Source organism: Arthrobacter sp. P4_F10 (assembly GCF_056401435.1).
This window is the reverse complement of the sequence record NZ_JBFUJJ010000001.1, coordinates 1-55,228: the sequence shown is the minus strand read 5'-3', so window position 1 is coordinate 55,228 and position 55,228 is coordinate 1. Positions and strand designations below refer to the sequence as shown.

The following is a 55,228-nucleotide window of genomic DNA, read 5'->3' as shown; positions in this document are numbered from 1 at the left end:
GGGACATCGACAGGGACGCGTGGCGGGCCTTCCTCCTGGAATCCTGGCAGTGGACCATGGCGCAGCGCAACCGGCACCTGGCCCGGCTTGAATTCGAGGCGACAGCGCAGGACGTTGTGGCGGCGGTACCGCGCGGCACCGCCCAGGAACACTTCCGGATGCTGCACGCGAAGGCCCGGGACTGGCTCATCATCCAGGGCATCGAGCCGGAGTTCGCGGAAACCGACGCCCGCCTGTTCACCGCCGCGTTCTATGGGCTCCAGTTCGATTTCGTCGTCAACAACCAGCCCGAGGAAGCCACAAAGGCCTTTGAGCTGATGATGCTGGTCTTCTTCAACAACCTCGACCGGCGCCTGGCCACCGACGGCCAGCACATCTGAGCTGAGCCTCAGGGAGCGGCGTAGCGGCCCTCCCACTCCACGAGCGGGCGCAAATCCTCCCAGCGCCGCGCCACTTCCTCCACCGCCCCGGGTCCGGCAAGCCAGCCGGGCTGGCCCACGTTGACCCCGGCCGTGAGGGATTTGTGCTTGAGCAGCTCCGCCCGCGGATGGTCCTTCTCGAAGCCCCGCGGCACGGTCTTCAGGCGTTCGCCCTCCACCGCGAACCCCGCTGCCTCGACCTTGCGCACGATCTCCCGCAGGGCCTCGCCGCTGGCGGGATCATCCACGGCGCCGCGGAAGCGTGCCAGTTGGGCCGGGGTGTGGGTGTGGCAGCCGCCGCCGATCAGGAGGCCGTCGGCGCTGAGCTGGATGTAGAAGCCCACTCCTTCGTCCAGCGCCGCGAAGGCCCCCTGCGCGGTCTTGTAGGGCGATTTGTCCGGCGAGAACCGGACGTCCCGGTTGGGGCGAAAGAGCTTGGCCGGGCCGAAGCGCGGCTCCAGCTCGGCCAGCAGCTGGGTCAGCGGACCTTTCACCGCGGCGTCGTAGACAGGCTTGTGCTCCAGCCACCAGTCCCGGTTGTTGTTCTGTTCAAGATCGGCGTAGAACCGGAAGGCGTCGTCCGGAATGCCTGCGAATGCGGTCATGCCCAAATCCTACGGAGCCGCGGTGCACGGTGGCGAGGGGCCCGCGCACGCATGTGGATAACGCAGAACGCCCCGCCACGGAGGTCCGTGGCGGGGCGTTCTGTTGGCCCAAACGGCCTCCCGTTGAGCCGGCCCTCAAAGCGGCCGGCCTTCAAGTGGCCGTCGACGCAGCTATCAGACCTTGTTGGCGGCCTCGGCGTCGGACTCAACCTGGCCGGCGCCGAGGTTGGCGCGCAGCTTGGCGCCAAAATCGGCGTCGACATTGGTCCAGTACGCGATGGCGCGTTCCTTGATGCTGGCGTTCTTGACGCCGCTGACGGCGCCGGTCACGGTCTCCAGCAGGCGGGCCTTCTCGCCGTCGTTGTACACCTCGCGGTACAGCGTGCCGGCCTGGCCGAAGTCGCTGTCCTCGGCGTGCAGGGAGTGCGCGGAGAGCGTGAGCTCGCCGTCGTTCTCCCAGCCGCCGCCCGCAACGCCAAGCTCAACCGCAGCCGGGCCGCCCACGGAGTTCGGTGCGTACACCGGAACGGACGGAGCGTTGAAGTGGTACCGTCCGGCGCCGTCCTGGCTGTAGTTGTTGACCTGGTTCTGGGGCGCGTTCACCGGGAGCTGGGCGTGGTTGGTGCCGACGCGGTAGCGGTGCGCATCCGCGTAGGAGAAGATGCGGGCCTGCAGCATCTTGTCCGGGGAAGCGGCGATGCCGGGCACGAAGTTCGACGGCGCGAAGGTTGCCTGCTCGATCTGCGCGAAGTAGTTCTCCGGGTTCTTGTTAAGCTCCATGGTGCCGACCTTGATCAGCGGGTAGTCCGCGTGCGGCCACACCTTGGTCAGGTCGAACGGGTTGAAGCGGTAGGTCTTGGCGTCCTCGTACGGCATGACCTGGACGTGCAGGTCCCAGGACGGGAAGTTGCCGGCGGCAATGTTTTCCTGGAGGTCGCGGATGTAGAAGTCGCCGTCAGCGCCGGCCAGGGCCTCGGCCTCGTCGCCGGACATGGACTTGACGCCCTGGTTGGACTTGAAGTGGTACTTCACCCAGAACCGCTCGCCCTCGGCGTTGATCCACTGGTAGGTGTGCGAGCCGTAGCCCTGCATTTCACGCCAGGAAGCCGGCAGGCCGCGGTCGCCCATGAGCCACGTGACCTGGTGGGCGGACTCGGGGGAGAGGGTCCAGAAGTCCCACTGCATGTCGGCGTCGCGCAGGTGGGTGCCCGGGAGGCGCTTCTGGGAGTGGATGAAGTCCGGGAACTTGATGCCGTCGCGGATGAAGAACACCGGAGTGTTGTTGCCGACGAGGTCGTAGTTGCCCTCGGTGGTGTAGAACTTCACGGCGAAACCGCGGGGGTCGCGCCAGGTGTCGGGGGAGCCTGCCTCGCCGGCAACGGAGGAGAAGCGGATGAGCATGTCCGTCTCCGTGCCGGGCTGGAACAGGGCGGCCTTGGTGTACTTCGAGACGTCCTCGGTGGTCTTGAAGCTACCGAAGGCGCCGCCGCCCTTGGCGTGCACAACACGCTCCGGGACCCGCTCGCGGTTGAACTGCGCGAGCTTCTCGATCAGGTAGTGATCGGTCAGGATGATCGCGCCGTCGGCGCCGACGGACTTGGAGTGGGCGTCGGAAGTGACGGGAGCGCCGGACTGTGTTGTGGACACGGCGGGCGCAGAGATGATCTCGGTCATCGTTCTCCTTTGGTTGGGTTTCTTAGTTTCGGTCGGAGGGAAGCTGTTGGGTGCGCTGGCAGTCCTGGCAGATGCCCTGGTACAGCACGTCCGCGATCTGGATGGTCATCGGCTTGGCGTCCGCGCCCCAGTGCGGGGTCAGGCAGGGCGCGTGGCCCACGGCGCATTCGACGTCCTCCACGCGGCCGCAACTGATGCACACGGCGTGGTGGTGGTTATCTCCCACCCGCGTCTCGTACAGCGCGGGGGAGTGCGGGGGCTCGAAACGGCGCAGCATGTGCAGATCGGTGAGATCGCCCAGGACCACATAGACGGACTGCGCGGTCAGGTCCGGCAATTCCTGCCGGGCTGCGGCAAGGATCGCCTCCGCCGGCGAATGCGGGTGGTGTTCGACGGCGGCCAGCACGGCCAGGCGCTGCTTGGTCACCCGGCGGCCGTGGGCACGCAGGGCGGCTGCCCATGCGTCGTGGGTGCCCGAGGAAACCGTCATACCCCCATTCAAGCACTTATTATGACTGCCTCACAATAAGGCGGGACTAACTTTTCCGGCCGCGTCACAGTGCGCTCGCTGCCCGCCGCTAGAGTTGCCCGGTGGAGAATCTTCTGGCGGACATCACCCCCGTGCGCGAAAGTCCCGCGTTCCGCCGTCTGTGGCTGGGCTCGGCCGTTTCCGCACTGGGCAGCCAGCTGACGCTGGTGGCCGTCAGCCTCGAGGTTTACCGGCTGACCCAGGACAGCCTCTACGTGGGGCTGCTGAGCATCTTCGCCCTCGTGCCGCTGGTGTTCGGCGGCCTCCTGGGCGGCTCGATCGCCGACGCCCACGACCGCCGCACCGTGGCCCTGCTGGCTTCATCCGTCCTCTGGGTGAGCACCGCCGCGCTGGCCCTCCAGGCGTGGCTGCAGGTGGGCAACGTGTGGCTGTTGTACGCGATCGTGGCAGTGCAAAGCGGTGCCCAGGCCATCAACCAGCCGGCCCGCAGCGCCATCATCCCGGTGCTGGTGCGCAAGGAGCTGCTGCCGGCCGCCAATGCCCTGAACATGATGAGCTTCGGCCTGACGATGACGGCCGGCCCGCTGCTGGCCGGGGTGCTCGTGGCGTGGGTCGGGTTCGGCTGGACGTACACGATCGACGTCGTCACCTTCGCGTTTGCGTTCTGGGCGCTTTTGAAGCTGCCCCCAATGCCGCCCGGAAAGCATGCCAGGCCGGCCGGGCTGCGTTCCGTGGTGGAGGGATTCCGTTTCCTTGGCACCCGGCCCAACCTCCGCATGACATTCGTGATCGACCTCGTCGCCATGATCTTTGCCCAGCCCCGGGCGCTGCTGCCCGCCATCGGTGCCGTGATGATCGGCGGCGGCGAGGCCACGGTGGGGATCCTGTTGGCCTCGATGGCAGTGGGGGCGTTCCTGGCCGGTCTGTTCTCCGGCCCGTTGGGCGGCGTCCGCCGGCAGGGGGCCGCCGTCGTATGGTCCGTGATGGGCTGGGGCGCCTCGGTGGCGGCCTTCGGCCTGGTGGTGGTCCTCGCAGATCATTCCGGAGACGACGGCGTGACGGTGTGGCTGCTGCCCGCCGCCCTGTGCTGCGCACTGGCCGGGATCGCGGATTCCGTCAGCGCCGTCTTCCGCACCACCATCTTGCAGGCCTCCACCCCGGACCACCTGCGCGGGCGGCTGCAGGGCGTGTTTGTGGTGGTGGTGGCCGGCGGACCCCGGATCGGGGACATGCTGGCGGGCGGCGCGACTAAACTTTTGAACGAGGGATGGGTCCTGCTGCTCGGCGGCGTGATGTGCATTGCGGTCGCCTGGACGCTGGCCCACCTGCAGTCCGGATTCCTGCGGTACGACGCACGGAACCCGGTGCCGTAGCGGTTCGTTTTTCTTGGTAGTTCATTGAAGTACCGGGCATCAGCCTGCAGTGCAGGGCATCAGGAGGAGCAGTGCACCAGCATCACAACGGACTTAAAACCGCGGCACTCTTCGGGGTTCTGTGGGCGGTGCTGCTTGGCCTCGGGGCGTTCATCGCCGCCGGCACGCGCAGTGCCGCGCCGATCTGGATCATGGCCCTGATCGGCGTCGCCACCACGGCCTACGGGTACTGGAACAGTGACAAGTTGGCCATCCGTGCCATGCAGGCCTATCCGGTCACGGAGGCCGAGGCGCCGCAGCTGTACCAGATCGTCCGGGAATTGTCCGGCCGGGCCAACCAGCCGATGCCGCGGATCTACGTCTCGCCCACCATGGCGCCGAATGCCTTCGCCACCGGCCGGAATCCGCAGACCGCGGCGGTGTGCTGCACGGAGGGCATCCTGAGGCTGCTGGACGCCCGTGAGCTGCGCGGCGTCCTGGGCCATGAACTGATGCACGTCTACAACCGGGACATCCTGACGGCGTCGGTGGCCGCCGCCGTCGCCGGCGTCATCACCTCGGTGGCGCAGATGATGCTGCTGTTCGGCGGCGGGGACCGCCGCAACGCGAACCCGTTCGCTGCGATCGCGATGGCGCTGCTGGCCCCGTTCGCCGCGTCCCTGATCCAGATGGCCATCTCGCGGACGCGGGAGTACGACGCCGATGAGGACGGATCGGCGCTGACCGGAGATCCGCTGGCGCTCGCCTCCGCCCTGCGCAAGATCGAGCAGGGTGTGCAGTTGGCGCCGCTGCCGCAGGACCAGCGGCTGGTCAACGCCTCCCACATGATGATCGCCAACCCGTTCCGCGGCGGCGGCGTGGCCAAGATGTTCTCCACCCACCCGCCGATGGCCGAGCGGATCGGCCGGCTGGAGCGGATGGCCGGCCGCCCGCTCAGCTAGTTGGTTAGCTGCGGGTCTGGCGACGTGCAAATTCGCCGGCGACGCGCGAAGTGTCTGGCGACGCGCGAATAGTTTCGTGACATGCAAAAGGGCCCGCGACACCGGAATACCGGTGTCGCGGGCCTTTTTGCGCGTCGTGAGGAAACTTGCGCCGCGGACGGGCCGCTAGCTGCGGAAGTTGACGAACTGCAGGTCGGCCTCGTCGAAGCCCTTGAGCAGGTTCATGGTCTCCTGGAGGTCATCGCGGGACTTCGACGTCACCCGGAGCTCGTCGCCCTGGATCTGCGACTTGACGGACTTAGGGGCCTCGTCCCGGATCAGCTTGTTGATCTTCTTGGCGAGGTCCTGGGCGATGCCCTCCTTGATGGAGGCCTCGAGCCGGAATTCCTTGCCGGAGGCGTAGGGCTCGCCGGTGTCGAGGGACTTGAGCGAGATGCCGCGGCGGATGAGCTTGGATTGCAGCACGTCGAGCACCGCCAGCACCCGCTCCTCTGAGTTTGCCTTCATCAGGATCTTCTCGCCACTGAAATCAACCTCAGCGCCGACGCCCTTGAAGTCGTAGCGCTGGGCAATTTCCTTTTGTGCCTGGTTCAGCGCGTTGGCGACTTCCTGCTTGTCTACCTTGCTGACGACGTCGAACGTGGATTCGCCTGCCATGACTTTCCTCCTGATGGTTAGCCGGGTGCCTGATGTGAGGCCGGGATGTCTGCATTCCAGCCTAGTACGGATGCCCACGTTCTGGAGGGCGGCCGGGCGGGACTACTTTCACAGTCCGCTCATAGCTCAATCACGGCGGGAACGAAGCCAGGCTCGGAAGAGTTGCAAGGGTTGGAACTGCTGCTGAAAGGCAAGAACATGCACCATAAGGCCGTCCGTTACGTCACCCGCACTACCGCCGCCGCTGCCAGCACGCTGGCCGTGACGGCGACCTCCGTTGCCGCCGCCGCACTGGCGGCTTCCATCATTCTGAGTCCGRCCCCCGATGCGTCAGCCCGTCTGGACGGTGTCCACACGGACCTGGCCCGCGCCGTCGAGCTGAACCAGGTCACCGAAGAGCAGGCGGCACGATTCGAGGCACGGCTGGCCGGACGCATTCTCGGAGAGGCCTGAATTTCCGGGCATTTCGGCCCATTTTTGGCCCTTTTTTGGCCGATGGGTGCGCCGATTCGATTCTTCGGCGGAAGTTCTGTAAAGTTGTCTTGCCCGCGGGTGCTGGAAGCGGAACGGACTGGAAACAGACGTTCCGGGACTGGAAACCGCGAGTGATCTTCTTTTGAAGTTCGGCAGATTACCCGAGCGGCCAAAGGGGGCTGACTGTAAATCAGCTGGCAACGCCTACGGGGGTTCGAATCCCTCATCTGCCACCCTTGGAAAAGCCTCCGGAACCATTTGGTTTCGGAGGCTTTTTCTTTGCCTTCGGCTTTCGGGGCCCACCCAAGTTCGGGCCCGCCCGCGAAAGTCCGCGGCTCAGTCGAGCGGCGGATTTGGGATGGTTACAGTTGTGCCTGCGGGCGGAATCCATTCGCCGCCGTTCAGCAGGTTCAGATTGGCTATCCGCAGCGCATAGAGCGGGACGCCGTAGCGGCTCGCGATGCCAGCGGGCGTGTCTCCTGCATTCGCCGTATACAGGAGCCGCCCTTGCCCGTCCTGGCCGGTCACGCTTCCGCTGGCCCCAAGCTGCGGCACGTCCACGCCTCTGAGGTCGATGACCTCTCCCTCGGCAACGGATACCGGTTCGTTGAAGCTCCTGAGGATCTCGGGAGTCATCCGGAAGTGGGCGGCGATTCCTTCCCAGGTGTCGCCGTCGACAGCCGTGTAGCGCATCGGCTGGAAGTACCCGTTCATTTCGGTCGTTCCCTGCAGGCCCACGGGCGCCGCGGGCGATGCAGGAGCAGCGGCCGTCGGAGACGTTCCGGCGGCAGCGGCCGCCGGGGTTCCGCCCGCCGCATCCGTGCCGGATTCGCAGGCTGTCAGCAGGGCAACGAGAACCGCGGCCAGAAGAACTGCGGCGGCGGGCCGAACGCGGTTTGCACTGTAACCGAGACTCACCCTGGGTGTCCTGTCGCTCGGGGCCTCCCCCCGAGGCCCGTTGGTGCAATTATTCCATACGTTTTATGAAACCCGCTTCCCTCGGGACGGCCCCCGCGCGTTCGGTATAGTGCCGGTCATGGACGACAAAGCGATCTTGCACACATATCTGCGCACCCGGCGCGCAGACCTCCTCGGGAAGCTCGAAGGCCTCAGCGAGTACGACGCGCGCCGGCCCCTCACGCCGACCGGAACCAGCCTGCTGGGACTGGTCAAGCACGTGGCCAGCGTCGAACTGGGCTACTTTGGCGAGGTCTTCGGCCGTCCCAGCGACCTGGAACTGCCATGGTTCGCCGACGACGCGGAGCCGGACGCCGACATGTGGGCAGCCCACGGCGAGACACGGGAGCAGATCACGGAGCTGCACCGGCTCTCGGCCGCCCACAGCGACGCCACCATCGATGAACTCCCGCTGGACGCGCCCGGCGTCGTGCCCTGGTGGCCGGATGAGCGCAAGCACGTGACACTGCAGCAGATCCTCGTGCACATGTGCGTGGAGACCGCCCACCACCTCGGACACGCCGACATCCTGCGCGAGCTCATCGACGGCAGGGCCGGGCAGCGCCCGGGGGATCCCAACCTTTCAGTGCGCACGCCCGAGGAGTGGGCCGTTCACCGGGCCCGCATCGAGGCGGCGGCCGTCGCCGCTGAAGCAGGGGTGCCCGGCCGGTAGCACAGGCCGGCAACACTCCATTGTTCTGCGAGCAAAATCTCAGTTTTCGGCGCGGAGCCAACATGGGGTAGTCCAGTCCGCGGTTGAAGAAGAAGGAGCTTTCGTGAAGTCGTTTGCCTGTGGTGAGGTGGTTCCCGGTTGCGAAGCCCGGTCGGTGGCCACCGCGGACAGCTAACCGTCCGCCGGGTCGGGATCGCCTGTCTGCCCTTCCAGAAGCTGTTCGGTGGCGGGATCCGGCACGCCGTCGAAGTAGCGGTCCGAGACGTCGCGGAACACGGACTCGCCGGGGGCTGCAAGCCGGAACAGCGTCATGGACGAGTGCAGCTTCCGCGCGTCGATGCTGCCAAAAATCTGCACCGCGGACCGGCCATCAACGGAAGCCACGGCGGCGGCAACCTCTCGCAGACGGGGGCCAAGGACGTCGTGCCGGATGTAGGCCCGGGCCTCGTCGAGGGAGGAGATGGCATATCTGCGGGCGGTTTCGCTGTGGCCCAGGCCTGCGAGCTGGGGGAACACGAACCACATCCAGTGGCTCCGCTTCATGCCCGACTTCAGCTCCGCCAAGGCCTGTCGGTACGTCCCGCCGGAGTCCTGCGCAGTCACGAACCGTTCAAGATCGTAAGGGTCTTCCATTCTCGCTAGGCTACGTCGCCGGGGCGCGCCGGAACAGCCTGGTCACCGGGGTCCTCGACAGGACCAAAGTCGGCCCGGGCTTCTAAGCGGACCAGACCCATCACTACTCCCCGGCCACTACTCCCCATAAGGGGGTGGCGGTACGATCAACATCGAGAGTCATTGGCGCACCTCAGAGTTGGCCGGAGCTGCAGGCGTCCGGATCCGGGCGCCACTCTCGGGCCGGGCCGGAGGGCGGGATGCAGGACGCATATGGGCTATATACCCCAACCACGCTGGTGGAAGTCGGGCTGCTGCTGGCGACATTTGTCCTCTGCTCCCTGATCGGCACCGAGCGGCAGGTCCGGCAAAAGGTCGCCGGCTACCGCACCCACGTCCTGGTCGGCTTGGGCTCTTGCACCTTCACCCTTATCTCGGCCTACGGCTTCGTCTACGCCCTGGCGCCTGGGGCCACCATGGACCCGTCCCGTATTGCGGCCCAAATCGTCAGCGGCATCGGCTTTCTCGGCGCCGGGGTGATTTTCAAGGGACGGAACGTTGTCCGCGGCCTGACGACGGCCGCCAGCATTTGGGTTTCTGCCGCCGTCGGCATGGCGTGCGGGGCCGGAATGCTGTCCCTAGCTGCTGCACTGACCGTTTTCCACCTCATCACGTTGTACGTCGTCTCTCCCTTAATCCGGAAGATCCCGACCCCGGACGCCCACCGGGTCCTGCACCTGGGCTATGCCGACAACCAGGGCGTGCTGCGGCAAGTGTTGGAGATCGCCACCAATATGGGATTCAGCTCGTCAATCCTGAGCACCAATAAGGCGGGCGATGAACAAAAGCCGCTCGTCCTCATGGACATCCGCTTCCATGGTCATCTTCCGCTGCGGGAACTCGTCCCCTACCTCCTGGATGTGCCCGGCGTGCAGAGTGTGACCGTTCGCGGCGTCGACCCGAACGAGGACGACGATGATGCCAGCGCCTGAGGACCCGCAGCGGGACCCCCGGGTTGACGCGTTCATCGCGGCACTGCCGGACTGGCAGCAGGATATCTGCGCTCAGGTGCGTGAACTTGTCCATGCCGCCGACCCGGCGGTCGAAGAGACCATCAAGCGCACCACGCAGCCCTACTTCGTCCTGGACGGCAACATTTGCGCCCTGCTCGCGGCCAAGGACCACGTCAACGTCTTCCTGTACGACGGCGGGATCGTTCCGGACCCGGAGGGCATCATCACCGGCGGGCACGAGAACAAGAGCGCGCGCACCGTCGCTTTCAGCCAGGGGGAAGCCATCCCCGGGCAGGCCCTCACTGCGATGTTCCGGCAGATCATCGCGGACAACCGGGCCGGCGGCTGGCGAAAACTCAAGCCGGGCAGATGAAGCAGGATGACCATTCTCGAACTGCCGGGCACGCTGATTGAAGCCGTTCGGGATGACCGTTAGAGTCTGCGGATGACCGAGCACAGCATCCCCCTGACGGAGACTGTACGCGTGCGCGTGCTGCGCAGGCCCGACGCCGGCCCGCTGGCCGACGCCTACCTGCGGAACCGGGAGCACCTGGCGCCCTGGGAGCCGGTGCGGTCCGAGGACTTCTTCACTGTCAACGGACAGGCCGCCAGCATTGAATCCAAGCTCGGGTTGTTCATCGCGGGATCGGACGTGCCATGGGTTCTCGTGGATGGTTCCCGCATCATCGGGGTGATTAACCTCAGCGGGATTGTCCGGGGGCCGTTCCTCAGTGCCCACCTCGGCTACTGGGTGGACAAGGACATGACCGGGCGGGGTCTTGGCTCGGCCGCGCTGGAGTTCGCCGTCCAAACCGCGCGGAACGAGCTCGGCCTGCACCGGCTGCAGGCCGCCACGCTCCCGCACAACTCCCCGTCGCAGCGGATCCTGAAGCGGGCCGGCTTTGAGGAGATCGGGTTGGCCCCCCGGTACCTTCAGATTGCCGGTTCCTGGCAGGACCACGTCCTGTTCCAACGGATCCTGTTCTGATGGCGGCTGTTCCGGATGCAGCTGTTCCGATGGCACCGGCGGACTTCGGTGCCCTGCATCATGTTGAACTCTGGGTGCCTGACCTGCAACGGGCCAGGGACCAGTGGGGCTGGCTGCTGGGCCGGCTGGGCTACGAGGCCTACCAGGACTGGGCGCACGGGTGCAGCTGGCGCCGCGGGCCAACGTATATCGTCGTCGAGCAGTCCCCGGACCTGAGCGGAACCATGCACCAGCGCACCGCGCCGGGCCTGAACCATCTGGCGTTCAGCGCCGGGACGCGGGAACATGTGGACGCCATGACGGGTGAGAGCCACAGCCACGGCTGGGCCGAGTTATTTCCGGAGAAATATCCGCACGCCGGCGGTCCCGGCCACTTCGCCGCCTACCTCGTGAATACGGACGGCTACGAAGTGGAGCTGATCGCGGCGGACTGACCGCTTCGGTGCCCTACGGATTGCTTGGCGGAGGTGCCTGTTCAGCCTTGAGTTCCTCGCCGTGGGCGATGATCGCGTAGATGATCAGCACGTCGACGGCGATGACGATGACGGACCACCACGGCTGCTGCGGAATAAGCATCAACTGAACGACCGCGCTGACGCCCGCAAGGATGACCGCAACGATCCGAGCCCACGCTGCACCCGAGAAGAGCGCGACGGCGGTGAGGATCAGACCCGCACCGATTGCCACATTCCACCAGCCCCACCCCTTCGCGTCGAAGAGGAACAGCGTGCCGGGGGTCGACAAATAGTAGGTGTCGGGTCCGGTGAGCGCGACTAGGCCTTGAAGGCCGCTGAAAACGCCGTTGATGATCAGAATGACTCCGGCGAAACGGACCCAACCGGTCCAGCCGGTCGCAGTGACAGGGTGATGGGCAGTACTCATAGTGTCGACCGCTTTCCGTTGAATGCTCTGTCGTCGGCCTCATGGTCGGCGCAGTCGTGTGGTGAAGCTAGTACCGATTCCGATTATGTTCCTCGCAGTCCGGGCCGGTCAATCGTTCAGGTCGTCGGAGCCGCCCCGGCGGTCGGCTCCGTTCTGTCCGCGCACCGACGGAATCCGGCGATGCCGCCCGCCTCGCCCCGATCCGCAGGGTGGGCCGCGAGCAAGTGCGGTGTCGGCCGAGGCTGGTTCAGATGCGCCTGGCCCATCGCGATTGCCCCGGATCCGGGTACCTTGAAGCCATGACCATCTTGCTCGTCGGCGGCGGCCCCGACACCGTGACCACTCCTGCCGTTTTCGACCGGTTCGTCAAGGAAGTCCGGCACCGGGCGCCTGGCAGGGTTCCTCGCATTGCCGTGGTTCTCTTTGACCACGAGGGCAGTTCGGAATACTTTTTGCCCGCCTATCTGAAGCCGCTGGAATCCCGAGTCGTCTGCGAGGTGCTCCCGGTCCTTCTCCACTTCAACGAGGAGGCGGATCCTGCCGCGTTTGACGACGTCGACGGGATCGTCGTCGGGGGCGGCCCGACGCCGGGATACCTGGATGGCCTGCGGCCGTCCGCGGAGGCCATCCGTCGAATGGTCTCGGAGGGCGTGCCGTATATGGGGTTCTCCGCCGGGGCGATGGTGGCGCCAGCGCGGGCGATTGTCGGCGGCTACCGAATCCGGGGCACAGAAATCTGCCCGGTCGAATGGTCTGAGGGACTCGAGGAACTGGAAATCCGCGACGGACTTGGACTGGTGCCTTTCGCGGTCGACGTCCACGCCGCGCAGGCCGGAACTCTAAGCCGGGCGGTTGGCGCGGTGGCGAAAGGCCTCGTGGACCGTGCGGCGGCCGTGGATGAGAACACTGCCCTGGTCCTACACCACAGGGACCTGGAATCGTTGGAGGTAATCGGCGCTGGGAACTGCTGGACGATTCGCGGTGTTGGCACCAAGGCCACAGTCTCGGTCCTGACCGCGCAACATTAGGCCCGGAGCCCGCCCCTTGGCACGTTTGTTACTCACGGGTAACATTGAGTCATGCACCTCCTATTCCGGACCCTCCTGCTGCTGTTCACGTCCTCGCGCCGCTCACCCCTGAGCATCTGGGGCAACTCCTCGCTGCCGCTGCGGGTCCTGCCCACGGATATCGACATCGCCATGCACGTCAACAACGGCATGTACTTCTCGCTCATGGACCTCGGGCGCTTCGATCTCATGGCCCGCAGCGGAACCTGGAAAAAGATGCGCCGCAGGGGCTGGACCCCGGTGGCGGCGGGGGAGACCATCGCCTTCCGCCGTTCGCTGCAGCTCTGGCAGAAATACACCATCGAATCCAGGATCATCGGCCTCGACTCGAAGGCCATCTACTTCGAGCAGCGGATGGTGGTGGACGGCGAGGTTTACGCGCGCGCCTACATCGCCACCCGGCTTCTCAGTAAGGGCAAACCCGTCAGCCAGGAGGAAATCATCCGCGAATTCGGCGCTCCGCCGGCGGATCTGGAGCTGCCCGAGTGGATCCACGAATGGCGTGAAACCAACGCCCTGCCCGGCGCCAGGCGTCCGGCCCCGCACGCCTGGGCGTAGCATCCGGGCCGGCCTGCCCGGATGTGCCAACAGCGAAATGCCGGGGACAATCCATGCCGGCTCCCGTACCGTTGACTCATGGCTACCGTAGACATCACAGGTGAACAGTTCGCATCGACAGTCGAGGATAACGACATTGTCCTCGTCGATTTCTGGGCCGAATGGTGCGGCCCGTGCAAGCAGTTTGGCCCCACATACTCAGCGATCTCCGAGAAGCACCCGGACGTCGTCTTCTCCAAGGTCGACACTGAAGCCGAGCAGCAGCTCGCTGCCGAGGCCGGCATCACGTCGATCCCCACGCTGATGGCCTTCCGCGAAAAGGTCCTGGTGTTCTCGCAGCCTGGCGCCCTGAACGCGCAGCAGCTCGAGCAGGTGGTCGACGCCGTCAAGGCCCTGGACATGGAAGAAGTCCACGCCCACGTGGCCCGTTCGCAGGCAGAGGCCGCCGCCGCGGCGACCAACCAGGACGGGACCCAGATTCCGGAGTCCTGACCCCCGGCTTAATTCCTCGGCTAAAAGCAATGCGGGGCCACTCCGCGCCCATGGATCCTTCAAGGATGGGCGCGGAGTGACCCCGCATTTTGGCGTTGTTGAGGGGCGGGTGCCTAGAGCATTTCCAGCTTGACCGGCTCGGCCAGCAGCGCGCTGAGGGACTCGTTCAGGTCCTGGACGGCCGTGCCCTTGGAGTGCTTGTCCAGGTCCGCCTGGCTGGCCCACCGTTCGGTCAGCACGAGCTTGTCCTCGCTGGCCTCGGTGAGCTCATACCGGATACAGCCGGGCTCGTTGACCACCTCGTCAATCGCGATTTCCAAGGCGAGCTTCACGCGGAAGAATTCGCCGTCGTTGGGAATGAAAATGGCCTGAAGATCAACGGGTGCACTCATGGCAATTACCCTACCGGGCCGCCGCGCCGGCACTGGAAGATGACCCAAGATTTCATAGGACTTCCAAGCTTTGCTCTTCTTTTGCCTCCGGTCAGTTGGTAGCGTCTCATCATGCTTGCTTACACAGCCGGGGACACTGACGTTCCGCTGCTCGAGGACACCATTGGCGCGAATTTCGAACGGATTGCGGCGCGGTTCCCGTACCACGACGCCCTGATCGAGGCGGCCGCGGTGCCCGGCGAAGAGGCCCGGCGGTGGAGCTATTCCAAGTTGAACGACGACGTCGACCGCCTGGCTCGTGCGCTCCTCGCCCTGGGCGTAGGTAAAGGCGAGCGGATTGGCATCTGGAGCCCCAACTGCGCCGAATGGACCATCCTGCAGTACGCCACCGCGAAGATCGGGGCGATCCTGGTCAACGTCAACCCCGCCTACCGCAGCCACGAGCTCGAGTTCGTGGTCAAGCAGAACAGCATGCGGATGCTGGTCTCCGCGCCGTCGGATCGGAACAGCGGCTACACCGGGATGGCGCGGCAGGCGCTGGCGGCGTGCCCGGACCTGCGCGAGCTGGTCTTCCTCCCGGATGCCGGCCTGGCCGGGCTGACTGCGGGCGAACCCGAAAACGACGCGGAGCGCACGTACGCCGAGCTGCTCAAGCGGGCTGACGACGTCGGGCATTCCGCCCTGAAGGCGCGCATGGCGGAACTGGACCCGCACGATCCCATCAACCTGCAGTACACCTCGGGCACCACCGGTTTCCCGAAGGGCGCCACACTGACGCACCGCAACATCCTCAACAACGGCTACTCGATCGGCGAGCAGCTGGGCTACACGGAACACGACCGCGTAGTGATCCCGGTGCCCTTCTATCACTGCTTCGGCATGGTGATCGGCAACCTGGCGGCCCTCAGCCACGGCGCCGCCACCATCATCCCCGGCCGGGCGTTCACGCCGGCCTCGGCGCTGGAGGCCGTGCAGGACTTCGGCGGAACCTCGCTGTACGGGGTGCCGACCATGTTCATCGCCGAGCTCGCCCTGCCGGAGTTCGCCTCCTACGACCTCGCGACACTGCGCACGGGCGTGATGGCCGGATCGCTGTGCCCGATCGAGGTGATGAACCGGGTCATTACCGAAATGAACATGACAGACGTCGCCATTTGCTACGGCATGACGGAGACCTCGCCGGTGTCCACAATGACGCGGAGCGTGGACACCATGGCCCAGCGGACCGAGACCGTGGGCCGGACCATGCCGAACCTGGAGAGCCGGATTGTGGACCCGGTGACGGGAGAAGTGCTGGAGCGCGGCGGGATCGGTGAACTCTGCACGCGCGGCTACGCCGTGATGCGGGGGTACTGGAACCAGCCGGACAAGACGGCCGAGGCGATCGACGCCGACGGCTGGATGCATACCGGGGACCTCGCCCGGATGGACGCGGACGGCTGCATCGTGATTGAAGGCCGGATCAAGGACATGGTGATCCGTGGCGGTGAGAACATCTATCCGCGCGAAATCGAGGAATTCCTCTACACCCACCCGGACATCCAGGACGTGCAGGTGATCGGCGTCCCGGACGCCAAGTACGGCGAGGAACTGATGGCCTGCGTCATCCTGAAGCCCGGGGCCGCTCCGATGGACGCCGCCAGCCTGGCCGAGTTCTGCCGCGGCAAGCTCGCGCACTACAAGATTCCGCGCTACGTGGACGTCCGCGAGAGCTTCCCGATGACCGTCTCCGGCAAGATCCGCAAGGTGGACATGCGCCAGGAGGCCGCGGCCCGGCTGGGCCTCTGACAGCAACGCGGGGTGGGGGTCAGTGGCCGCGGTGGTCCTGGATGGTCATGCGCGGGCCGAAGGTCGGTTTCCGGAAGCCGCTCAGTCCGATCATCCGGACCACACGCTGCCGGTGCCCTGCCCAAGGGGCCAACAGCCTGAGCATGCCGGCGTCGTCCGTGCGTCGGCCGGTCAGGGCGGCGCCCACGTAGGCCGCGAGGTGGTAATCGCCCACCGCGATCGAATCCGGGCAGCCGTGCGTGCGCTGCACCACCTCCGCCGCCGTCCACACCCCGATTCCGGGAAGGGTCTGCAGCTTGGCCCCTGCCTCCGCAGCGGGCAGCGCGGCGAGCCGTTCAAGCGCGACGGCGGAACGCAGCGCCCGCATGATGGTTGCCGAACGCTGCGGGCCCACGCCGGCCTTGTGCCATTCCCAGGACGGAATGTGCAGCCACTGCGCGGCCGTCGGCTGGACCAGCAGATTGGCGGGAGCCACCGTGCCGGCACCCGGTGCCGCCGTCCCGTAGCGGTACATCAGGTAGCGGTAGCCGCGGCGGGCCTCGATGACCGTGACCTTCTGCTCCAGGATGGTCGGCACCAGTGAGTCGATCATCCGGCCGGTTGCAGGCAGCCGGATCGCGAGGTTCCGGCGTCGGGCTTCAACCACCATGCGCGGGAGCGTGGCGTGGAACGCGGGCTCGTCGAAGCCGGACCAGTCGTCCTCGCTCCCGAGCATGCGCGGAACGGAGGCGACGGCGTCCACCGCTCCGGGGCCCCAGGCCTGCGCGTCCACTGCCGGGTCCGCCCGCGGCCCGGCGGTTGCCAGGCGCAGCGTGGCCGGACCGTGCGGGGTGGTGAACGCGAGCCAGACCCCGTCCGGGGCGGTGCGGATGGACGGGTCGCCGTGGCCGCGCAGGAGCGTGCCGATGGTTTGCATCAAGTCGAACGGGCTGCCCGGGCGCCACCGCAGTGAGGCGTCCGCCGCGGCGGCAATGCCTGCGGGGACGTCTGCAACGGTCATTCGAACATGTTCCCATGTCCCCCCGACAGCGGCCGCATCCGCAGCAACGGAGCATGGGGCGTAGGGCCCTTAACGTCCAGCGCTGCCGGGACTAAACTCCTGCTGTGGCGTGGAGCGTCCACGCCTGCCTCGTGGCCCGAATCCTTGTTCTTGGGAGAGTGTGATGGCTGGTGGAGTTGTACATTTTGAAATCCCCGCAGACGACGAGGGCCGCGCACGGGAGTTCTACAGTTCGGCGTTTGGCTGGGAGGTCAGCTCGGTGCCCGAGATGAGTTACTCCATGATCAAGACGACGCCGACGGATGCAACGGGCATGCCCTCCGTTGCGGGCTCCATCAACGGCGGCATGTTCCACCGTGAGGGAGACCTCACGTCCCCGGTGGTCACCGTGGACGTTGATGACATTGACGCGGCGCTGGAGAAGATCAACTCCTTGGGCGGCAGCACTGTCTCCCCACGGCAGGAAGTCGGCACTATGGGCTGGGCCGCCTACTTCCGGGACACCGAAGGCAATGTGGTCGGTCTCTGGCAGAGCGCCCCGCGTGAGGGCGGCGCCGGCGCCGCGGCGGATGACATCGGCGCCTGACGTCCCTGACGGGTGCGCTGGCACCTCAGGGCATGCAGCTCAGTGCATCCCTGTGGTGAGCCACAGTGCCACGACCGCCAGTGGGACCGTGAGGACAACGGCCACCACACCGGCTACGGCGAAGCCTCCCCAGCGGATCTCCACGTTGAGGGCACGGAGCCGCTCGTGCCACAGCAGCGTGGCCAGGGAAGCCCACGGGGTCACCAGCGGGCCCAGGTTCACGCCGATGAGCAGGGCCGCCAGCCGGGCCGGGGAGCCGCCCACCGGTTCCAGGGCCAAATAGGCGGGCAGGTTGTTCACGGCGTTGGCTGCCCCCGCACCCAGGCCGGCGAGCTGCAGGAGCGCCGGCAGGCTCTCGCCTGTGCCTGCGATCCCGGACAGGAACCGGGTGAGCCCGTTGGCGTGCAGGGCCTCCACCACCATGAAAAGTCCGGACGTGAGCATGAGCGGGCGCCAAGGAACCATGGACCAGCGCAGGGCGGAGCGCCGCCGCCAGAGGAACAGCAGGAGCAGGGCCGCGGCTGCCGCGAGCGCCGGGATCTGCACCGGAACCCCGGAGACCAGCGCCGGAAGCAGGACCACCATGACCCCGGATGCCGCGTACAGCAGCACCCGGTCCCGCACCCTATGGACCGGCTGCGGTCCGTACTTGCCGCGCAGATCCTTCCGGAACGGAAGCCACAGCAGCACCAGCGGCACGAGGATGCCCACCAGGGCTGGGGCCCACACCAGCGAAGCGAACGCGGCGGGGCTGAGCTTGAGCCGGTCCTGCGCCAGCAGGTTGGTCAGGTTTGAGACCGGCAGCAGCAGCGAGGCCGTGTTCGCCAGCCACACTGTGGTCAGCGCGAACGGCAGCGGCGGAATGCGGGCGTGGATTGCCAGCAGCACGACGACGGGAGTCACCAGCACCGCCGTCGTATCCAGCGACAAGAACACCGTGGAAACGGTGGCGAGTGCGATGACGAGGAACCACAGCAACAGGACCCGGCCGCGGCCCAGGGCGGCCAGCCGCTCCGTGACCACGCGGAAGAGCCCGGCCTCATCCACCAGCTCCGTGACCAGGGACATCGCCACCACGAACGCCAGCACCGGCACGGTCCTTGCCGCCAGTTCCTGAAAAGCGGGGACCGGCAGCAGCCCGGTGGCCAGCGCCGCGCACCCCGCCAGCAGCATGCCCGCGGGCAGCGCGTAGCTCCTGAGCTTCTTCAGCCGGGCGATCCTCTTCACTGCCATATCCTCGCACCTGCTGGAGGCGTCGCCGCGCCGAGGTGCATCCCCGCCGGAGACGGTAGCTTTGTACCTATGAAGTACGCCCAGTCCGTTCTGGACCTCATCGGCCATACGCCGCTCGTCAAACTCAACCACGTGACCGATGGCATCGCAGCCACCATCCTGGTAAAGCTCGAATACCTGAACCCCGGCGGTTCGATCAAGGACCGCATCGCGGCGAAGATGATCGATGAGGCCGAACGAACGGGCAAGCTCCTGCCCGGCGGCACCATCGTGGAACCCACCTCGGGCAACACCGGCGTTGGCCTGGCGCTGGTGGCGCAGCAGAAGGGCTACCGCTGCATCTTCGTGGTGCCGGACAAGGTCGGCGAAGACAAGCGGGCCGTGCTCCAGGCCTACGGCGCCGAAGTGGTGGTCACGCCCACCGCCGTCCCGCCGGACAGCCCGCAAAGCTACTACGGCGTCTCGGACCGGCTCGTCACCGAAATCCCGGGAGCCTACAAGCCGGACCAGTTCTCCAACCCGGCCGCACCGGCCAGCCACTATGAGACCACCGGCCCTGAGATCTGGCATGACACCGACGGCCGCATCACGCACTGCGTGATCGGCGCCGGCACCGGGGGCACGATCACGGGCACCGGCCGGTACCTMAAGGAAGTTTCCGCCGGGCGGCCCGGGGCCGAGGGCGGCGTCGTGAAGATCATCGGCGCGGATCCCGCAGGCTCGGTGTACTCCGGCGGCACCGGCCGCCCGTACTTTGTCGAGGGCGTCGGGGAGGACATGTGGCCGGCCAATTATGACAAGTCCGTCCCGGACGACGTCATTGCCGTCAGCGACGCCGATTCCTTCGCGATGACCCGCCGGCTGGCGCGCGAGGAAGGCCTGCTGGTGGGCGGGTCCTCGGGCATGGCCGTCGTGGCCGCCATGGAGGTTGCCAAGGACCTCCCGGCGGAAGCCGTCGTCGTGGTCATCCTGCCGGACTCCGGCCGCGGCTACCTGGCGAAGATCTTCAACGACCAGTGGATGCGCTCCTACGGCTTCCTGGCCAGCGGGGACGAGGCCTCGGTGGGCGAGATCCTCAAAGCCAAAACCGGTGAACTCCCGGACCTCGTCCACATCCACCCGAACGAGTCCGTCCGCGATGTCATCAACATCATGAACGAGTACGGCGTCTCGCACATCCCCGTCCTGTCCCAGGAACCGCCCGTCGTCATGGGCGAGGTCCTTGGCGCCGTGGACGAACGCACGCTGACGGCCAAGCTCTTCCGCGGCGAGGCAAAGCTCTCGGACAAAATCTCCGAACACATGGAGGCCCGCCTCCCCGTGATCGGCTCGCTCGAATCGATCTCGACCGCCCGCGAACTCCTCTCCGACGCTGACACCCTCATGGTGACGTTTGTCGGCGCTCCGGTGGGGATCCTGACCCGCCACGACCTCCTCGCGTACCTCAGCAACTGACCAGTTCAAGGAGTCCCATGTCTGTGCCTGAAAGCTCTTCCTCGAAAATCCCGGGCTTCAACACCCGTGCCATCCACGCCGGACAGGCGTTTGAGCCCCGCACCGGGGCGGTGGTGCCCCCCGTGCACTTCTCGTCGACCTATGCCCAGGACGGCATCGGCGGGCTGCGGGACGGCTACGAATACGGCCGGGGCACCAACCCCACCCGTGACTCGCTGCAGGAGCAGTTGGCCGCGCTGGAAGGCGGGAGCGCCGCGTTCTCCTTTAGCTCGGGCCTGGCCGCCGAGGACTCGATGATCCGCGCCCTCACCCGCCCCGGTGACCACATTGTGCTCGGCAACGATGCCTACGGCGGAACCTACCGGCTCATCAGCCGGGTCCTGGGGGAGTGGGGCATCGGCAACACCCCGGTGGACATGTCCGACCTCGACGCCGTCGCGTCCGCCGTAGCAGCCGGAGGCACGGCCGACGGCGGCGGCAAGACCCGCCTGGTGTGGGTGGAGACGCCGTCGAACCCGATGATGAAGATCACCGACATCGAGGCGCTCGCCAAGGTGGCGCACGACGCCGGCGCGCTCCTCGTGGTGGACAACACCTTTGCCTCGCCGTACCTGCAGACCCCGCTCGCCCTCGGCGCCGACATCGTGGTGCACTCCACCACCAAGTACATCGGCGGCCACTCGGACGTCGTCGGCGGCGCGATCGTGGTCAACGACCCCGAGCTGGCCGAGAAGATCGGCTTCGTCCAGTTCGCCGTCGGCGCCGTGTCCGGGCCGATGGACGCCTTCCTCACCACGCGCGGCCTGAAAACCCTCGGCGTGCGCATGGACCGGCACAGCGACAACGCGCAGGCCGTGGCCGAATGGCTGCTGGAGCGCCCCGAGGTCGAAGCCGTGCTGTACCCGGGCCTGCCCTCCCACCCGGGCCACGAGCTGGCCAAGAAGCAGATGAAGAAATTCGGCGGCATGATCTCCGTGCAGTTCAAGGGCGGCGAGGCCGCGGCACGCAAGGTGGCCGAATCGACCTCCGTCTTCACCCTGGCCGAGTCCCTGGGCGGGATCGAATCGCTGATGAACTACCCCTCGGAAATGACGCACGCCTCGGTCAAGGGCACCGAACTGGCGGTTCCGGTCAACCTGATCCGGCTCTCCTGCGGCATTGAGGACGTCGAGGACCTGATCGCCGACCTTGACGCCGCGCTGTCCTCCCTGGACGCCGGCAGCTAACTGCACCCCTAGCTGACCGCCGCGCAGGCGTCAGTCCGGTGCGCCGAACGCGGCCACCCTAGCTTTCTCTAAGAGAGTCAGCTAGGGTGGCCGCATGGCACTCCGATCCGACTGGTCCCAGCGGACCTGCAGCATGGCCCGCGGCCTCGACATCCTCGGCGATCCCTGGAGCATGCTGGTCCTGCGCGAGGTGTTCTTCGGCAACGGCCGCTTCGAGGCCATGAAGGCCCGGCTCGGGGCGGCCGATTCCGTCCTCACCAAGCGGCTCGCCGGGCTCGTGGAGGCCGGGCTCCTCACCCGGCGGCCCTACGGCGACGGCGGCCGCACCCGCCAGGAATACGTCCTGACCGCCAAGGGCGAGGACGCCCTCCCGGTGCTCAACGCCGTCGTGATCTGGGCCGAAAAGCACCTCCCGGCGCCTTCCGGGCAGGCGCACATGTTCGTCATCCACACCGGCTGCGGGGAGAGGACCTCCTCGGCGGACACGTGTACGGCCTGCGGGGAACCGCTGACGGCCACCAACACGAGCTGGCACAGCCTCTCCCGCACCGCGGACCCCGTGCCCCTGGCCACGTCCGGCACCGCGACCCCTGACCAGAACGGAACCGCCGCATGAGCGCCCCTGAAACCATGACCCCCGCGCCGGTCCGGCGCCGCATCCACCCGGCGTGGACTGTTGCCGCCGTGGCTTTCCTCGCGCTGGTCGGCGCCGCCGGGTTCCGGGCAGCGCCGGGGGTGCTGATGGTGCCGCTGCAGAACGAGTTCGGCTGGTCCACCACCGTGCTCTCGGCCGCGGTCAGCATCAACCTCGTGCTCTTCGGGCTCACGGCGCCGTTCGCGGCAGCCCTGATGGAACGCTTCGGCATCCGCGCCGTCACGGCCGTGGCCCTGGTGCTGATCGGCGCCGGCAGCGCCCTGACGGTCTTCGTGACCCAGTCCTGGCAGATCCTGCTGACCTGGGGGCTGCTGATCGGGCTCGGCACCGGGTCCATGGCGCTGGTCTTCGCCGCCACCATCGCCAACACCTGGTTCGCCAAGAGCCGCGGCCTGGTCATCGGCATCCTCACCGCCGGCAGTGCCGCCGGACAGCTCGTGTTCCTGCCCTTCATCGCGCTCCTGGCCCAGGACCCGGGCTGGCGGCAGGCCTCGCTCCTCATCGGTGCCGGCGCGCTGGCCGTGGTGCCGCTCGTGCTGAAGTTCCTGAAGAACTCACCGGCCGAGGTCGGCGTGCTGCCCTACGGGGCGACGCCGCCGGCCGCCGGCGCCGTCACAGGGCCAGAATCGACCGACTCGACCGGGCCGGCCGGGCAGGCAGCGCCCGGGCAGGCAGCGGCGGAGCCCCGCCGGAACGCCGCGGTCCGGGCCCTGCAGGTCCTCAAACGGGCCAGCAAGGTGCGTACCTTCTGGGCCCTCGTGGCCGGCTTCGCGATCTGCGGCGCGACCACCAACGGGCTGATCGGCACCCACTTCATCCCCTCCGCCCATGACCACGGCATGCCCGAAACCACCGCGGCGGGCCTGCTCGCCGTCGTCGGCCTCTTCGACATCATCGGCACCATCGCCTCCGGCTGGCTCACGGACCGCTTCAACCCGCGGATCCTGCTCGCCGTGTACTACCAGTTCCGCGGGATCGGGCTGCTGGTCCTGCCGCTGCTGCTCAGCGCCACCGTCCAGCCCAGCATGATCGTGTTCGTGGTCATCTACGGCCTGGACTGGGTCGCCACGGTGCCGCCGACGGCCGCGATTTGCCGCCAGGTGTTCGGCGCCGACGGGAGCGTCGTGTTCGGCTGGGTTTTCGCGGCCCACCAGCTCGGCGCGGCCGCCGCGGCCCTGGCGGCCGGGGCGGTCCGCGACGCCACCGGCCAGTACACCTATGCCTGGTTCGCCGCCGCCGCCATGTGCACCATCGCCGCCGTCATCAGCGCCACCATCCGCAGGGACGCCCGGAAGCTGGAGTCCGTCCCGGTGCCGGCGTAGCCGGGTCTGTAGACTGGCCCGACAGCGAGGGCGCGTTTGCGCCGCCCTGGACGGAACCGCCCAAACGGCCAGCGTCTACACCAGCAGCCCGATGGGGGAATTCATGTCAGTGCCCGATTCAGACCGCAGCCCGGCGCGGCGCACACCCGCCCGGCAGCTGCTCCGGCTCTCCGTCATCCTGGCCATCGCCGCGGTGGGCTACTTCATCTGGATCTCGCTCGGTGCCTGGGCCAAGCAGGGCCTGGACTTCAGCGTGTACTGGTACGGCGGCAAAATCCTCAACGACGCCGGCGCGGCGCCTTCAGACCTGTATGCGGGCAACGTGGACTGGGCCGGTGGACCGACGCTCATGTTTACCTACCCGCCGTTCGCCGCCATCCTCTTCAGCCTTTTGGCCCGGCTGCCGCAGGCGGCAGCGCTGACCCTGTTCAACGCCGCCGGCGCCGGGGTGGCGATCCTGACCGCGGTCCGCGCGGTCCGGTACTGGAACGCGAAAGCCTCCTGGCGCGCCACCTTCCGGATTCCGGGCAACGGCTGGGCCGCCGCCGTCCTGGTCCTGGCGGTGCTGAACCTGGGTCCCTGGCGCGAGACCCTGGTGTTCGGCCAAATCAACGCGCTGCTGATGGGCCTGATCGCGGTGGACCTGCTGGCCCGCAACCATCGCTGGACCCGCGGCTTCCCCGGCAGCGGCTTCCTGGTGGGCGTCGCCGCCGGCATCAAGCTGACGCCGCTGGTCTTCGGGCTGTACTACCTGGTCCGCAGGGACTGGCGCGGACTGGGCAATATGGCCGCTGGCTTCACCGCCACCGTGCTGGTCGGCTGGCTGCTGCGTCCCGCCGAATCCCTGCAGTTCTGGCTCCAGATGCTGCCGGACACGTCCCGGATGGGGGGAGCGGGCTATGTGGACAACCTGTCCCTCAAAGGTGCCCTGCTGCACTTCGGTGTCCCGGAGGCGCACGTCACTGTGCCGTGGCTGGTGCTGAGCCTGATGGTTGTGGCCGTCGGCGCCGCAGTGATCAAAGCCGCCAGCGATCAGGGCGCCCGCGTCGTGGCCGTGTCGGCGACGGCCCTCACCATGCTGCTGATCAGCCCGGTCTCGTGGTCCCACCACTGGGTGTGGGTCGCGGCCGTCTTTCCGGCGTTCGCCTGGACCCTGCGGGAAACCCCCCACCGCTACGCAGGAATGCGCTGGACCATGGGCGGCGTGCTGGGCACCTCGATCATGGTGTTCCTGTTCTCGCCCAAGACCATTGGCACAGCCCTGGGCGCGGAAAACCTCGATGTCCAGACGCCCGGCCTGTGGATCATGGCCTCCAGTGCCGGCGTCTTCTGCGCCGTGGCCATGCTGGTGTGCTGGCTTGTAGCCCTGCGGCGGGATTCGGTGGCACCGGGGCTCGATTTTGATGCCGTGCCCGCCGCCGGACGGGACCTCCGCGCCCCCGCGGTCTCCTCGTAACTGCCGCCCGGGGACCTTCGGAAGGCGGGATCTAGCAGGTGCGGCACGTCCGGCCGCCGCTAGGCTGTCCGGCATGAGCTCTTCGTCACCCCGTAAGACTGCCCTTGTCACCGGCGCCGGCCGGCTCGCCGGAATCGGCGCCGGCATCGCGCGCCGCCTCGCCGCGGACGGCTGGGACCTCGTACTGACGTACTGGCAGGACTACGACGCCCGGATGCCGTGGGGAGTCCAGCCGGACGACGTCGAACGCCTCACCGCGGAGCTGCAGGCGATCGGCGCCGCCGTCGTGGCGCTGTCGGCGGATTTCCAGGACCCGGACGCCGTGGACCGGCTGATGGCCGCCGCTGCGGCCGAGGCCGGAACCCTGCAGGCACTCGTGCTCAGCCATGCCGAATCCGTGGACTCCGGCATCCTGGACACGTCCCTGGCGAGCTTCGACCGGCACTTCGCGGTCAACACCCGGGCCAGCTGGCAGCTGATTGCCGCCTTCGCCCGGCAGGCCGGTCCCGACGGCGGGGCCATCGTGGCGCTGACCAGTGACCACACCGCGTTCAACCTGCCCTACGGGGCATCAAAGGGCGCCCTGGACCGGATCGTGATCGCAGCGGCCCGGGAACTTGGCCCGCTCGGGATCAGTTCCAACGTACTCAACCCGGGACCGGTGGACACCGGCTGGATGGGCGAGCCGCTCCGTGGCGACCTGGCCCGGCGGCAGCCCGGCGGCCGGCTGGGCACCCCGGCAGACGTGGCCGGCACCGTCGCGTTCCTGCTCTCGCCCGAGGGTCGCTGGATGTCCGGGCAGCTGGTCAAGGCCGACGGCGGCTTCTCCGCCTGAGCCTGCCCCCCGGCAGCCTGGCGCGTCAGCGGACGCTGATGCGGGTATCCGGCGGTCGCCCCGGATCCGGTCAGTCGGCGGTCAGCAGGGCGAGGGCTGTTGCCAGTTCGGTGGCGGCGCTTTGGAGGAGGCAGGCCGTCTCGCGTGCACGGGCGTTGCGCCCGGACTGGAGGTCGGCATCAATGAGCTCGGCTATGAGTTGGAGCCGGCAGGCACCGGCCATGGATGCGGACCAGGACAGACTATGGGCGGCGAGGCGCGCCTCCTCCCAGTCCCCGACGGTCAAGGCTCGGTGGACCTTTTCGACGCGGTGGGGAAGCATGAGCTGGGATGTACTGACGAAGTCGTGGAACCTCCAGGATTGGGGTGTTCCTGCGCTCTCTTGAAGTCGGTTGCTGTCCAGAACGCGTGCCGTGGCGATGCGGGCACGGTACTTGCGGGGTCCCTGGTCAGCGCTGGAAAAATCCTGGTCGTTCACGTCCGCCCTGCTCGCGGCGTGACGTGCCGGAAAGACGCCGAGCGTCCACGCGCCTGACTTGGCCCTGAGACCCATGATGTCCCCCTCACCCGGTATCCTGTGCCGACCCGTCGGATCGGTTGCGATGGCACCACTCTACGAATGCGCCCCAGGGAGAACACGAGTGCTGGCTACGCGGAAACTCAGCAGTCACCACTTGTATCACTGGCCTCATACGTATCGCACGACAGGGATCGTCTTCGCGGGATCCAGGCGGCCGCACGGTCCAGTTCTTCGTCGCCGGATGGCCCAGCCTGTGTGGGCCCCCGGTCAAGGAACCCTGCGGGCGCGGGCCCCCTCGGGCTCAGCGGAAGGCGGGCAGACCCGTGATGTGCTGGCCCAGGATCAGGGTGTGGACCTCGTCGGTGCCCTCGTAGGTGCGGACGGATTCCAGGTTGGCGGCGTGCCGCAGCGGGGAATGGTCCAGCGTGATGCCGTTGCCGCCCAGGATGGTGCGCGCCTCCCGGGCAATAGCGATCGCTTCCCGCACGTTGTTCAGCTTGCCGAGCGAGATTTGCTCCGGACGCAGCGTGCCGGCGTCCTTGAGCCGGCCCAGGTGCAGGGCCAGCAGGGTGCCCTTCTGGATTTCCAGGAGCATGTTCACGAGCTTCTCCTGCGTCAGTTGGTATCCGGCCAGCGGCTTGCCGAACTGCAGCCGCTCCTGGGCATAGGCCAGGGCGGCCTCGTAGGAATCCCGGGCGGCGCCCATCGCACCCCACGCGATCCCGTACCGGGCCTCGTTCAGGCAGGAGAAGGGGCCCCGCAGCCCCCGCGCCGCCGGCAGCAGCGCCTCCGGGCCCAGCCGGACGGCGTCGAACGTGATGTCGCACTGGATGGAGGCGCGCATCGAAAGCTTCTGCCCGATCGGCGTCGCGGTGACGCCCGCGGTGCCGGCCGGGACGAGGAATCCGCGCACGCCGTCGTCGGTCATGGCCCACACCACCAGCACATCCGCCACGGACGCGAGCCCGATCCAGCGTTTGGCGCCGTCCAAGATCCAGCCGGCGTCGCTGCCGGTCCCGTCGGGGCGGGCAAAGGTGGTCATGGATGCCGGATCCGATCCGGCTGTGGGCTCGGTTAGGGCAAACGCGCCGATCAGCTCGCCGGCGGCCATCCGGGGGAGCCACTCCTGCTTTTGGTCCTCGGAGCCCCACTTGTGGATGGCTGTCATGGCGAGGGAGCCCTGCACTGAGACGAACGTGCGGACGCCGGAATCGCCGGCCTCGAGTTCCATGGCCGCGAGGCCATATTCGACGGCGGAGCGGCCGGGGCAGCCGTAGCCCTCCAGGTGCATGCCAAGCACGCCGAGCTCGCCAAGTTCCGGGGCGAGTTCCAGGGGGAACACGGCGTCCTCGTACCAGCCGGCGATATCGGGACGGATCCGCTGGTTCGTGAAATCGCGGACGCGCTCGCGCACGGTGCGCTCCTCCGCGCTCAGCAGGGAATCGATCGCCAGGACATCGGAAACGTCGGAATCGTGGGGAATGCCAGCTTCGTTGCTCATGCCAGCATCCTACGGCCGCACCGTACTCTCGGGCTGAGTCCGTGCCGCGGCGGGCTGGTGCCGCAGGAAATAGCCCCGCGTGGACGGCGCGAAACGGCAGACGGCGGCCAGCGCCACGCCCAGTACCAGGAGCAGCACGCCGCTGACGAAGGCCCCGCCGACGCCGAAGATCTGCGTATCACCGTAGTCCGGATCCCACATCTGCACCGCCGAGACGAAGAATGCCGCAGTCAGCATGAAAGCGCCGAGCAGGGGCATGACGCCGCGGAACCAGAAGTTCCGGGCCGAGCCGCGCAGGGTCGCGCGGAAGTACCAGACGCAGGCAAAGCCGGTCAGGGCGTAATAGAAAGCGATGAACAAGCTGATTGAACTGATCGAGTCGGCGAGCAGGTTCTCGCTCACCAGGCTCATCAGGACGTAGTAGGCAACGGCCGCGGCGCCCATGACCTGGGTGGAATATCCCGGCGTCTGATTGCGCGGGTGGACCTCGCCGAACCTGGGAGGCAAGGCGCCGTGCACGCCCATGGACAATGTACCGCGGGCGGTAGGGAGGATGGTGGTCTGGGTCGAGGACAGCACCGATGCCAGGACGGCGACGACGATCAGCCAGCCCCAGGGGCCCAGCACCACGTCCTTCATGGCGAGGAAGACGTCGTTCTGGTTGGCCTCGTTGGCCAGCCCGATCCCGTCCGTGCCCACTGTGGCGTACATCATCACCAGGAGGGCCACGGAGACGTAGATTACGACGAGGACAAGCGCCGAAATGACGGCGCCGCGGCCGGGGGTGGTGCCGGGGTTCTCGGTCTCCTCGTTCACCGCGAGGCAGGTGTCCCAGCCCCAGTAGATGAACAGTGCCAGCAGGGCACCATGCACCACCGCGCCGGGATCGGCGAAGGCGCCGGCGGGGTTGAACCACTCAAAATCGAACGCCTGACCGGTTGCGGCCCCGCCGGGAACTCCGCCCGTGATCCTGAAAATAATCGCCACGGCGAAGATGCCCAGCGAGAGGTACTGCACGTAGGTCAGGACCCGCTGGACATGTTCCCCGAGGCGTATGCCGCGGTAGTTCACCAGGGTCATGAACACGATGAACAGCACGCCGGTGGCGGTGACCACCAGGCTGTTCCCGGCCAGGGAACCGTCGCCGATCAGCAGCCACAGGTACTGCCCGGCGACCTGTGCGAGGTTGGCCAGGACCACGACGCCCGCCAGGGCAACGCCCCACCCGCCCAGCCAGCCGGCCCATGGACCGAAGGCCCGGCGGGCCCAGATGAAGGTGGTCCCGCAGTCCGGCATGGCGCTGTTGAGCTCACGGAAGGCGAAGGCGATGAAGAGCACGGGCACGAAGCCCAGCAGCAGGATTAATGGAGTGTAATTGCCGTTGACCGCCACGATCAGGCCCAGGGTCGCCGCGAGCGAATAGACCGGCGCGGTGGAGGCCAACCCCAGCATCACGGAGTCTCCGAGGTCCAGGATCCCGGCCCGCAGTCCCTTGGCGGGAACTGCCGCGGGGGCCCCGGGGCCGCCGGCCGTCGTCGTCTCGGTGCTCATAGGGCGATACCTGCCTTGCTGGAGTGGGCCTGGTTCGAGGTCGGAACCGGCGGGGCCGGCGCGTCAATTGTGTTGGGAACGAAGCGGCAGAAGTAGTCCGTGATGGGCCCGTCCGATTCGCGGATGCCACAGCCGACTGATTCGCCGTCGACCACCCAGAGCCCGAGCACCGGGCGGTTGCCGTCGAAATCGGGAAGGGCGTGGAACTGCTGGTAACACCAGCCTTCCCGGCCATAGTCGCCGGGCTGTTCCAGGTCGATGCCGGCGGCGTGGATCTTGATGTTGTCCCCTTCGCGGCCGTGCAGCGGCTTGGCCACCCACTCCTTGAGCGGTCCCGGGCCGTCGAGATAGGCCGGTAGCAGGTTGGGGTGGTCCGGGTACAGGTGCCATAGCGCCGCGAGCAGGGCCTTGTTGGACAGGAGCATCTTCCAGGCGGGCTCCACCCAGCGCGGATTGTGGGCGCGCTGGAGCAGCCGGTGCCCGAACGGCTCCGTCATCATCAGTTCCCAGGGGTAGAGCTTGAACATGGTGCTGATCATGAAGTTGTCCAGGTCCACGAAGCGGTTGAGGTTCGGGTCCCAGCCGATGTCGGACATGTTGATCCCGATCGTGGTCCAGCCGGCCTGGCCCGCGACGTCCCGCATATAGGCTGCCGTCATCCAGTCCTCGCCGGATTGTTCCTCCTCGGAATGGGCGATGTGGAGCGTGCTCATGCCGGTGCGGTACTGCACTCTCTTCCACTGCCTGATGAGGGCTTCATGGATGCCGTTCCACTGGTCCTTTTCGGGAAAGACGTCCTGCAGCCAAAACCACTGGGCGACGGCTGCCTCGATGAGCCCGGTGGGGGTGTCGGCGTTGTATTCGAGCATCTTGGCCGGCCCACCCCGGCCGTCGTAGACGAAGTCGAAGCGGCCGTAGACGTCCACATCGCCGGCCTGCAGCGATTCGGCCGCGAGCTCCAGTGCCTGCGGCCCGATCCCGATCCCGCCCATGGCGCCGGTGGCCAGGAACTTTGCGGCCTCGAGGCACATGCGGTGCATGTCCTCCGCCGTCTGTTCGAGAGTCTCCACTTCGTCCATGGTGAATTCGTAGTAGGCGCCCTCGTGCCAGTACTCGACGTTCGTGCCGTCGGGCAGGGCGGTGGTGGAGAAGACGAGGCCTTGTGATTCGATGTGCTCTTTCCAGTCCGGCCTCGGCACGGATCCCAGTCGTATCATCCCTAGCCTCCCGTGCTTCCGCCCTTGGCGCTGCCGCCAAAGCCGCCCCTGCTGACCGTGCCGCCCGTGCGGCTGTATCCCGTGGACGCCTTGGCCCCGGTGGGAACAGTCCTGCTGTAGCTGGGGTAGCCTGACCGGTTCTGGCCCACCCCGGGCACGCTGGCGCCGCGGGAGTAGAAGTACCAGGCATAGACGCCGGAGCTGCGGCCGTCTGTGCTGCTGTTATTGCACTGGGCGTCCTCGACGCGCTCGCCGGTGCCGTCGTTGAAACACACCTGGGCGTAGTCGGCCTCGTCCTCGTTGCTGGCCACCATGGCGGTGATAGTGCCGGCCAGGAGCGCCGTGACGCCCAGCCCGACGACGACGGTGCGGCGCTGCGAGCGTTTCCTCCGCGCGGCCGCGCTCGCCAGTTCGCGCTCGCGTTCCCGGGCGAAGGGGTCAAAGACGGCGCCGGGGGCAGCGGTGTCTGCCGGAAGCCCCGGCGGCGCGGGCTGGCCGGACTGGTTCTGCAGCTCGGGCCGCAGCTCGGGCTGTGGAACCTGCCACGGAGGCTGCTTCCGGTCCTGCCGTTGCTTATCCGGGTGCTTATCCGGGTGCTCGTCGTTGCGGCCCAAATGCGTCCCCTCACGTATGGCCGCGGGACGTGTTTGTCCCGCGGAAGGCTTGCGTGCGTTTCCCGACGCCAGCCTAACCGGCCTCCGGATCCCGGACGATGGATGGGCTCCACGTGTCTGCGGTGCCGGCCGGGCCAGCGTGCCCGAGCCGAGTCCGGTGCCCGGCCGTGCGCAGGCCTACACTGGTGCCATGGAAACCGCATCTGTGCTTGCTGTCTGCAGGGTTCACCAGCTGCTCGATGATCCCGGCAGCGTCGGGGTCACCGCGATCGACAAGCGCCCCGTGGACGGTCCGGTGCGGGTCCACAAGCTCGGCCTGCGCGGTGATGTCCAGGCCAGCAGGATCCATCACGGCGGCGAGGACCAGGCACTCTACGCGTATTCGCAGGACGACGCCGACTACTGGGCCGGCGAGCTCGGGCGGGACCTGCCGCCGGGCACCTTCGGCGAAAACCTGCGGATCACGGGCCTCAACGCCTCCAACGCCGTGATCGGCGAACGCTGGAAGATCGGACTGGACGTCGAGGTGGAGGTCACCTCCCCGCGCATCCCCTGCGCCACCTTCCAGCGCCGGATGGGCGAGCCGCACTGGGTCAAGCGGTTCACCGAGGCGGGCCGGGTGGGCACCTACCTCCGGGTGGTCCGGACCGGCAACATCGAAGCCGGGAACCACATCCACCGGCTCTTTGTCCCCGCGCACGGGGTGACGATCGCCAAGTGGTTCACCGATCCCACCCTGGAGGACATGGAGGCCCTGCGCGACGCCGACGCCGACGGCCAGATCCGCCTGCAGCCCGAGTACCACCAGGGCTTCGAGCAGCTGCAGCGCCGCCTCGGGGTCTAGGACTGGTGCGCCGGTGTGCGCAAGCTCACCGTCCGCCGTCGGCCTCTCAATTTCCACTGTTCTGATCCATGCCCTACACTTGAAATATCCCCCACTCCGGAAATCCCTTATTCCTGCCCAATTCTTGAGGCAGGACTGGCAAGTGTTGGGGCCCGCAAATGTGATGCGGGCATTTTCATAGGGAGAGCCGGCAAAAGAAAACGCTGTACAGACTGCTGGGATAGCAGCCAAGAGATGCAGCGGGAAGTCCTGCCACGGGATTGCGAAAGCGCCGGACTTCTATGTGACCCGCCGGTCAACGTACGCCCGGCAATTCGTGTCACGCGTACTGCGGCTCCGCTCACCTCGGGTTGTGCCGCTTGGCCCCTATGGATGAGGAAATTTCACCTATGCCCGAAAATCAGAACAACTCCGTCGACACCGAAACCGTTCAGAGCGACGTCGAGACTTCTGAAACGGCTGCACCCGCAGCCGGCTCCGCCCCGGAATTCACCGAGGCTCCTGCGAACTTTGTAGCACCGGCCGCCGAGGCTGCCCCGCAGGCTGACACCAAGACCGAGGCCACTTCCGCCCCGGCCAAGGATGAGGACGCCGAGGAAGAAGGCGTCAAGTTCGTAGACCTCGGCATCGACGGCCGTGTCCTCGCTGCCCTGCAGGACGTCGGCTACGAGAAGCCGTCCCCGATCCAGGCAGCAACCATCCCGCTGCTGCTCGAAGGCCGCGACGTCGTGGGCCTGGCCCAGACCGGTACCGGTAAGACTGCAGCTTTCGCAGTACCGGCACTGTCCCGTCTGGCCGAGCTCCACGACCTCAACGGCCCCTCCCGCAAGACCCAGGCCCTGGTGCTGGCTCCCACCCGCGAGCTCGCCCTCCAGGTTGCCGAGGCCTTCACCTCCTACGCCAAGCACATCGACGACTTCACCGTCCTCCCGGTGTACGGCGGCTCCGCCTACGGCCCCCAGCTCGCCGGCCTGCGCCGCGGCGCCCAGGTTGTCGTCGGTACCCCCGGCCGTGTCATCGACCACATCTCCAAGGGTTCCCTCGATCTGTCCGAACTCCAGTACCTCGTGCTGGATGAGGCCGACGAGATGCTCCGCATGGGCTTCGCCGAAGACGTGGAGCAGATCTTCCAGCAGACCCCCGCGGGCCGCCAGGTTGCGCTGTTCTCCGCCACGATGCCGAGCCAGATCCGCCGGCTCTCCAAGCAGTACCTGAACAACCCGGCCGAGGTGCAGGTCAAGTCCAAGACCACCACGGGCGCCAACACCCGCCAGCGCTACCTGCAGGTCATGGGCCCGCACAAGCTCGACGCGCTGACCCGCATCCTCGAGGTCGAAGAGTTCGAGGGCGTCATCGCCTTCGTGCGGACCAAGATGGCCACCGAGGACCTCGCCGACAAGCTGCGCTCCCGCGGATTCCAGGCTGCCGCCATCAACGGCGACATCCCGCAGCAGCAGCGTGAGCGCACGGTCGAGGCCCTGCGCGACGGCAAGATCGACATCCTTGTCGCCACCGACGTCGCCGCCCGCGGCCTGGACGTCGAGCGCGTCAGCCACGTGGTCAACTACGACATCCCGCACGACACCGAGTCCTACGTCCACCGCATCGGCCGCACCGGCCGCGCAGGCCGTTCCGGCGACGCGATCCTGTTCATGACGCCGCGCGAGAAGTACCTGCTGCGTTCCATCGAGAAGGCAACCCGCCAGCCGGTGGAGCAGATGCACCTGCCCACGGCCGAGACCGTCAACACGCTGCGCCTGGGCAAGTTCGCCGAGCGCATCACGGAGACCCTCGAGTCCGAGGACGTAGCCGCGTTCCGCGACCTCATCTCCTCCTACGAGGAAGAGCACAACGTGCCGGCCTCGGAGATCGCCGCCGCACTGGCCGTCATGGCCCAGGGCGGACAGCCGCTCCTGGTCAAGGAACTGCCGGCAGCGCCCGAGTTCCAGAAGCGCGAGCGCTCCAAGGACGGCTTCGGCTCACGCGGCCCGACCCGCACCCTGACCGAGGGCAACGCCACCTACCGGATCGCCGTCGGACGCCGCCAGCGCGTCATGCCGGGTTCCATCGTTGGCGCCATTGCCAATGAAGGCGGCATCTCCTCGGCCCAGATCGGCGGCATCGACATCCGCTCGGATCACTCCCTCGTGGAGCTCCCGGCGGACCTCAGCGCCGATCAGCTGAAGGCCCTGTCCCGCACCCGGATCGGCGGCGAGCTGATCCACCTCGAGCTCGACAACGGCCGCAAGCCCTCCGGGGACCGCGGCTCCTACCAGGGCAACCGTGGCGGCGACCGCGGCGGGGACCGTGGTGGCTACTCCGGTGGCAGCGGCAACTTCAAGGGCAACGGCGGCTTCAAGCGCGAATTCCGCAAGGGCGACGGCGAGCGGTCCTCCGCTGACCGTGGCGGCCGCTCCTTCAGCGAGCGCTCCGAGCAGCGCACCTTCGGTGCCGACACCCGCAAGCCTCGCACCGAAGGCGGCTTCAAGCCCCGCAACAAGTGGTAACCACTAGCACTATCTGAGAACGGGCCGGCTCCCTGAGCCGGCCCGTTCTTGCTTTAAGCATTCCGCCCCGTGTTCGCTTCGTCACAGCCGCGGCGGCCGACCGGTCCGGGGTGCCGTTTTAGGCTCTCAGGACCGTGCTGGGAGCCCGGATTTCCGTCGGTTTCGGCCCGTCCGACGCCGTCCGGCCGCCGATTTGTTGGTGGGCGAATCTTCCGGTAGAGTATTTACTCGTTGCCCCCCTAGCTCAGTGGTAGAGCGCGTTCTTGGTAAGAACGAGGTCACCGGATCGATTCCGGTGGGGGGCTCTGGATGAGGGCCTGTGTCAAGGCGGTTTTTGACCGGCTTAGCGCAGGTTTTCCTCATTTATGGCGGTGTAGCTCAGTTGGTTAGAGCGCACGACTCATAATCGTGAGGTCGGGAGATCGAGCCTCCCCACCGCTACAGGCAAGACCCCCGGAATCCTTGAGATTCCGGGGGTCTTTCTGTCTTCCGGAGTCTCTGCCGGATATGGGGATTTCTCTCCCTTTCTCCAGAAAGCCACCATCTTCTCTCACCGATGGATACAAAATGGATACGCCGGACGGGTGCAAGGGCGGGTCAACAATTATATGGAGCGGCGCTGGGGTCCACCGAGGTCAGTGGACGGGGCTGGCGTCCCTTGAGCGTCGGGCTTGTCTGTTGGAAGGCTGAGTTGGCATGTCACGGGCCGACTGGCGGCGTAATACAACTTTGGGCGGGCGATCTGCGCTGCGGTTTCCCTCGCATCGGTCATGACGGGACGTCCGTCGTTCAGGACGACCCCGGAGGCGCGGTCATTGTCGGCCAGATCCCGCAAAATGTCTCCGGCATCCGGCATCCGGCATCCGGCATCCGGCATCCGGCATCCGGCACCCAAAGCACGCACCGGGCCGATGAGCTCCCGGGTCGGAGACGCCTGATCTGTGCTGAGCTGGTCCACTCGAAATTTGCGGGTCTTGCCCTGCAATATCATCCGGCGTAATGCTGGATGAGGGGGATCCGAGCATGCTTCGAGCTGACGGTTTCCCGGGAGGTTGCCATGTGGAAGCGTGGCGTGGCCGAGGTCGACGTGAATCGCGAAGCGCCGGCCCGCGCGCCGCCGCAGGTGTTACTGGATTGATGGTGGTCGGGGCGAACCTTGACGTGACGGTTGCGAACGTGGCCGTACCGGTCCCGGCCGCACCAGGCAGGATTGAGTCTTGGATTCCTAAGTGTTCATCCCGACGTTGACCACAATCGCAGGCCGGTACGGGATGGTGAACGGCGGCCGTTCAGTAGCCGCACCAAGTTTCGCGGGAAATGCTCGAACCGGATGGCCGGAGCCGCATTCTCTCGTTTGGAGCGCTTGATGCGCGGCGTTCGGATCGGCCAACCAGCGCCGCGGACCCGCGACGGATCCGCGATTAGTCGACCGCGGACTACGAAGGCCCGTGGGGGTTTCCCCAGGAGGTTTAGCCATGTATGAGAGTAAAGAGCAGAACCATCGCCCGGTGATCGAGGGCGGAAGTGCGGACGTCGCCCGCGCGTCAGGAACAGGAATCGACCGTCGCAGGGTCTTGGGATCGGGTCTGGCTATGGCCGCCACGGCGGGTCTGTTGGCGGGTGTCGCTCCTCGGGCAAGCGCGGCAGCCCCCGGGGAGCCTGGCCCGTTCCAGGAAGTCTCCGGCCATGCCCTGTACCTCCTGCCGCAGGACCACAAATGGCACACGGGCGGAATCTTCGACACCGGCCAGGTCCAGGAGTGGCACTACTGGACCGGCTTCTTCACCGATGACGACACCGGGGAAGAGTTCGGCATTTTCTACAACATCACGAACAACCCGAGTGCTCCCGGGGGGCCCTCGCTGTGGCAGCAAGGCGTCAGCTTCTCGTTCGGGGACTTCGCCAAGCAGGAGTTGGTCTGGTCACACCAGCCGACTGCTGTTGGCTCATTGCAGGCGACACGGCCGCCGGACTCGACCTCGCCGGACGACTTCCAGTACAACGCCAAGGGCGAGAACGTGGAATTCACCACGGTGTACCGTGCCGAGCCGGACACGTGGCGCTTCCAGTTCACGGGTGTTGCCGCAAACAACGGGAACTCACCCCTCGCCATGGACATGGAGAACACGGCCCAGTCACCATACGGCTACATGCCGGTAGGGCTTGCCGGCTTTGAGAATCAGAACATCCCCTGGAACGGGCAGAACCTGGATCCGGCCAACCTGTACTCACTGTCCTACTACTACACCGGTCCGATTTCGAGCAGCAAGGGCACCGTCACCATCGGCGGTAAGACCCGCCATCTCACAGGCACGATCTGGTTTGAGCACCAGTGGGGGAACTACAACTCCGGGAAGGAGCCGTGGACGACTGCGTATACCTGGGGGCGCTGACGTTCAACGATGGCACCGTTTTCACCTGGCGCCAGTGGTACGGCGCGCCCAACGGATCGGCTCCCCTCCAGCCGATTCTGGAGATCGGCCGCAACTCGTTTGGGACGCCCAACGGCACACCGGAGGGCAGCCTTACCTTCCACGTGGGGAACAACGCGGAGTGGAAAGCGTTGAAGACCTGGAAATCACCGGTGAGCGGGCGCAACATCGCCACTCAGGTACAACTGACCAGCACCTTCGGGACCTGGTACCTCACGAACGTCTTCGACAACTACGAGATGCCCTGGGGCTATCCGCCCTACGGGAGCAATCCATATAGCTTTGTCGAAGCCGCGATGTGGGTCCGTACCGGCTCGGTCGACGGGCCGATTGTCGGCCACGCCTTCGCGGAGCAGGGCAACCAGCTCACCCTGTACGAGGGTGCAGTTCCCGGGTAGCGACTGCGGCCGCCTCGCTCGTCGCGGCGTTAGCATCAACGAAGTTGTCGAAAGCCCGCCCGCCGGGCGGAACCGTCATCGCTGCAAGAAGGGGCCTGTCACGTGCGCGTCCCGATGGGGTCCTGGCCTCGTTGGCAGGCGGCGGGTCGGATGGTGCGCCTGCGGCCCACGGGCATGCTACTTCACCGACACCGTTGCCCGTGTACGAGAAAGCCCCCGGCATAAACCGGGGGCTTTCTCGTGTCAGGGCTTCACTTGGCTAGGTGGCGGTACAGCGTAGCAACCGAGACGCCTACCGCGTCCGCGGTCTCTCGGGGGCTCCTGACGCCAGCCGCGTGCAACTGCTTCGCCCTGCTGACCTTGGCGCTGTCCAATAGTTTGGGTCGGCCTCCGTTGCGGCCGCGTGCACGCGCCGCTGCAAGCCCAACATTGGTGCGTTCCCGGAGCAGGTCTCGTTCGGAATCCGCGTCGTTGGCGGGGGAACCCAAATGGCGGCCAACGGTGAGGTTACTGAGTGCGATATCGAAATTGACGAACTGTCCGATGTGACGGTCGATGCCGTATCCGGAACCCTTGCCACAATGCTCGCGCCCAAGGTTCCACCCTGTACGTGTCAGACCAAGACCGTCGAATCGATTTCGGCGCACATGAAGGATTGGCCCTCTACCTCAACGGCACCGACCTTCCAGACGATGTGTATCGGGACTGCGACTCCAATCATGTCTACGAGAATGCGGTCGATTGCTGGAGGGGTTGGGGATCGTGAGCAGTCACTGGCAAGGACCTCAGGAAACAGCGCTATATATGTACGGATGGAATTTCAAGGCCATGCAGGAGAGGCTGGCTCCGTTCCTGCAGGAGTATCCGCTGTGCCAGCAAATGTCGCGTGACCCAAATCGCGTGATACCGAGATCCCGGGGCCCTGACCTGCGCAAACATTGCCGAAAACGGTTACTGGGCAGTACACTCGGCGACGGGGGAGCCGGGAACCGGCTCAAAGACTGGGGGAAAATTGAACAAGAAGGCCATCCGCCTCGGCATCGCCGGGGCACTCGCCGCGCTCTCGCTTGCCGGCCTCGCCGTTCCGGCCCAGGCCGATGAGTTGATGCATGCCATTCCGCCGGCCCCCGCCGATCCCTGCGGCCCGGTCGTCGACTCCGTCAGATTCTGCACGGCACCGGACGGGCATCCGTACCCGGTGGAGGTCAGTGGCGCCGTAGTGACCAGCAAAAACGGAACCCCCGGCATCGGCGGTGCCCTCCAGGTCGGCAGCACCTTGACCGTTGTTGACGGTGACTGGGATCCCGCCGACGCGACGCTCGCGCACCAGTGGCTGCGCAACGATGTGCCCGTCCCGGGCGCCACCGGCCCCACCTATCTGCTCACCACGGCGGATCTCGGCAAGGGCATCCGGGTCAAGACCACGGCGGCAGCCCCGGGCTATGCAAAGACGACCCTGCAGTCCGCTAAAACCGCCCCCGTCACGAACGCCGGCGGCGCCGTCCCGTCTCTCGTTGCGGAGAACGTTAGTTTCGGTACACCGAGCACCAACCCGGATATGCCCGGCGTGCTCGTGTACGGTTCGGGGACTTTTAGGGGCGCTCCGGTCATCCACTTCCAGTACCAGTGGCTCCGTGACGGCAAGCCCATCCCGGATGCCACCGCGCGCATGTTCGACGCGACGGGCTGGGGTCCGACGGGGCTGCTCAGCGTCCGGGTCACCGGTCACGCTCCCGGGTTCAATCCGGGCACCGGGACCTCCAAAGCGGAAAACGTTTCCAACTACAACCCAACTCCCGCCACCGTGGTCACCGGCGGCACCGGCCTGGGGGACGTCCTCACCGGCGCTGATGATGTTCCCTGGGCTTTCAGACCGTTCGAACATCACTACAGGTGGCTGCGCGACGGCGTCGCGATTGCCGGAGCCACCGCGCTGACCTACACGATCACGGCCAAGGACCAGGGCCACACCCTGGTCCTGAGGACCGAGGAACTTGCATACGACGGCACCCATCCCTACTCCAACCGGGTGGCTGTGCCGGCGGCCGCGGGGGTGGAGCTGAAGCAGCTGACGAACGTCACCAAACCGGTCGTGAGCGGGGACGCCGTGACCGGCTCTGTGATGAAGGTATCGGCCGGCACCTGGTCCGCACCGGCCGATAAACTGACCGTCACCTACGACTGGGTGGTCCCAGGCCGGGAGAAACCGGTCAGCGGCCCGACTTTCACCCCGGACCAGCCCCAAATTGGCAGTACCCTCTCCGTCCTTGTGACCGCCTCCGCCCCGGGCTACACCACCGCCTGGGTAAAAGTCACCGCCCCCAAGCCCGTGACCGCCCGTGAGTCGACGCGGGCCATTAGCGGGACCCTGACCGTCGGGTCGAAGGTGACCGTGACTCCCGACCCCTGGTATGACCGGGCGGGGATCACTTCGGACGTAATGTGGCTGCGCGACGGCGTCCAGATCGCCGGGGCCTACGGCTGGAGTTACGTCCTGACGAAGGCCGACGCCGGCACGAAGCTCTCGGCCTACGTGAACCCGACTGCAACGGGCGGCATGTACCAGACGATCAACGCTTCGGCGAGGGTGGCTGGTCTGCCCCTGATTTCGGCCACGCCGACGATTGCCGGCACCCTCACGGCCGGGAATGTCCTGACCGTGAAGCGGGGAACCTGGAGCTGGGGCACTGCCTTCACGTACCGCTGGCTGCGCAACGGCGTCCCGATCTCCGGAGCCTGGTATTCGACCTACAAGGTCCGGACCGCAGACAAGGGTAACAAGATCACCGTCCGCGTCACGGGCTCCCGGTTCGGATACACCACCGTCTCCCGGACCAGCGGGGCGCGCATCGCACAATGACACAGGCCGCTGACGCCTGGGATGCCTCCTGCGGATGAACCGAGACCCCCGGAATCCTTGAGATTCCGGGGGTCTTTCTGTCTCCATGGGATTGAGGTTTTCCGAACGCCGCCTCTTGGTTTCCCCGGTCAGCTTGTCAGCGGATTACCCGATAACGCACGTGGGTGACGAGGCGGGTACCGCTCACTTCCGTCGGCTCAAGCTTGAGGTTCGCGACGCCGTCCAGCAGCCGCTCGCCCGCTCCCAGGAGGATGGGCGAGATGTGGAGCCGCAGCTCGTCGATCAGCCCCGCCGAAAGGTATTCGCGGACGGTCTGCGCTCCTCCGGCAATGGCCACATCCTTGCTGCCGGCGGCCTTCCGCGCCTGGGCCAGCGCCGATTCGATCCCATCGGTCACGAAGTTGAACGTGGTGCCGCCCTGCATCTCCAGGGGCTCTCGTGCATGATGGGTGAGCACGAACACGGGTGCGTGATAGGGCGGATCCTCACCCCACCATCCCCGCCATCCCTCGTCCCATGCCCCAGGGCCTGCGAACATGTTCCGTCCCATGATGTAGGCGCCTGCCGCGAGGATGCCTTCGCGCTCGGCTGCGTTGGACTCGGGTTCCTCGAACTGCCACCTGTGCAGGAGCTCTCCGCCCTCGCCCAGGGGGTCCGCCAGGCTTTGGTTCGGGCCGGCGACGAATCCGTCGAGGGAGATAGTCAGATCGCATGTGACTTGGCTCATGCGCCCATCATGCCACCACCCGGCGGTTCGGGTCCGGCTGAGTTTCCCGGTCTCATGCCCTCACGCAGCTTGAGCCCGTGACAAGCGGCCCGTTTCACCGTAGTTTTGCAGCACCTGACGGTTGGGGATACCAGTGGACTTCTTCGGTACCATCATGGGCCCGTTCAGATGGCTGGTCTCGGCCATGTTGGCGGGCTTCCATGACGGACTCAGCGCCATCGGCCTGCCGGCGGCCAGTGGCTGGACGTGGACCCTGTCCATCATCGGGCTGGTGCTGGTGATCCGTGCCGCCCTGATCCCGGTGTTCCTCAAGCAGGTCAATGCCCAGCAGCGCATGGGACTGCTGCAGCCGGACCTGAGGAAGCTGCAGGAGAAGTACAAGGGCAAGACCGATCCGCCGTCCCGCCAGGCCATGGCGCAGGAACAGATGGCCCTGTACAAGAAGCACGGCACCAACCCGTTCTCGGCCTGCCTGCCCATGCTGATTCAGCTGCCCTTTTTCTTCGCGCTGTTCCAGGTGCTCTCCGGCATCAGCACCGCGGCCGGCCAGGGCGAAGGAATCGGTGCCATGAGCGCCGAGCAGGTCAATCAGTTCGACCGCCCCGCTGTCCGCATCCCTGCTGCACGGCAGCGGCACCAGCCAACTTTCGGTGTGGGTCCTTTCCATCGTGATGATCCTGGCCATGACGGCCGCGCAGTTCATCACGCAGAAGAAGATCATGGCCAGGACCTTGTCCGACGAGGCCCTGGAGAGCCCCTTCCTGCGCCAGCAAAAGGTGCTTCTGTACGGCCTGCCGATCGTCTTCGGCCTGGGCGGCATCGTGTTCCCCATCGGCGTCCTGATCTACTGGACCACCACCAACCTCTGGACCGTGGGGCAGCAGTTCGCCATCAGGTGGGACAGAATGGGGCCATGACGCGAATCGCAATCATCGGCGGCCACGGCAAGGTGGCTTTGGAACTGTCCAGGATCCTGACGGCGGACGGGCAGGAGGTCACCTCCTTCATCCGCAACCCGGACCATGCGGCCGACGTCGCGGCCACCGGGGCCACGCCGTCGCTTCTGGACGTGGAGAACGCGACGACGGCGCAGATCGCCGATGCCCTGCGGAACCACGACGCCCTGGTGTTCTCTGCCGGAGCCGGCGGCGGCAGCCCCGAACGGACCTACGCCGTGGACCGGGACGCCGCGATCCGTTCGATGGACGCCGCTGCCGAAGCCGGCGTCAGCAGGTACGTCATGGTCTCCTACTTCGGCGCCGGGCCGGACCACGGGGTCCCAGCCGACAACGGCTTCTTCGCCTACGCCGAGGCCAAGGCCGCGGCGGATGCCTACCTGCGCGGCTCAGGCCTTGACTGGACCATTCTTGGGCCCGGCACGCTGACCACCGGACCCGGCAACGGGATGATCGACGTCGACCCCGCCGACACGTCGGACGGCACCGCAACCGCCCGCGCCAACGTCGCCCTGGTGGCGGCGGCGGTCCTCGGGCTGCCCGGCACGATCGGGCGCACCATCGAGTTCCGGGACGGCACCCTCCCGCTCGCGGCAGCCCTGCAACCCTAGGCCCAGCACCGGAATCCCGGCACCGCTGACCTCGATAGGGCTTCCCGGAGATCCAAATCTCGCCCGAGCTGATCCTGCCCATCTTCCTGCCGCCGCTGCTCTTCGCGACGGCCCAGCGCAGTTCCTGGGCCGTTTTCCGGGTCCGCTGGCGCACCTTGCTCATGCTCGCCGTCGCACTCGTGGTGGTCTCGACGGCGGTGGTGGCCGGCGCGGCCTGGCTCATGATCCCGGGCATCGGCATTCCGGCCGCGATCGCCCTGGGCGCCATGGTGGCTCCGCCCGATCCCGTGGCCGTGGACTCCATCGCCAGCCGGGTCCATATGCCGCGGCGGCTCATCAACGTGCTCCAGAGCGAGGGCCTCTTCAACGACGCCGCCGCCATCGTCATCTTCCAGGCAGCCGTGGCCGCCGCCGTAGCCGGCACCAAGATCGCCTCCGACGTCGTCCCCCAGTTTGTCCTCGGAGCCGCGATCGCGGTGGTCGTGGGGATCGGCATGGGCTGGTTCACGGGCCTGATCACCCGCCTCGTGACCTCCATGGTGGCCCGCAGCGCCGTCACCCTCGTGGTGCCGTTTGCCGCCTACATCCTGGCCGAGGAGCTGCACGCCTCCGGGGTGATCGCCGTCGTCGTCACCGCCCTGGAAATCCAGCGCCACTCCCGGCCCGGGGACGCCGCGGAGAGAGTCACCCGCACCGCGTTCTGGGACGTCGTGGAACTGCTGATCACCGGCCTGGCATTCGGGCTGGTGGGGCTGGAAGTACGGCAGGTCATCCATGAGGAAGGCAGCGCCGTTTTCGGCATGATCGGGACGGCCGCGGTTGTGTGCGTCCTCGTGTTCGCCGCCCGTTTCGCCTGGTTGGCCATGATGTCCGGACTGTCCCGGGCCAGGAAGGACGTCCTGCGCCCTACCTCGGCCAAGGACGTGCTGATCCTGACCTGGTGCGGCATGCGCGGCCTGGCCACCCTGGCGCTGGCGCTGGCCCTTCCGCTGACGATTGCGGACGGCACGCCGTTCCCGGCCCGGAGCGAGCTGCTGGTGATCGCCTGCGCGGTCCTGCTGGCCACCCTGGTGCTGCCCGGCCTGACGCTGCCGTGGCTCATGCGGGTCCTGAAAGCGTCCGAGGACGGCTCGGAAGAACGCGACGCCGCCCGCGTGCTGGCCCGCCGAGCGCAACAGGCAGCGATCGCCGCGCTCAAGGACAACGAGCTGATGAAGGAACTGCCGGCGGAGAAGGTGGCGCTGGTGAAGGAGAAAATGACCCGGCTGCATGCCGAGCTGCTGGACGGGAGCCTAAAGAATGAAAGCGCGGGGGAGCAGCGCCAACGCGGCCGCGAACTGGCGATTGCCGTGCAGACAATCGCCCTCGACGCGGCCCGCCAGGAAGTCGTGGCGGCCCGGAACGAACCGGGCATGGACCCGGAAGTCGCGGACCGGGTGTTGCGGCAGCTGGACCTGCGCACCATGATCATGCCGGACTAAGGATCAGGCCGGACCTGGGGGATCACGCCGGATCAGGCCGGCGCGGGCAGGGCCAGCTCCAGGGCATTCGCCTCGACGTAGTCCAGGGCATGCCGGACCGCGCCTGCCGTGACGATCGCGTCGCCCAGGGGCGAGACCGTCACTCGCGGGGGAGTCGCGGTGAAGCGGGGGAGCAGCGCCGTGATGCCCGGCAGGAGCACGCCGGCGGACTCGGCGACGGCACCGCCGATCACCACCTGCTCGGGGTTGATCAGGCTCGCGATCGAGGCGATGACGCGCGCCATGCGCTCCGAAATCCGGTCCAGGATTGCCAGCGCCGTCGCGTCCCCGGCGGCCGCGTCCGCGAAGACGCGCGGCGCGCTGGCCGGACCGCCCGCGGATGGCCCGCCGTCTGCCGCGGACCACTGCCTCACCAGGGCCGCGATGCCGTCGCTGGAGCCGACGCCCTCCACCATGTCCAGATAGCCCATCTCGCCGGCGGCCCCGCCGCGGCCGTGGAGCAGGCGCCCGGACTCCATCACTCCGGCGCCCAGCCGTTCGCCCGCCAAAAGCACCACCAGATCGTCCACGCCCACGCCGGACCCGCGCCAGCGCTCACCGAGCGCGGCCAGATTGGCGTCGTTTTCCAGGAGCACGGTCCAGCCGTGCAGCTCCTTCAGCGCTGAGCGGAGCCCGACGTCGAACAGGCTCCAAAACCGCTGCGTCACGAGGACGTTGCCGTCCCGGTCCACCGGTGCGGCGATCCCGGCGCCGACGGCCAGAACCCTGCCCGGGTCTGCTCCCGCCGCTTCCAGCGCCTTGCGGCAGGCCAGATCGACGACGCCGATCCGCTCAAGGGCGGGGATGTCCGCCGCGCGGAAGCTCCCGCTGGAGCGGCCGATCACCCTGCCGCGGAGGTCGGCCACGGCGGCGGTGGTGGTCGCGGCGCCAATGTCGAGGCCCAGCACGAAGCCCGCCTCCCGGTTGAAGGCAAAGCGCCGGGCAGGGCGGCCCTTTCGCGGAACTGGGGGCATGCCCCGGCCAGCATGGGGTTCATTGCGGGGCTGGTCCAGCTCCACGATCCAGCCCCGGCCGATCAGGTCCTCGCAGACGGCAATCACCGAGGCCCGGGTGAGCCCGGTTAGGGCCATGAGCTCGGTTCCGGTGGCAACGTCGGCGCCGCGGATGTGGCGCAGCACGGCCTGGGCGTTGACGCGGCGCAGCAGTTGCGGCGTGGCGGCGGCTGCGTGCGGCATCACTTCTTGACCTCTTCTGTCCCCGGACCCATAATTGTTCAGGCAATATATTTAGCTTGTATCTAAATTACCAGAAGCCCTCCCAGACCCGAAGGAATCTCCTTTGACCAACACCGCCACGCTGGCAACCCTGTCCGGTTCCGACCTCGCCGCCGACCCCAACTGGTGGCGCCAGGCATCGGTGTACCAGATCTACCCGCGGAGCTTTTCCGATTCCAACGGTGACGGCCTGGGCGACATCAAGGGCATCACCGCCAAGGTGCCGTACCTGAAGGAACTCGGGATCGACGCCGTCTGGCTCTCCCCGTTCTACCCCTCGGCGCTGGCCGACGGCGGCTACGACGTCGACCACTACCGCGACGTGGACCCCAAGCTCGGCACCCTGGCGGACTTCGACGAGATGTCCGCCGCGCTGCACGCCGCCGGCATCAAGCTGATCGCCGACATCGTCCCCAACCACTCCTCGAACCGGCACGAATGGTTCCAGGAGGCCTTGGCCTCCCCGCGCGGATCCGCCGCCCGCGAACGCTACATCTTCCGCGACGGCCTCGGCGAAAACGGCGAGCTCCCGCCCTCGGACTGGGAGTCCGTCTTCGGCGGCCCCGCCTGGGAGCGCATCACCGAGCCCGACGGCACACCCGGCCAGTGGTACATGCACATCTTCGCCAAGGAACAGCCGGACCTGAACTGGGCCAACCGCGAAATCCGTGACGACTTCCTCAAGACACTCCGTTTCTGGTCCGACCGCGGCGTGGACGGCTTCCGCGTCGACGTCGCCCACGCGCTGACCAAGGACCTCACCGAGCCCCTGATCTCCAAGGTGGAGCTCAGCGCCGCCAACACGGGCACGGACGGATTCCCGGACGGCTCGCACCCGTTCTGGGACCGCGACGAAGTCCACGAGATCTACGCCGAATGGCGCGAGGTGTTCAACGAGTACAACCCGCCGCGCACGGCCGTCGCCGAGGCCTGGGTGCACGCCACCCGCCGCGCCCGCTACGCCAGCCCGGAGGGCCTGGGCCAGGCGTTCAACTTCGACCTCCTGCAGGCCGACTTCGACGCCGGCGAGTTCCGCGAAATCATCGCCCGGAACCTCGCCGAGGCCACGGAATCCGGGGCCTCCTCCACCTGGGTCTTCTCCAACCACGACGTCGTCCGCCACGCCACCCGCTACGGCCTGCCCCAGGGCGGCGGCAAGCACGCCCAGGGCCAGGACGGCAAGGGCTGGCTGCTGGCCGGCGCCCCTGTCGAAGAGCTCGACGTCGAACTCGGCCTGCGCCGGGCCCGCGCCGCCACCTTGCTGATGCTGGCCCTGCCGGGTTCGGCCTACCTGTACCAGGGCGAGGAATTGGGCCTGCAGGAAGTCACCGAGATCCCCGACGCCGAGCGCCAGGACCCCACCTTTTTCCGGAACAAGGGCGTAGAGATCGGCCGCGACGGCTGCCGCGTGCCGCTGCCGTGGGCTCCGGAGGGCACTTCGTTCGGCTTCGGCGCCGGCGGGGCGCACCTGCCCCAGCCGGCCTGGTTCGGCCGCTACGCCGTGGCAGCCCAGGACGGCGTGGAAGGCTCCACCCTCGAGCTCTACCGCAAGGCCCTGAAGCTGCGCCGCGAACTGCAGACCTCGGAGGAACTGCAATGGCAGGAAGCCGGCAGCGCCGACGTCCTGCGCTTCAGCCGTCCCGGCGGCTGGCAGACGGTGACCAACTTCGGCGACGCACCGGTTGACCTGCCTGCCGGCGAGGTGCTGGTCAGCAGCGGCCCGCTGGAAGACGGACAGCTGCCGGCCAACACCACCGTCTGGCTGCGGTGAGGCCCGCACCGAAGGATTCGTCCGGCGCGGCCGCCCTCGACGGGAACCTTCCCCAGGAACTCGTCTACGGCTGCATGGGCCTGGGCGGGAACTGGTCGGCGGAGCCGTACTCGTCCGCGCACGTGGACGAGGCGGCCGCCGCCGTCGACGCCGCCATGAGCGCGGGCATCACGCTCTTTGACCACGCTGACATCTACACCAAGGGCAAAGCCGAAGCCGTCTTCGGCGAGGTCCTGGCCCGGACCCCCGGGCTGCGGGAGAAGATCCGGCTGCAGACCAAATGCGGCATCCGGCTGGGCGAGCAGGGCCTGGAGGCCTACTACGACCTCAGCCGGGACGGCATCCTGGCGCGGGTCAACGAAAGCCTGGCCCGGCTCCGCACGGACTACGTCGACGTGCTCATGCTGCACCGCCCCGATCCCCTGATGGATCCGGCGGAGGTGGCATCCGCCGTCGGGCAGCTCATGGCCGAGGGCAAAGTGCGGGCAGTGGGCGTGTCCAACATGTCGGGCCCGCAGATCGAGATGCTGCAGGACCGGCTCGAGGTGCCCGTGGTGGGCAACCAGCTCGAAATGAGCCTGCTGAAGCGGGCCTGGCTCGAAAGCACGGTGCTGGTCAACCACGCTGAGGGCACGGACTACAGCTTCCCGCACGGCACCGTGGAGCATTGCGCCCGGAACGGTATCCGGCTGCAGGCATACGGGTCGCTGGCCCGCGGCCTGTACACCGGGGCGCCGGCGGCCGTGCCGACGCCGGCAGAGGAGGCCACCAGCGCCCGTGTGGCCGCCCTGGCCGCCGCGAAGGGGACCACGGGGGAGGCGATCGTGCTGGGCTGGCTCATGAAGCACCCAGCCGGGATTGCGCCCGTGATCGGCACCGCCAACCCGGACAGGATCCTCGCCTGCGCCGGTGCCGCCGAGGCCGCCGCGGCGATGACCCGCGCCGAGTGGTACGGCCTCTGGGTCGCGGCCAGGGGAAGCAGCATCCCCTAGCCAGTCCCGCCGTAACCCGCCCGACTAGCTGGCAGGCGAGGCCGTTTGGAGTCCTGACAACGGCTTCTGCTGCCAGCTGGTTGGGCAGGGACGTGATTTTGGTCGTAATGGTCGCCCCTGAGGGCCGGATCGCTTAGCGGCAAGTGCCCCCGGGCGGCTAGCGTAGATGCATGACTTCTACCACCACCGCCGAATCACTTCGGCCCCAGCGCAACATCCCGGCCGACATCGCCCGCTCCTGGCTGCTGGTGAACGCGATGAAGACCGACCTCTTCGACCAGTCCGCCGTCTCCCGGGCCGATGCCATCATCCTCGACATCGAAGACGCGGTGGACCCCTCCCAGAAGGACATCGCCCGCGCCAACGTCGTGAACTGGCTGACCGCCGGCGGCAGCGCGTGGGTCCGGATTAACGACGCCACCAGCCCGTTCTGGGCCGACGACCTCGCCGGGCTGCGCGGCACTCCCGGCCTGCTGGGCATCATGCTGGCCAAAACCGAATCGGCCGACCAGGTCACGGAGAGCTTCCACCGGATGGACGGCAAGACCCCGGTCATCCCCCTGGTCGAGTCCGCCGTCGGCATCGAGGAAGCCAACAACATCGCGAAGGCCCAGGGCGCCTTCCGCCTGGCCTTCGGTTCGGGCGACTTCCGCCGCGACACCGGCATGGCGGCCACCGCCGAAGCCATGGCCTACCCCCGCGCCAAGCTGGTGGTGGCCAGCCGCGTCGGCAACCTGCCCGGCCCCATCGACGGCCCCACCGTCGGCACGAACCACCCGATCCTGCGCGAACAGACCGGCATCACCGTGATGATGGGGATGACCGGGAAGCTCTGCCTCGCGATCGACCAGACGCCGGTCATCAACGAGGTCATCAGCCCCACACCGTCCGACGTCGCGTGGGCCACGGACTTCATGGCCGACTTCGAGGCCAGCGGCCGCGTCATCCGCGACGGCTCCGACCTGCCGCGCCTGGGCCGCGCCGAGAAGATCATGAAGCTCGCGGTAGCCTTTGGCGTGCAGCCGGCTCTGTAGCCACACACCACTCAAGGAGCCCCCGTGACCGATACCCGCTATCTGGTTCACGGGGTCTTTTGGGATGGTCCGGCGCCGGTTCCCGCGCCCGGACCTGGACAGCCCGGCGGAGGGCTCCCGGTGATGCGCCTGCAGGACCCTGACGGCACCCTCACCGAACTGGCGCTCGACGCCGGCACCCGGCTCGGTTTCCGGCTCGCCGCCAACGGGAAGCACTGCCTCGGGCGTCACGTGGTCCACGGCCCGGCGGACCGGGACCACGTCCTCTGCCCCGCCCGGGCTGCCGCCACCAAGGGCAGCCAGTGCGAACGGTGCTTCGTGCTGGACGACTCCCGGCTTATCCACGACTTCCACCGCGGCGGCAGGGTCCCGCCGGGCCTGCGCGCGTACCTGATGCAGCCGCACTGGCTCTACGTCGCCACCTTCGCCAACGGGGCCAGCAAGGTCGGCACCGCGTCCCACCCGCGCAAATGGAACCGGCTCGCCGAGCAGGGCGCTGTGGTCGCCCGGTACGTCGCCCGAGCCGGGGACGGCCGCGTGGTACGCATCCTTGAGGACATGATCACGCGCGACGCCGGGCTGCCGCAGCAGGTCCGCGCCGCCGCCAAAGCGGCTGCGCTCGTGGCACCGGCAGCCGCCGTCGAACTCGATGCCGTGAACGGGCGGCTGGCAGGGGTGGTCCGGACATTGCTCGCCGGTGCCGGCCGGGAGGGCTTTGAAGTGGTGGATGAGCGGTGGGTCCGGCCGGAGCTCTCTGCCAACGCCTGCGCCCCGGCCGCCCGGCATGCCTACCCCCACGACCTGGGGACCGGAACGCACGGGTTCCGGGTCGATTCGCTGAGCGGCAGCATTGCGCTGGCGGCGCTGGATGGCAGCGAACTGGAATTCGTGGTGAACCTGGGGCAGCTCAAGGCCCGGATAATCGAACTCGGTGACCACGGCTCGGACGTCCCGGCCGTGCAGGAAGCATTGTTCTGACGCTGGAATTGCCCCGCGACGCGCAAATTACCGGACGCGCCCGTCTTCCCGCGTCRCCAGGCATTCTGAGTGTCGCCAGGAATTTTGCGGATCGCGGCGGCGCCGGCGCGCCCCGGTAGACTGGCACGGTGCTGAACGAATTCTGGGCCACCGCGTCAACCGCCTACAAGGTGCTCGTCTTCAGTGCCATGGGCCTGATCGCCCTCGGCATCACCCTCAGTGTGGTCGGCAACAGCACCGGCAACCAGGCCCTTGCCCTCGCCTCGCTGGCGGTGATTGGGCTGGGCCTGATCCTGCACATTGCCGGGCTCGTGGTCCGCGGCCAGGCAATCCGGAAGAACCTCAAACGCTAGCAGCCGCGTTCCGCACCACATGGCTCCGGGCATGCTCCACAGCGTCCGGAAGGGACGTGAACAGGTGCTTGTGATGCCGCAGTGAGCGGATGACCCCCACATTGGTCACGAGCTCCAGATGCTGCGGCTGGACACCCTTCAGCAGGACCGTGACGCCGCGCAGCTCCAGCGCCGAAATCACCTCGACGAGCGCATGGGCACCCGTGGCGTCCAGCATCCGCAGCTGCGACAGCCGGATGATGGCCACCTGGACGTCCTTGACCTGGCTGATCTCCTGCAGGACCCGTTCCGCGGCGCCGAAGAACATGGCCCCGTCCAGCCGGAAAATGGCGATGTGCTCGTCTCCCGGAACCGTCGGCCCGGGGATGTCCTCGCGCCGGACTCCGCTCAGGGACGCGAATGCCCGCAGCGTGAACACGGCTGCCGCGGCGAGTCCGATCTGGATTGCCACAATGAGGTCGAAGGCGACGGTGATGAGGGCCGTGATCACGAACACCGCCGCGTCGGCGCGGGTGGACCGGAGGATCGCCGTTACCGTGTGCCGCGAGACCATGCGTGTGGCCGTGACCACGAGGATGCCGGCCAGCGCCGCCAGCGGGATCCGTCCGACGAGTCCGGCCGCCAAATAGATGATGGCCAGCAGCACCAGGGCGTGCACTACCGCGGAGAGCCTGGTCTTGGCGCCGGAACGGACGTTCACGGCCGTCCGGGCGATCGCGCCCGTGGCGGGCATGCCGCCGAAGAATCCGGCGGCGATCGAGGCCAGCCCCTGCCCGGTGAGTTCCCGGTCCGGGCTGTACGGGCCGGACGGACGGCCGTCCGGCCCCACCATGCCGGCGGCCACCCGGGCCGAGAGCAAAGATTCAATGGCGGCGAGCGTCGCGATGGAGACGGCAGGCATCAGCAGGCCGCCCAGTGCGGCCGGATCCACAGAGGGCATGGAGGGCGCCGGCAGGGAGTGCGGAAGTGCGCCGATCCGGGGTATGTCCAGCGCCAGCAGCTCTGCCGCCACGGTGGTGAGCAATACCGCGATCAGGCTCGCAGGCAGGGACTTGTTGAGCCTGGGCAGCAGGTACATCAGGGCCGCGACGCCCGCCACCACAGCGAGCGTCTGCAGCACGGTTGGCATGGTTGCCTGTGACGCACTCTCGATGGCCGCCAGGAGGGTGTTGTGGCCGGGCGTTCCCGCGGTGCCCGTGGCCAGGGGCACCTGCTGGAGGAAGATGATGGCGGCGATGCCGAGCGTGAAACCCTCCACGACCGGCCAGGGGATGAACGCGACGGCGCGGCCCAGTCCGCTCACTCCCAGGACCATGACGAGCAGTCCGGCCAGCACCGAGACCAGCGCGACGCTGCCGACGCCGTGGGCGGCGACCACCGGGGCCAGGACCACCACCATGGCGCCGGTGGGGCCGGAGACCTGGACGTTGGATCCGCCCATGACGGCGGCGACCAGTCCGGCCACCACCGCGGTGATGAGTCCGGCCTCCGCCCCGACGCCGGAGCTCACCCCGAAGGCCAGGGCCAGGGGGAGGGCCACAATGCCTACTGTGATTCCGGCGAACAGGTCCGTCTTCCAGGCGGACCGCAAGAGCCCGTAGTCGCGCCGGGAGGGCACAAACCGGGTAAGGCGTCTCCGGAGCGTGTCGGGTGTCCCGACCGGACTTGATGCCGCGTCCGCGCTCACGGCGCCGTGTTGTCGAGATGGCCAGTGTCGTCGAGGTGGCCAGTGCTGTCGAGGTGGCCTGCCGGCAGCTCCTGAGCTATCCGGAGCTGTTCGGTGGAACCGGCCAGGGTGTCCAGCAGGAAGACCCGGGCGATCGCGAGAAGCTCCTTGATCTTAGGATGAGCCAGCCGGTAGGTCACCACATTCGCCGTCCGGACAGACGTCACCACGCCGTGCCGGCGCAGCGTCCCCAGATGCTGGGACAGATGCGAGGGCTCCAGTCCCGTCTCGGCGAGCAGGTAACTGACCGGCGCCGCAGTGTCCGGTGCCGCGGCCAGAAGCTCGAGGATCCGGATGCGGGCCGGGTGGGCCAGGGCCTTGAACAGGTTGGCCTTGATTTCGTACAACGGGGTCTGCGCGGCGGAGATCATGGCAGGAGGACACCTTCTCGCATCCGTTCGCGGCGCGGCCCGGCGGGACAGCGCCGCTGTCTGGATTGATGGATTGATGTTTTCATCATATCGCGCGAGTCAATACCCTCCCGTCAATGCCCGTCCGATCCCGGCGCGCACCCTGTCACGAAGCCGGACGGTCCCGGGCGTGGCGATAGGCTGGAACCATGACTATCAATCCGGACCTGCAGGGCCGCAGCTACCCTGCCGCAGAGGTGTATGACGTCGGCCGCGAGAAGATCCGCGAGTTCGCGCGCGCGGTCAAGGCCACGCACGCGGCCCACTTCGACGTCGATGCCGCCAAGGCCCTGGGGCACAGCGACCTCGTGGCGCCGCCGACCTTCGCCATCATCGTCGCGCAGCGCGCTGACGCGCAGCTGATCGAGGACCCGGATTCCGGGATCGACTTCTCCCGCGTGGTCCACGCCGACCAGCGGTTCACCCACCACCGCCCGATCATCGCAGGCGACCGGCTGGTCGCCGAACTGCACGTCGACGGCGTCCGCGCCATGGGCGGCGGAGCCATGATCACCACCCGCTCGGAAATCTTCGCCCTGGCCCCCGGCGATGCCGCCGATGCCGCCGGCGTCCGCGAGCCGGTCGCCACCACCACCTCGTCCATCCTGGTCCGCGGAGAGGGACAGTAGCCATGAGCGTCAACATCGCAGAACTCACCGTCGGCCAGGACATCGGCAGCCGCAGCATTACCGTCACCCGTACCGATCTCGTCAAGTACGCAGGCGCCTCCGGTGACTTCAATCCGATCCACTGGAACGAGGCTTTCGCCACGGGCGTCGGCCTGCCCGGCGTGATCGCCCACGGCATGTTTACCATGGGCGCCGCTGTCCAGCTCGTCACCGACTGGGCCGGCGACCCCGCCGCCGTCGTCGACTTCCAGACCCGCTTCACCAAGCCGGTGCCGGTCGCCGACACCACGGGGACGCCGGAGGCCGGTGCCGTGATCGAGGTCAGCGGGGCCATCGGAGCGCTCGACGCCGACGCCGGCACCGCCCGCGTCGACCTCACGGTCCTCTCGTCCGCCCAGAAGGTCCTCGTCAAGGCCCAGGCCGTCGTCAGGCTGGCCTAGCCCATGGCATTGCAGTGAATCGGGCTGCTGTGACCAAGGATGTCTTCGTCCCGGCCGCCGAGATCACGCACTGGCGCAACGCTGTGGTGGTGGCCTACGGGGCGAGCGGAATCGCGTTTTCCACGTGGGTGTCCCGGCTGCCGGCCATCCGCGACGGCCTGGACCTGACCCCGGGCACCGTCGGGCTGCTCCTGCTCTGCATGACGGCGGGGTCCTTCCTGTCCGTGTCCGCATCGGGCCTGATTGTCCTTCGCCTCGGCTCCAAGCTCACCATCCGGATCGGCAGCATCATGGTGGGCTTCGGGCTGATGCTGGCAGGCTTCGGCACCTCCGTGCTCGCCAGTCCGGTGGCGGTCGCCGCCGGACTGGCGATCATCGGGCTGGGCACCGCCAGCTGGAACACCGCGTCGAACGTCGAAGGCGCCGCGGTGGAACGCGCGGTCCGGCGGCACATCATGCCCCGGCTGCACGGCTCCTTCAGCCTGGGCACGGTGGCTGGAGCCGGGCTGGGTGCCTGGGCAGCCGCCGCCGGGATCCCCGTCTTCTGGCACCTGGCCGCGGTGGGCCTGCTGGTGGCCGGCTCGGTGACCACCGCTGCGGCGTGGTTCCGGGCGGACATCACGCCGGTCGAGGGGGAGCGCCCCTTCAAGGTATCCGGGACAGATACGTTCGAGGATCCCTCCACCGGGCCCATCCCGATCGTCCGGCAGACGGACGCCGTCCCGGAGCAGCCGCTGGACAACAAACGCCAGATCGCGCAGGCCTGGCGTGACCGGCGCACCCTGCTCCTGGGCGTGCTGGTCCTTGGGCTGGCCCTCGCCGAAGGGGCGGCGGGGGACTGGGTGGCCCTGGCATTGGCAGACGGCCACGGCCAGACCGACGCCGCCGGGGCCGCAGGCTACGGGCTGTTCGTCACCTTCATGACCATCGGCCGCTTCGCCGGCACCCTGGTCCTTGACCGCTTCGGCCGGGTCCCGGTGATGCGCTGGTGCGCCGCGCTGGCGGTGCTGGGCCTCGGCTTGTTCGTCTTCGCCCCGGCGCCGTGGCTGGCCTACGTGGCCTTGGCCATCTGGGGACTTGGAGCCTCGCTCGGTTTCCCGGTGGGCATGTCCGCCGCGGCCGACGATCCCGTCAAGGCCGCTGCCCGGGTGTCCGTGGTGTCCACGATCGGCTACGGAGCCTTCCTGTGCGGGCCGCCGCTGCTGGGCCTGCTGGCCGAGCACGTCGGGATTCTCCACTCCCTGCTTGCCGTCATGGTGATGCTGATCGTGAGCTTCCTGCTCTCCCCGGTGGCGCGCAAACTCCCCGTGCCCGCGCCCGTGCCGGGACAGTACAGCTGATATGAGTTGAGTCTGTCCTTCACAAACACCTCCGGAGATGTCAGGACGGGATGTATCAGATTCCCTTGAGGACCCGGGGCTGATCCGCGGGGTCCTCCCGACGCCTTCGGAGGTGTTTGTCATGTCTGTTCAGGCCGCGGCGGCCGGTGATTCACCCGTTGTTGTTGCTGTCGATGTTGGCAAGAGGGTGGTCGCGTTGTCGGTCACTGATGCGGCCCGGCACCGCTTGTTGGGTCCGC

At 67.5% G+C, this 55,228-nt stretch carries 54 protein-coding genes, 3 tRNA genes and 2 pseudogenes (1 of these 59 cut by a window edge); 39 read left to right on the top strand and 20 right to left on the bottom strand.

Annotated features, from left to right (window positions below; genetic code table 11):
• Positions 1-380: the 3' portion of a TetR/AcrR family transcriptional regulator gene (locus tag AC1DR1_RS00295; protein WP_476966188.1), read on the top strand. The gene continues 226 nt to the left of window position 1, outside the view; 380 of the gene's 606 nt are visible here — the last part of the coding sequence; the start codon falls outside the window, past its left edge; it ends in the stop codon at positions 378-380.
• Positions 381-388: 8 nt separating this feature from the next.
• On the opposite strand, the gene AC1DR1_RS00290 is transcribed toward AC1DR1_RS00295, so the two are convergent.
• The 3 genes from AC1DR1_RS00290 to AC1DR1_RS00280 all read right to left on the bottom strand — a co-directional run bounded on the left by AC1DR1_RS00290 (position 389) and on the right by AC1DR1_RS00280 (position 3,188).
• Positions 389-1,024, bottom strand: coding sequence for a DUF2461 domain-containing protein (locus tag AC1DR1_RS00290; RefSeq protein ID WP_229992446.1), 636 nt, complete (start codon positions 1,022-1,024; stop codon positions 389-391).
• A gap of 174 nt (positions 1,025-1,198) precedes the next feature.
• Positions 1,199-2,698, bottom strand: a complete 1,500-nt coding sequence (locus AC1DR1_RS00285) for a catalase (RefSeq protein WP_476991972.1) — start codon at positions 2,696-2,698, stop codon at positions 1,199-1,201.
• Between the two features lie 22 nt (positions 2,699-2,720).
• Positions 2,721-3,188, bottom strand: coding sequence for a Fur family transcriptional regulator (locus tag AC1DR1_RS00280; protein WP_229992448.1), 468 nt, complete (start codon positions 3,186-3,188; stop codon positions 2,721-2,723).
• 101 nt (positions 3,189-3,289) lie between these two features.
• On the opposite strand from AC1DR1_RS00280, the gene AC1DR1_RS00275 reads away from it, so the two are divergent.
• Both AC1DR1_RS00275 and htpX read left to right on the top strand, forming a co-directional pair.
• Positions 3,290-4,561: an MFS transporter gene (locus tag AC1DR1_RS00275; RefSeq protein ID WP_229992450.1), complete on the top strand. Its 1,272-nt coding sequence runs from the start codon at positions 3,290-3,292 to the stop codon at positions 4,559-4,561.
• A 71-nt stretch (positions 4,562-4,632) separates the two neighbouring features.
• Positions 4,633-5,502: a zinc metalloprotease HtpX gene (gene htpX, locus AC1DR1_RS00270; RefSeq protein WP_364745380.1), complete on the top strand. Its 870-nt coding sequence runs from the start codon at positions 4,633-4,635 to the stop codon at positions 5,500-5,502.
• A 165-nt stretch (positions 5,503-5,667) separates the two neighbouring features.
• Here htpX and AC1DR1_RS00265 read toward each other — a convergent pair whose 3' ends face one another.
• On the bottom strand, positions 5,668-6,159 hold the full coding sequence (locus tag AC1DR1_RS00265) for a YajQ family cyclic di-GMP-binding protein (protein WP_018773569.1): 492 nt from the start codon (positions 6,157-6,159) through the stop codon (positions 5,668-5,670).
• A 198-nt stretch (positions 6,160-6,357) separates the two neighbouring features.
• On the opposite strand from AC1DR1_RS00265, the gene AC1DR1_RS00260 reads away from it, so the two are divergent.
• Both AC1DR1_RS00260 and AC1DR1_RS00255 read left to right on the top strand, forming a co-directional pair.
• On the top strand, positions 6,358-6,612 hold the full coding sequence (locus AC1DR1_RS00260; protein WP_476991971.1) for a hypothetical protein: 255 nt from the start codon (positions 6,358-6,360) through the stop codon (positions 6,610-6,612).
• A 172-nt stretch (positions 6,613-6,784) separates the two neighbouring features.
• A tRNA-Tyr gene (locus AC1DR1_RS00255) sits at positions 6,785-6,866 on the top strand.
• A gap of 103 nt (positions 6,867-6,969) precedes the next feature.
• Here the strand turns inward: AC1DR1_RS00255 and AC1DR1_RS00250 are convergent.
• A complete protein-coding gene (locus AC1DR1_RS00250) occupies positions 6,970-7,551 on the bottom strand; it encodes a LysM domain-containing protein (RefSeq protein WP_364745384.1) in 582 nt (193 codons plus the stop codon).
• Between the two features lie 118 nt (positions 7,552-7,669).
• Here AC1DR1_RS00250 and AC1DR1_RS00245 point away from each other — a divergent pair, with 118 nt between their 5' ends.
• Positions 7,670-8,263 (top strand): DinB family protein, encoded by a 594-nt coding sequence (locus AC1DR1_RS00245; protein ID WP_364745386.1) that lies wholly within the window; start codon positions 7,670-7,672, stop codon positions 8,261-8,263.
• A 171-nt stretch (positions 8,264-8,434) separates the two neighbouring features.
• On the opposite strand, the gene AC1DR1_RS00240 is transcribed toward AC1DR1_RS00245, so the two are convergent.
• On the bottom strand, positions 8,435-8,896 hold the full coding sequence (locus tag AC1DR1_RS00240) for a DUF1810 domain-containing protein (protein WP_364745388.1): 462 nt from the start codon (positions 8,894-8,896) through the stop codon (positions 8,435-8,437).
• Between the two features lie 239 nt (positions 8,897-9,135).
• Between AC1DR1_RS00240 and AC1DR1_RS00235 the strand changes: the two genes are divergently transcribed.
• The 4 genes from AC1DR1_RS00235 (at position 9,136) to AC1DR1_RS00220 (ending at position 11,310) form a co-directional block, all read left to right on the top strand.
• Positions 9,136-9,867 (top strand): MgtC/SapB family protein, encoded by a 732-nt coding sequence (locus AC1DR1_RS00235; protein WP_229992457.1) that lies wholly within the window; start codon positions 9,136-9,138, stop codon positions 9,865-9,867.
• A complete protein-coding gene (locus tag AC1DR1_RS00230) occupies positions 9,851-10,261 on the top strand; it encodes a DUF1801 domain-containing protein (protein WP_364745390.1) in 411 nt (136 codons plus the stop codon). Before AC1DR1_RS00235 ends, AC1DR1_RS00230 begins: the two co-directional genes overlap by 17 nt.
• Before the next feature lie 72 nt (positions 10,262-10,333).
• Complete coding sequence (locus tag AC1DR1_RS00225; protein WP_364745392.1) at positions 10,334-10,876, top strand: GNAT family N-acetyltransferase; 543 nt, start codon at positions 10,334-10,336, stop codon at positions 10,874-10,876.
• Between the two features lie 29 nt (positions 10,877-10,905).
• Positions 10,906-11,310 (top strand): VOC family protein, encoded by a 405-nt coding sequence (locus AC1DR1_RS00220; protein WP_476966277.1) that lies wholly within the window; start codon positions 10,906-10,908, stop codon positions 11,308-11,310.
• Positions 11,311-11,323: 13 nt separating this feature from the next.
• Here AC1DR1_RS00220 and AC1DR1_RS00215 read toward each other — a convergent pair whose 3' ends face one another.
• Positions 11,324-11,758, bottom strand: a complete 435-nt coding sequence (locus tag AC1DR1_RS00215) for a DUF7144 family membrane protein (RefSeq protein ID WP_229992462.1) — start codon at positions 11,756-11,758, stop codon at positions 11,324-11,326.
• A gap of 299 nt (positions 11,759-12,057) precedes the next feature.
• Here AC1DR1_RS00215 and AC1DR1_RS00210 point away from each other — a divergent pair, with 299 nt between their 5' ends.
• The 3 genes from AC1DR1_RS00210 to trxA all read left to right on the top strand — a co-directional run bounded on the left by AC1DR1_RS00210 (position 12,058) and on the right by trxA (position 13,875).
• Entirely contained in the window at positions 12,058-12,786 is a 729-nt protein-coding gene (locus AC1DR1_RS00210) for a Type 1 glutamine amidotransferase-like domain-containing protein (protein ID WP_476991970.1), read from the top strand.
• Between the two features lie 51 nt (positions 12,787-12,837).
• Positions 12,838-13,383 carry an acyl-CoA thioesterase gene (locus AC1DR1_RS00205; protein ID WP_229992464.1) on the top strand — a complete coding sequence of 182 codons (546 nt, stop codon included), beginning with the start codon at positions 12,838-12,840 and terminating at the stop codon, positions 13,381-13,383.
• Positions 13,384-13,461: 78 nt separating this feature from the next.
• Positions 13,462-13,875: a thioredoxin gene (gene trxA / locus AC1DR1_RS00200; RefSeq protein ID WP_476991969.1), complete on the top strand. Its 414-nt coding sequence runs from the start codon at positions 13,462-13,464 to the stop codon at positions 13,873-13,875.
• Positions 13,876-13,988: 113 nt separating this feature from the next.
• Here trxA and AC1DR1_RS00195 read toward each other — a convergent pair whose 3' ends face one another.
• Positions 13,989-14,267, bottom strand: coding sequence for a putative quinol monooxygenase (locus tag AC1DR1_RS00195; protein WP_364745399.1), 279 nt, complete (start codon positions 14,265-14,267; stop codon positions 13,989-13,991).
• A gap of 111 nt (positions 14,268-14,378) precedes the next feature.
• Between AC1DR1_RS00195 and AC1DR1_RS00190 the strand changes: the two genes are divergently transcribed.
• Positions 14,379-16,055: an AMP-binding protein gene (locus tag AC1DR1_RS00190; RefSeq protein WP_476991968.1), complete on the top strand. Its 1,677-nt coding sequence runs from the start codon at positions 14,379-14,381 to the stop codon at positions 16,053-16,055.
• Positions 16,056-16,074: 19 nt separating this feature from the next.
• Here AC1DR1_RS00190 and AC1DR1_RS00185 read toward each other — a convergent pair whose 3' ends face one another.
• Positions 16,075-17,055, bottom strand: coding sequence for a DNA-3-methyladenine glycosylase family protein (locus AC1DR1_RS00185; protein WP_476991967.1), 981 nt, complete (start codon positions 17,053-17,055; stop codon positions 16,075-16,077).
• A 163-nt stretch (positions 17,056-17,218) separates the two neighbouring features.
• Between AC1DR1_RS00185 and AC1DR1_RS00180 the strand changes: the two genes are divergently transcribed.
• A complete protein-coding gene (locus AC1DR1_RS00180; protein WP_229992469.1) occupies positions 17,219-17,641 on the top strand; it encodes a VOC family protein in 423 nt (140 codons plus the stop codon).
• A 39-nt stretch (positions 17,642-17,680) separates the two neighbouring features.
• Here AC1DR1_RS00180 and AC1DR1_RS00175 read toward each other — a convergent pair whose 3' ends face one another.
• Positions 17,681-18,874: an SLC13 family permease gene (locus AC1DR1_RS00175; RefSeq protein ID WP_476991966.1), complete on the bottom strand. Its 1,194-nt coding sequence runs from the start codon at positions 18,872-18,874 to the stop codon at positions 17,681-17,683.
• A gap of 69 nt (positions 18,875-18,943) precedes the next feature.
• Here AC1DR1_RS00175 and AC1DR1_RS00170 point away from each other — a divergent pair, with 69 nt between their 5' ends.
• The 6 genes from AC1DR1_RS00170 (at position 18,944) to AC1DR1_RS00145 (ending at position 25,823) form a co-directional block, all read left to right on the top strand.
• Entirely contained in the window at positions 18,944-20,329 is a 1,386-nt protein-coding gene (locus tag AC1DR1_RS00170) for a cystathionine beta-synthase (protein ID WP_476991965.1), read from the top strand.
• Positions 20,330-20,346: 17 nt separating this feature from the next.
• Positions 20,347-21,555, top strand: coding sequence for a cystathionine gamma-synthase (locus AC1DR1_RS00165; RefSeq protein ID WP_229992472.1), 1,209 nt, complete (start codon positions 20,347-20,349; stop codon positions 21,553-21,555).
• Positions 21,556-21,649: 94 nt separating this feature from the next.
• Positions 21,650-22,171, top strand: coding sequence for a winged helix-turn-helix transcriptional regulator (locus AC1DR1_RS00160; protein WP_476991964.1), 522 nt, complete (start codon positions 21,650-21,652; stop codon positions 22,169-22,171).
• Entirely contained in the window at positions 22,168-23,532 is a 1,365-nt protein-coding gene (locus AC1DR1_RS00155) for an MFS transporter (protein ID WP_229992474.1), read from the top strand. Before AC1DR1_RS00160 ends, AC1DR1_RS00155 begins: the two co-directional genes overlap by 4 nt.
• Before the next feature lie 103 nt (positions 23,533-23,635).
• Positions 23,636-24,988, top strand: coding sequence for a glycosyltransferase 87 family protein (locus tag AC1DR1_RS00150; protein ID WP_476991963.1), 1,353 nt, complete (start codon positions 23,636-23,638; stop codon positions 24,986-24,988).
• A 73-nt stretch (positions 24,989-25,061) separates the two neighbouring features.
• Positions 25,062-25,823 (top strand): SDR family oxidoreductase, encoded by a 762-nt coding sequence (locus AC1DR1_RS00145; protein WP_476991962.1) that lies wholly within the window; start codon positions 25,062-25,064, stop codon positions 25,821-25,823.
• Positions 25,824-25,893: 70 nt separating this feature from the next.
• Here the strand turns inward: AC1DR1_RS00145 and AC1DR1_RS00140 are convergent, their stop codons facing one another.
• The 5 genes from AC1DR1_RS00140 to AC1DR1_RS00120 all read right to left on the bottom strand — a co-directional run bounded on the left by AC1DR1_RS00140 (position 25,894) and on the right by AC1DR1_RS00120 (position 31,226).
• Complete coding sequence (locus AC1DR1_RS00140) at positions 25,894-26,376, bottom strand: Hpt domain-containing protein (RefSeq protein ID WP_229992477.1); 483 nt, start codon at positions 26,374-26,376, stop codon at positions 25,894-25,896.
• 268 nt (positions 26,377-26,644) lie between these two features.
• Positions 26,645-27,844 carry an acyl-CoA dehydrogenase family protein gene (locus tag AC1DR1_RS00135; protein ID WP_229992478.1) on the bottom strand — a complete coding sequence of 400 codons (1,200 nt, stop codon included), beginning with the start codon at positions 27,842-27,844 and terminating at the stop codon, positions 26,645-26,647.
• Positions 27,845-27,853: 9 nt separating this feature from the next.
• Positions 27,854-29,395, bottom strand: a complete 1,542-nt coding sequence (locus tag AC1DR1_RS00130; protein WP_229992479.1) for an APC family permease — start codon at positions 29,393-29,395, stop codon at positions 27,854-27,856.
• Entirely contained in the window at positions 29,392-30,612 is a 1,221-nt protein-coding gene (locus AC1DR1_RS00125) for a glutathionylspermidine synthase family protein (RefSeq protein WP_229992480.1), read from the bottom strand. Before AC1DR1_RS00125 ends, AC1DR1_RS00130 begins: the two co-directional genes overlap by 4 nt.
• A 2-nt stretch (positions 30,613-30,614) precedes the next feature.
• Entirely contained in the window at positions 30,615-31,226 is a 612-nt protein-coding gene (locus tag AC1DR1_RS00120) for a Tat pathway signal protein (protein WP_229992481.1), read from the bottom strand.
• 190 nt (positions 31,227-31,416) lie between these two features.
• Here AC1DR1_RS00120 and AC1DR1_RS00115 point away from each other — a divergent pair, with 190 nt between their 5' ends.
• The 6 genes from AC1DR1_RS00115 (at position 31,417) to AC1DR1_RS00090 (ending at position 37,407) form a co-directional block, all read left to right on the top strand.
• Positions 31,417-32,070: an MOSC domain-containing protein gene (locus tag AC1DR1_RS00115; protein WP_229992482.1), complete on the top strand. Its 654-nt coding sequence runs from the start codon at positions 31,417-31,419 to the stop codon at positions 32,068-32,070.
• A 389-nt stretch (positions 32,071-32,459) separates the two neighbouring features.
• A complete protein-coding gene (locus AC1DR1_RS00110; RefSeq protein ID WP_229992483.1) occupies positions 32,460-34,577 on the top strand; it encodes a DEAD/DEAH box helicase in 2,118 nt (705 codons plus the stop codon).
• Between the two features lie 233 nt (positions 34,578-34,810).
• Positions 34,811-34,882, top strand: a tRNA-Thr gene (locus AC1DR1_RS00105).
• 62 nt (positions 34,883-34,944) lie between these two features.
• Positions 34,945-35,018, top strand: a tRNA-Met gene (locus AC1DR1_RS00100).
• A gap of 1,034 nt (positions 35,019-36,052) precedes the next feature.
• Positions 36,053-36,970 carry a lipocalin-like domain-containing protein gene (locus AC1DR1_RS00095; RefSeq protein ID WP_476991961.1) on the top strand — a complete coding sequence of 306 codons (918 nt, stop codon included), beginning with the start codon at positions 36,053-36,055 and terminating at the stop codon, positions 36,968-36,970.
• Positions 36,940-37,407, top strand: coding sequence for a hypothetical protein (locus tag AC1DR1_RS00090; RefSeq protein ID WP_476991960.1), 468 nt, complete (start codon positions 36,940-36,942; stop codon positions 37,405-37,407). Before AC1DR1_RS00095 ends, AC1DR1_RS00090 begins: the two co-directional genes overlap by 31 nt.
• 251 nt (positions 37,408-37,658) lie before the next feature.
• On the opposite strand, the gene AC1DR1_RS00085 is transcribed toward AC1DR1_RS00090, so the two are convergent.
• Positions 37,659-38,054 (bottom strand): helix-turn-helix domain-containing protein, encoded by a 396-nt coding sequence (locus AC1DR1_RS00085; protein WP_364745430.1) that lies wholly within the window; start codon positions 38,052-38,054, stop codon positions 37,659-37,661.
• A 365-nt stretch (positions 38,055-38,419) separates the two neighbouring features.
• On the opposite strand from AC1DR1_RS00085, the gene AC1DR1_RS00080 reads away from it, so the two are divergent.
• On the top strand, positions 38,420-40,267 hold the full coding sequence (locus AC1DR1_RS00080; RefSeq protein WP_364745433.1) for a hypothetical protein: 1,848 nt from the start codon (positions 38,420-38,422) through the stop codon (positions 40,265-40,267).
• A gap of 136 nt (positions 40,268-40,403) precedes the next feature.
• Here AC1DR1_RS00080 and AC1DR1_RS00075 read toward each other — a convergent pair whose 3' ends face one another.
• On the bottom strand, positions 40,404-40,994 hold the full coding sequence (locus tag AC1DR1_RS00075; protein WP_364745436.1) for a dihydrofolate reductase family protein: 591 nt from the start codon (positions 40,992-40,994) through the stop codon (positions 40,404-40,406).
• Positions 40,995-41,127: 133 nt separating this feature from the next.
• Here AC1DR1_RS00075 and yidC point away from each other — a divergent pair.
• From yidC to AC1DR1_RS00060, 3 genes and pseudogenes are all read left to right on the top strand, one after another.
• Positions 41,128-41,887 (top strand): annotated as a pseudogene (yidC, locus tag AC1DR1_RS00070) (membrane protein insertase YidC); the annotation flags it as partial.
• A 20-nt stretch (positions 41,888-41,907) separates the two neighbouring features.
• Positions 41,908-42,561, top strand: a complete 654-nt coding sequence (locus AC1DR1_RS00065) for an NAD(P)H-binding protein (protein WP_476991959.1) — start codon at positions 41,908-41,910, stop codon at positions 42,559-42,561.
• A gap of 38 nt (positions 42,562-42,599) precedes the next feature.
• Positions 42,600-44,042 (top strand): annotated as a pseudogene (locus tag AC1DR1_RS00060) (cation:proton antiporter); the annotation flags it as partial.
• Positions 44,043-44,074: 32 nt separating this feature from the next.
• Here the strand turns inward: AC1DR1_RS00060 and AC1DR1_RS00055 are convergent.
• The gene (locus AC1DR1_RS00055) at positions 44,075-45,277 is read right to left on the bottom strand and encodes an ROK family protein (protein ID WP_229992490.1); all 1,203 of its coding nucleotides are present in this window, start codon (positions 45,275-45,277) and stop codon (positions 44,075-44,077) included.
• 103 nt (positions 45,278-45,380) lie between these two features.
• Between AC1DR1_RS00055 and AC1DR1_RS00050 the strand changes: the two genes are divergently transcribed.
• The 5 genes from AC1DR1_RS00050 (at position 45,381) to AC1DR1_RS00030 (ending at position 50,444) form a co-directional block, all read left to right on the top strand.
• A complete protein-coding gene (locus tag AC1DR1_RS00050) occupies positions 45,381-47,087 on the top strand; it encodes a glycoside hydrolase family 13 protein (protein WP_364745442.1) in 1,707 nt (568 codons plus the stop codon).
• The gene (locus AC1DR1_RS00045) at positions 47,084-48,079 is read left to right on the top strand and encodes an aldo/keto reductase (protein ID WP_476991958.1); all 996 of its coding nucleotides are present in this window, start codon (positions 47,084-47,086) and stop codon (positions 48,077-48,079) included. Before AC1DR1_RS00050 ends, AC1DR1_RS00045 begins: the two co-directional genes overlap by 4 nt.
• A gap of 170 nt (positions 48,080-48,249) precedes the next feature.
• Positions 48,250-49,113, top strand: coding sequence for an HpcH/HpaI aldolase/citrate lyase family protein (locus tag AC1DR1_RS00040; RefSeq protein WP_229992492.1), 864 nt, complete (start codon positions 48,250-48,252; stop codon positions 49,111-49,113).
• Positions 49,114-49,137: 24 nt separating this feature from the next.
• Complete coding sequence (locus AC1DR1_RS00035) at positions 49,138-50,091, top strand: DUF2797 domain-containing protein (RefSeq protein ID WP_476991957.1); 954 nt, start codon at positions 49,138-49,140, stop codon at positions 50,089-50,091.
• Positions 50,092-50,219: 128 nt separating this feature from the next.
• The gene (locus tag AC1DR1_RS00030) at positions 50,220-50,444 is read left to right on the top strand and encodes a DUF3188 domain-containing protein (protein ID WP_229992494.1); all 225 of its coding nucleotides are present in this window, start codon (positions 50,220-50,222) and stop codon (positions 50,442-50,444) included.
• Here the strand turns inward: AC1DR1_RS00030 and AC1DR1_RS00025 are convergent.
• Positions 50,434-52,062, bottom strand: a complete 1,629-nt coding sequence (locus AC1DR1_RS00025; RefSeq protein ID WP_476992160.1) for a SulP family inorganic anion transporter — start codon at positions 52,060-52,062, stop codon at positions 50,434-50,436. The two genes, AC1DR1_RS00030 and AC1DR1_RS00025, sit on opposite strands and share 11 nt — an antisense overlap.
• 65 nt (positions 52,063-52,127) lie before the next feature.
• The gene (locus AC1DR1_RS00020) at positions 52,128-52,541 is read right to left on the bottom strand and encodes an ArsR/SmtB family transcription factor (protein ID WP_229992498.1); all 414 of its coding nucleotides are present in this window, start codon (positions 52,539-52,541) and stop codon (positions 52,128-52,130) included.
• A gap of 188 nt (positions 52,542-52,729) precedes the next feature.
• On the opposite strand from AC1DR1_RS00020, the gene AC1DR1_RS00015 reads away from it, so the two are divergent.
• The 3 genes from AC1DR1_RS00015 to AC1DR1_RS00005 are packed head-to-tail and all read left to right on the top strand — an operon-like array spanning position 52,730 to position 54,989.
• Positions 52,730-53,209 (top strand): FAS1-like dehydratase domain-containing protein, encoded by a 480-nt coding sequence (locus AC1DR1_RS00015; protein ID WP_229992500.1) that lies wholly within the window; start codon positions 52,730-52,732, stop codon positions 53,207-53,209.
• 2 nt (positions 53,210-53,211) lie between these two features.
• Complete coding sequence (locus AC1DR1_RS00010; protein WP_229992501.1) at positions 53,212-53,649, top strand: MaoC family dehydratase; 438 nt, start codon at positions 53,212-53,214, stop codon at positions 53,647-53,649.
• Positions 53,650-53,678: 29 nt separating this feature from the next.
• The gene (locus AC1DR1_RS00005; RefSeq protein WP_476991956.1) at positions 53,679-54,989 is read left to right on the top strand and encodes an MFS transporter; all 1,311 of its coding nucleotides are present in this window, start codon (positions 53,679-53,681) and stop codon (positions 54,987-54,989) included.
• Positions 54,990-55,228 lie beyond the last annotated feature (239 nt).

What these genes read in the sequence shown, in the direction of transcription:
- AC1DR1_RS00020 (WP_229992498.1), bottom strand. Translation starts at nt 52,541, where the DNA reads ATGATCTCCGCCGCGCAGACCCCGTTGTACGAAATCAAGGCCAACCTG.
- AC1DR1_RS00095 (WP_476991961.1), top strand. Translation starts at nt 36,053, where the DNA reads ATGTATGAGAGTAAAGAGCAGAACCATCGCCCGGTGATCGAGGGCGGA.
- AC1DR1_RS00290 (WP_229992446.1), bottom strand. Translation starts at nt 1,024, where the DNA reads ATGACCGCATTCGCAGGCATTCCGGACGACGCCTTCCGGTTCTACGCC.
- AC1DR1_RS00040 (WP_229992492.1), top strand. Translation starts at nt 48,250, where the DNA reads ATGACTTCTACCACCACCGCCGAATCACTTCGGCCCCAGCGCAACATC.
- AC1DR1_RS00160 (WP_476991964.1), top strand. Translation starts at nt 21,650, where the DNA reads ATGGCACTCCGATCCGACTGGTCCCAGCGGACCTGCAGCATGGCCCGC.
- AC1DR1_RS00065 (WP_476991959.1), top strand. Translation starts at nt 41,908, where the DNA reads ATGACGCGAATCGCAATCATCGGCGGCCACGGCAAGGTGGCTTTGGAA.
- AC1DR1_RS00145 (WP_476991962.1), top strand. Translation starts at nt 25,062, where the DNA reads ATGAGCTCTTCGTCACCCCGTAAGACTGCCCTTGTCACCGGCGCCGGC.
- AC1DR1_RS00245 (WP_364745386.1), top strand. Translation starts at nt 7,670, where the DNA reads ATGGACGACAAAGCGATCTTGCACACATATCTGCGCACCCGGCGCGCA.
- AC1DR1_RS00075 (WP_364745436.1), bottom strand. Translation starts at nt 40,994, where the DNA reads ATGAGCCAAGTCACATGCGATCTGACTATCTCCCTCGACGGATTCGTC.
- AC1DR1_RS00235 (WP_229992457.1), top strand. Translation starts at nt 9,136, where the DNA reads ATGCAGGACGCATATGGGCTATATACCCCAACCACGCTGGTGGAAGTC.
- AC1DR1_RS00115 (WP_229992482.1), top strand. Translation starts at nt 31,417, where the DNA reads ATGGAAACCGCATCTGTGCTTGCTGTCTGCAGGGTTCACCAGCTGCTC.
- AC1DR1_RS00015 (WP_229992500.1), top strand. Translation starts at nt 52,730, where the DNA reads ATGACTATCAATCCGGACCTGCAGGGCCGCAGCTACCCTGCCGCAGAG.
- AC1DR1_RS00165 (WP_229992472.1), top strand. Translation starts at nt 20,347, where the DNA reads ATGTCTGTGCCTGAAAGCTCTTCCTCGAAAATCCCGGGCTTCAACACC.
- AC1DR1_RS00215 (WP_229992462.1), bottom strand. Translation starts at nt 11,758, where the DNA reads ATGAGTACTGCCCATCACCCTGTCACTGCGACCGGCTGGACCGGTTGG.
- AC1DR1_RS00110 (WP_229992483.1), top strand. Translation starts at nt 32,460, where the DNA reads ATGCCCGAAAATCAGAACAACTCCGTCGACACCGAAACCGTTCAGAGC.
- AC1DR1_RS00010 (WP_229992501.1), top strand. Translation starts at nt 53,212, where the DNA reads ATGAGCGTCAACATCGCAGAACTCACCGTCGGCCAGGACATCGGCAGC.
- AC1DR1_RS00285 (WP_476991972.1), bottom strand. Translation starts at nt 2,698, where the DNA reads ATGACCGAGATCATCTCTGCGCCCGCCGTGTCCACAACACAGTCCGGC.
- AC1DR1_RS00280 (WP_229992448.1), bottom strand. Translation starts at nt 3,188, where the DNA reads ATGACGGTTTCCTCGGGCACCCACGACGCATGGGCAGCCGCCCTGCGT.
- AC1DR1_RS00135 (WP_229992478.1), bottom strand. Translation starts at nt 27,844, where the DNA reads ATGAGCAACGAAGCTGGCATTCCCCACGATTCCGACGTTTCCGATGTC.
- AC1DR1_RS00185 (WP_476991967.1), bottom strand. Translation starts at nt 17,055, where the DNA reads ATGACCGTTGCAGACGTCCCCGCAGGCATTGCCGCCGCGGCGGACGCC.
- AC1DR1_RS00220 (WP_476966277.1), top strand. Translation starts at nt 10,906, where the DNA reads ATGGCACCGGCGGACTTCGGTGCCCTGCATCATGTTGAACTCTGGGTG.
- AC1DR1_RS00130 (WP_229992479.1), bottom strand. Translation starts at nt 29,395, where the DNA reads ATGAGCACCGAGACGACGACGGCCGGCGGCCCCGGGGCCCCCGCGGCA.
- AC1DR1_RS00180 (WP_229992469.1), top strand. Translation starts at nt 17,219, where the DNA reads ATGGCTGGTGGAGTTGTACATTTTGAAATCCCCGCAGACGACGAGGGC.
- AC1DR1_RS00205 (WP_229992464.1), top strand. Translation starts at nt 12,838, where the DNA reads ATGCACCTCCTATTCCGGACCCTCCTGCTGCTGTTCACGTCCTCGCGC.
- AC1DR1_RS00195 (WP_364745399.1), bottom strand. Translation starts at nt 14,267, where the DNA reads ATGAGTGCACCCGTTGATCTTCAGGCCATTTTCATTCCCAACGACGGC.
- AC1DR1_RS00265 (WP_018773569.1), bottom strand. Translation starts at nt 6,159, where the DNA reads ATGGCAGGCGAATCCACGTTCGACGTCGTCAGCAAGGTAGACAAGCAG.
- AC1DR1_RS00155 (WP_229992474.1), top strand. Translation starts at nt 22,168, where the DNA reads ATGAGCGCCCCTGAAACCATGACCCCCGCGCCGGTCCGGCGCCGCATC.
- AC1DR1_RS00140 (WP_229992477.1), bottom strand. Translation starts at nt 26,376, where the DNA reads ATGGGTCTCAGGGCCAAGTCAGGCGCGTGGACGCTCGGCGTCTTTCCG.
- AC1DR1_RS00240 (WP_364745388.1), bottom strand. Translation starts at nt 8,896, where the DNA reads ATGGAAGACCCTTACGATCTTGAACGGTTCGTGACTGCGCAGGACTCC.
- AC1DR1_RS00150 (WP_476991963.1), top strand. Translation starts at nt 23,636, where the DNA reads ATGTCAGTGCCCGATTCAGACCGCAGCCCGGCGCGGCGCACACCCGCC.
- AC1DR1_RS00210 (WP_476991970.1), top strand. Translation starts at nt 12,058, where the DNA reads ATGACCATCTTGCTCGTCGGCGGCGGCCCCGACACCGTGACCACTCCT.
- AC1DR1_RS00230 (WP_364745390.1), top strand. Translation starts at nt 9,851, where the DNA reads ATGATGCCAGCGCCTGAGGACCCGCAGCGGGACCCCCGGGTTGACGCG.
- AC1DR1_RS00055 (WP_229992490.1), bottom strand. Translation starts at nt 45,277, where the DNA reads ATGCCGCACGCAGCCGCCGCCACGCCGCAACTGCTGCGCCGCGTCAAC.
- AC1DR1_RS00190 (WP_476991968.1), top strand. Translation starts at nt 14,379, where the DNA reads ATGCTTGCTTACACAGCCGGGGACACTGACGTTCCGCTGCTCGAGGAC.
- AC1DR1_RS00225 (WP_364745392.1), top strand. Translation starts at nt 10,334, where the DNA reads ATGACCGAGCACAGCATCCCCCTGACGGAGACTGTACGCGTGCGCGTG.
- trxA (WP_476991969.1), top strand. Translation starts at nt 13,462, where the DNA reads ATGGCTACCGTAGACATCACAGGTGAACAGTTCGCATCGACAGTCGAG.
- AC1DR1_RS00175 (WP_476991966.1), bottom strand. Translation starts at nt 18,874, where the DNA reads ATGGCAGTGAAGAGGATCGCCCGGCTGAAGAAGCTCAGGAGCTACGCG.
- AC1DR1_RS00125 (WP_229992480.1), bottom strand. Translation starts at nt 30,612, where the DNA reads ATGATACGACTGGGATCCGTGCCGAGGCCGGACTGGAAAGAGCACATC.